Source organism: Paraglaciecola aestuariivivens (assembly GCF_052983255.1).
In genome coordinates this window covers 1-57671 of record NZ_JBRKBA010000014.1, presented here as the reverse complement: position 1 = coordinate 57671, position 57671 = coordinate 1, and the positions used below count along the sequence as shown (strand labels likewise).

At 40.3% G+C, this 57671-nt stretch carries 58 protein-coding genes (1 of these 58 running past the window's edge); 28 read left to right on the top strand and 30 right to left on the bottom strand.

Features of this window, described 5'->3' with window-relative positions; translation table 11 throughout:
• From cysI to dusA, 11 genes are all read right to left on the bottom strand, one after another.
• Nucleotides 1–587, bottom strand: the 5' portion of a protein-coding gene (gene cysI / locus ACVCDT_RS15820; RefSeq protein WP_447133762.1) for an assimilatory sulfite reductase (NADPH) hemoprotein subunit. The gene continues 1144 nt to the left of window position 1, outside the view; the window shows 587 of its 1731 coding nt (coding positions 1–587); the start codon lies at nt 585–587; the stop codon falls past the left edge of the window.
• A complete protein-coding gene (locus tag ACVCDT_RS15815) occupies nt 587–2392 on the bottom strand; it encodes an assimilatory sulfite reductase (NADPH) flavoprotein subunit (protein ID WP_447133761.1) in 1806 nt (601 codons plus the stop codon). Before ACVCDT_RS15815 ends, cysI begins: the two co-directional genes overlap by 1 nt.
• A 98-nt stretch (nt 2393–2490) precedes the next feature.
• On the bottom strand, nt 2491–3249 hold the full coding sequence (locus ACVCDT_RS15810) for a TIGR04219 family outer membrane beta-barrel protein (RefSeq protein WP_447133760.1): 759 nt from the start codon (nt 3247–3249) through the stop codon (nt 2491–2493).
• 3 nt (nt 3250–3252) lie between these two features.
• Complete coding sequence (locus tag ACVCDT_RS15805; RefSeq protein WP_447133759.1) at nt 3253–4245, bottom strand: DUF2333 family protein; 993 nt, start codon at nt 4243–4245, stop codon at nt 3253–3255.
• Nucleotides 4246–4253: 8 nt separating this feature from the next.
• Nucleotides 4254–4685: a copper chaperone PCu(A)C gene (locus ACVCDT_RS15800; RefSeq protein ID WP_447133758.1), complete on the bottom strand. Its 432-nt coding sequence runs from the start codon at nt 4683–4685 to the stop codon at nt 4254–4256.
• A gap of 120 nt (nt 4686–4805) precedes the next feature.
• A complete protein-coding gene (locus tag ACVCDT_RS15795) occupies nt 4806–5138 on the bottom strand; it encodes a hypothetical protein (protein ID WP_447133757.1) in 333 nt (110 codons plus the stop codon).
• A 9-nt stretch (nt 5139–5147) separates the two neighbouring features.
• Nucleotides 5148–5348 carry a PspC domain-containing protein gene (locus ACVCDT_RS15790; protein WP_447133756.1) on the bottom strand — a complete coding sequence of 67 codons (201 nt, stop codon included), beginning with the start codon at nt 5346–5348 and terminating at the stop codon, nt 5148–5150.
• 91 nt (nt 5349–5439) lie between these two features.
• Nucleotides 5440–6099 carry a phage shock protein PspA gene (pspA, locus tag ACVCDT_RS15785; protein ID WP_447133755.1) on the bottom strand — a complete coding sequence of 220 codons (660 nt, stop codon included), beginning with the start codon at nt 6097–6099 and terminating at the stop codon, nt 5440–5442.
• Between the two features lie 391 nt (nt 6100–6490).
• Nucleotides 6491–6643 (bottom strand): hypothetical protein, encoded by a 153-nt coding sequence (locus ACVCDT_RS15780; RefSeq protein WP_447133754.1) that lies wholly within the window; start codon nt 6641–6643, stop codon nt 6491–6493.
• A gap of 9 nt (nt 6644–6652) precedes the next feature.
• Nucleotides 6653–6934, bottom strand: a complete 282-nt coding sequence (locus ACVCDT_RS15775; protein ID WP_447133753.1) for a hypothetical protein — start codon at nt 6932–6934, stop codon at nt 6653–6655.
• A gap of 181 nt (nt 6935–7115) precedes the next feature.
• Nucleotides 7116–8159 (bottom strand): tRNA dihydrouridine(20/20a) synthase DusA, encoded by a 1044-nt coding sequence (gene dusA, locus ACVCDT_RS15770; protein ID WP_447133752.1) that lies wholly within the window; start codon nt 8157–8159, stop codon nt 7116–7118.
• Between the two features lie 230 nt (nt 8160–8389).
• On the opposite strand from dusA, the gene ACVCDT_RS15765 reads away from it, so the two are divergent.
• On the top strand, nt 8390–8815 hold the full coding sequence (locus ACVCDT_RS15765) for a hypothetical protein (RefSeq protein WP_447133751.1): 426 nt from the start codon (nt 8390–8392) through the stop codon (nt 8813–8815).
• Here the strand turns inward: ACVCDT_RS15765 and recQ (ACVCDT_RS15760) are convergent.
• Nucleotides 8812–10998: a DNA helicase RecQ gene (gene recQ / locus ACVCDT_RS15760; RefSeq protein WP_447133750.1), complete on the bottom strand. Its 2187-nt coding sequence runs from the start codon at nt 10996–10998 to the stop codon at nt 8812–8814. The two genes, ACVCDT_RS15765 and recQ (ACVCDT_RS15760), sit on opposite strands and share 4 nt — an antisense overlap.
• 169 nt (nt 10999–11167) lie before the next feature.
• On the opposite strand from recQ (ACVCDT_RS15760), the gene yihG (ACVCDT_RS15755) reads away from it, so the two are divergent.
• From yihG (ACVCDT_RS15755) to ACVCDT_RS15745, 3 genes are read left to right on the top strand one after another with little or no spacing between them, the layout of a single operon-like run.
• Nucleotides 11168–12085 (top strand): 1-acylglycerol-3-phosphate O-acyltransferase, YihG family, encoded by a 918-nt coding sequence (gene yihG / locus ACVCDT_RS15755; RefSeq protein ID WP_447133749.1) that lies wholly within the window; start codon nt 11168–11170, stop codon nt 12083–12085.
• Entirely contained in the window at nt 12078–12974 is an 897-nt protein-coding gene (gene yihG / locus ACVCDT_RS15750) for a 1-acylglycerol-3-phosphate O-acyltransferase, YihG family (RefSeq protein WP_447133748.1), read from the top strand. Before yihG (ACVCDT_RS15755) ends, yihG (ACVCDT_RS15750) begins: the two co-directional genes overlap by 8 nt.
• On the top strand, nt 12975–14219 hold the full coding sequence (locus ACVCDT_RS15745) for a mechanosensitive ion channel family protein (protein ID WP_447133747.1): 1245 nt from the start codon (nt 12975–12977) through the stop codon (nt 14217–14219). It abuts the gene before it with no gap.
• Between the two features lie 31 nt (nt 14220–14250).
• Here the strand turns inward: ACVCDT_RS15745 and ACVCDT_RS15740 are convergent, their stop codons facing one another.
• A complete protein-coding gene (locus tag ACVCDT_RS15740) occupies nt 14251–14448 on the bottom strand; it encodes a hypothetical protein (RefSeq protein WP_447133746.1) in 198 nt (65 codons plus the stop codon).
• A gap of 270 nt (nt 14449–14718) precedes the next feature.
• On the opposite strand from ACVCDT_RS15740, the gene ACVCDT_RS15735 reads away from it, so the two are divergent.
• Together ACVCDT_RS15735 and ACVCDT_RS15730 are read left to right on the top strand one after the other, a co-directional pair.
• A complete protein-coding gene (locus tag ACVCDT_RS15735; protein WP_447133745.1) occupies nt 14719–15498 on the top strand; it encodes a YggN family protein in 780 nt (259 codons plus the stop codon).
• Between the two features lie 33 nt (nt 15499–15531).
• Complete coding sequence (locus ACVCDT_RS15730; protein WP_447133744.1) at nt 15532–16359, top strand: NAD-dependent epimerase/dehydratase family protein; 828 nt, start codon at nt 15532–15534, stop codon at nt 16357–16359.
• 29 nt (nt 16360–16388) lie between these two features.
• Here the strand turns inward: ACVCDT_RS15730 and ACVCDT_RS15725 are convergent, their stop codons facing one another.
• From ACVCDT_RS15725 to ACVCDT_RS15715, 3 genes are all read right to left on the bottom strand, one after another.
• Complete coding sequence (locus ACVCDT_RS15725; RefSeq protein ID WP_447133743.1) at nt 16389–17810, bottom strand: sodium-dependent transporter; 1422 nt, start codon at nt 17808–17810, stop codon at nt 16389–16391.
• A 136-nt stretch (nt 17811–17946) separates the two neighbouring features.
• A complete protein-coding gene (locus tag ACVCDT_RS15720) occupies nt 17947–18684 on the bottom strand; it encodes an SDR family NAD(P)-dependent oxidoreductase (RefSeq protein ID WP_447133742.1) in 738 nt (245 codons plus the stop codon).
• Nucleotides 18677–19090 (bottom strand): thiol-disulfide oxidoreductase DCC family protein, encoded by a 414-nt coding sequence (locus ACVCDT_RS15715; protein WP_447133741.1) that lies wholly within the window; start codon nt 19088–19090, stop codon nt 18677–18679. Before ACVCDT_RS15715 ends, ACVCDT_RS15720 begins: the two co-directional genes overlap by 8 nt.
• A 195-nt stretch (nt 19091–19285) precedes the next feature.
• Between ACVCDT_RS15715 and msrA the strand changes: the two genes are divergently transcribed.
• Nucleotides 19286–19825 (top strand): peptide-methionine (S)-S-oxide reductase MsrA, encoded by a 540-nt coding sequence (gene msrA / locus ACVCDT_RS15710; RefSeq protein WP_447133740.1) that lies wholly within the window; start codon nt 19286–19288, stop codon nt 19823–19825.
• Nucleotides 19826–19846: 21 nt separating this feature from the next.
• Here the strand turns inward: msrA and ACVCDT_RS15705 are convergent, their stop codons facing one another.
• Complete coding sequence (locus tag ACVCDT_RS15705) at nt 19847–20968, bottom strand: YjiK family protein (protein ID WP_447133739.1); 1122 nt, start codon at nt 20966–20968, stop codon at nt 19847–19849.
• A gap of 194 nt (nt 20969–21162) precedes the next feature.
• Between ACVCDT_RS15705 and fldB the strand changes: the two genes are divergently transcribed.
• The 3 genes from fldB (at nt 21163) to ACVCDT_RS15690 (ending at nt 23018) form a co-directional block, all read left to right on the top strand.
• A complete protein-coding gene (gene fldB, locus ACVCDT_RS15700) occupies nt 21163–21708 on the top strand; it encodes a flavodoxin FldB (RefSeq protein ID WP_447133738.1) in 546 nt (181 codons plus the stop codon).
• 2 nt (nt 21709–21710) lie between these two features.
• The gene (locus ACVCDT_RS15695) at nt 21711–22496 is read left to right on the top strand and encodes a CLCA_X family protein (RefSeq protein WP_447133737.1); all 786 of its coding nucleotides are present in this window, start codon (nt 21711–21713) and stop codon (nt 22494–22496) included.
• 114 nt (nt 22497–22610) lie between these two features.
• Nucleotides 22611–23018 carry an ExbD/TolR family protein gene (locus tag ACVCDT_RS15690; RefSeq protein ID WP_447133736.1) on the top strand — a complete coding sequence of 136 codons (408 nt, stop codon included), beginning with the start codon at nt 22611–22613 and terminating at the stop codon, nt 23016–23018.
• 80 nt (nt 23019–23098) lie between these two features.
• Here ACVCDT_RS15690 and rraA read toward each other — a convergent pair whose 3' ends face one another.
• Entirely contained in the window at nt 23099–23584 is a 486-nt protein-coding gene (gene rraA / locus ACVCDT_RS15685; RefSeq protein WP_447133735.1) for a ribonuclease E activity regulator RraA, read from the bottom strand.
• Nucleotides 23585–23971: 387 nt separating this feature from the next.
• Here rraA and lptM point away from each other — a divergent pair, with 387 nt between their 5' ends.
• The 8 genes from lptM (at nt 23972) to ACVCDT_RS15645 (ending at nt 32315) form a co-directional block, all read left to right on the top strand.
• On the top strand, nt 23972–24136 hold the full coding sequence (gene lptM, locus ACVCDT_RS15680; RefSeq protein ID WP_447133734.1) for an LPS translocon maturation chaperone LptM: 165 nt from the start codon (nt 23972–23974) through the stop codon (nt 24134–24136).
• Between the two features lies 1 nt (nt 24137).
• Complete coding sequence (gene lysA, locus ACVCDT_RS15675; protein WP_447133733.1) at nt 24138–25391, top strand: diaminopimelate decarboxylase; 1254 nt, start codon at nt 24138–24140, stop codon at nt 25389–25391.
• Between the two features lie 162 nt (nt 25392–25553).
• Nucleotides 25554–26384, top strand: coding sequence for a diaminopimelate epimerase (gene dapF / locus ACVCDT_RS15670; protein ID WP_447133732.1), 831 nt, complete (start codon nt 25554–25556; stop codon nt 26382–26384).
• 21 nt (nt 26385–26405) lie between these two features.
• Complete coding sequence (locus ACVCDT_RS15665) at nt 26406–27071, top strand: DUF484 family protein (protein ID WP_447133731.1); 666 nt, start codon at nt 26406–26408, stop codon at nt 27069–27071.
• A complete protein-coding gene (locus ACVCDT_RS15660; protein WP_447133730.1) occupies nt 27072–27971 on the top strand; it encodes a tyrosine recombinase XerC in 900 nt (299 codons plus the stop codon).
• 10 nt (nt 27972–27981) lie between these two features.
• Nucleotides 27982–28698, top strand: coding sequence for an HAD-IA family hydrolase (locus ACVCDT_RS15655; protein WP_447133729.1), 717 nt, complete (start codon nt 27982–27984; stop codon nt 28696–28698).
• A gap of 136 nt (nt 28699–28834) precedes the next feature.
• Nucleotides 28835–31003: a DNA helicase II gene (uvrD, locus tag ACVCDT_RS15650; RefSeq protein WP_447133775.1), complete on the top strand. Its 2169-nt coding sequence runs from the start codon at nt 28835–28837 to the stop codon at nt 31001–31003.
• Between the two features lie 70 nt (nt 31004–31073).
• Nucleotides 31074–32315 carry a GGDEF domain-containing response regulator gene (locus ACVCDT_RS15645; protein WP_447133728.1) on the top strand — a complete coding sequence of 414 codons (1242 nt, stop codon included), beginning with the start codon at nt 31074–31076 and terminating at the stop codon, nt 32313–32315.
• 13 nt (nt 32316–32328) lie between these two features.
• On the opposite strand, the gene rarD is transcribed toward ACVCDT_RS15645, so the two are convergent.
• The 3 genes from rarD to ACVCDT_RS15630 form a co-directional block, all read right to left on the bottom strand.
• Nucleotides 32329–33219, bottom strand: coding sequence for an EamA family transporter RarD (gene rarD / locus ACVCDT_RS15640; RefSeq protein ID WP_447133727.1), 891 nt, complete (start codon nt 33217–33219; stop codon nt 32329–32331).
• 121 nt (nt 33220–33340) lie between these two features.
• Entirely contained in the window at nt 33341–34258 is a 918-nt protein-coding gene (locus tag ACVCDT_RS15635; RefSeq protein WP_447133726.1) for a GGDEF domain-containing response regulator, read from the bottom strand.
• A 154-nt stretch (nt 34259–34412) separates the two neighbouring features.
• Nucleotides 34413–34868, bottom strand: a complete 456-nt coding sequence (locus tag ACVCDT_RS15630) for a thioesterase family protein (RefSeq protein WP_447133725.1) — start codon at nt 34866–34868, stop codon at nt 34413–34415.
• Between the two features lie 158 nt (nt 34869–35026).
• Here ACVCDT_RS15630 and recQ (ACVCDT_RS15625) point away from each other — a divergent pair, with 158 nt between their 5' ends.
• Together recQ (ACVCDT_RS15625) and dnaB are read left to right on the top strand one after the other, a co-directional pair.
• Nucleotides 35027–36811, top strand: coding sequence for a DNA helicase RecQ (gene recQ / locus ACVCDT_RS15625; protein WP_447133774.1), 1785 nt, complete (start codon nt 35027–35029; stop codon nt 36809–36811).
• A 75-nt stretch (nt 36812–36886) separates the two neighbouring features.
• Nucleotides 36887–38284 (top strand): replicative DNA helicase, encoded by a 1398-nt coding sequence (gene dnaB / locus ACVCDT_RS15620; protein ID WP_447133724.1) that lies wholly within the window; start codon nt 36887–36889, stop codon nt 38282–38284.
• Between the two features lie 82 nt (nt 38285–38366).
• On the opposite strand, the gene ACVCDT_RS15615 is transcribed toward dnaB, so the two are convergent.
• The 4 genes from ACVCDT_RS15615 to ACVCDT_RS15600 form a co-directional block, all read right to left on the bottom strand.
• Nucleotides 38367–39560, bottom strand: a complete 1194-nt coding sequence (locus ACVCDT_RS15615; protein WP_447133723.1) for an OmpA family protein — start codon at nt 39558–39560, stop codon at nt 38367–38369.
• A gap of 85 nt (nt 39561–39645) precedes the next feature.
• Nucleotides 39646–40065, bottom strand: coding sequence for a secondary thiamine-phosphate synthase enzyme YjbQ (locus ACVCDT_RS15610; protein ID WP_447133722.1), 420 nt, complete (start codon nt 40063–40065; stop codon nt 39646–39648).
• Between the two features lie 15 nt (nt 40066–40080).
• Entirely contained in the window at nt 40081–40545 is a 465-nt protein-coding gene (locus ACVCDT_RS15605; RefSeq protein ID WP_447133721.1) for a chemotaxis protein CheX, read from the bottom strand.
• Between the two features lie 29 nt (nt 40546–40574).
• On the bottom strand, nt 40575–41006 hold the full coding sequence (locus ACVCDT_RS15600) for a transcriptional repressor (protein WP_447133773.1): 432 nt from the start codon (nt 41004–41006) through the stop codon (nt 40575–40577).
• A 191-nt stretch (nt 41007–41197) separates the two neighbouring features.
• On the opposite strand from ACVCDT_RS15600, the gene nudC reads away from it, so the two are divergent.
• On the top strand, nt 41198–42037 hold the full coding sequence (gene nudC / locus ACVCDT_RS15595) for an NAD(+) diphosphatase (RefSeq protein WP_447133720.1): 840 nt from the start codon (nt 41198–41200) through the stop codon (nt 42035–42037).
• A gap of 257 nt (nt 42038–42294) precedes the next feature.
• On the top strand, nt 42295–43359 hold the full coding sequence (hemE, locus tag ACVCDT_RS15590; protein WP_447133719.1) for a uroporphyrinogen decarboxylase: 1065 nt from the start codon (nt 42295–42297) through the stop codon (nt 43357–43359).
• Nucleotides 43360–43482: 123 nt separating this feature from the next.
• Here the strand turns inward: hemE and ACVCDT_RS15585 are convergent, their stop codons facing one another.
• Nucleotides 43483–44259 carry a S1/P1 nuclease gene (locus ACVCDT_RS15585; protein WP_447133718.1) on the bottom strand — a complete coding sequence of 259 codons (777 nt, stop codon included), beginning with the start codon at nt 44257–44259 and terminating at the stop codon, nt 43483–43485.
• Between the two features lie 4 nt (nt 44260–44263).
• Nucleotides 44264–45625, bottom strand: coding sequence for a UDP-N-acetylmuramate:L-alanyl-gamma-D-glutamyl-meso-diaminopimelate ligase (mpl, locus tag ACVCDT_RS15580; RefSeq protein ID WP_447133717.1), 1362 nt, complete (start codon nt 45623–45625; stop codon nt 44264–44266).
• Nucleotides 45626–45876: 251 nt separating this feature from the next.
• Between mpl and ACVCDT_RS15575 the strand changes: the two genes are divergently transcribed.
• Nucleotides 45877–46851 (top strand): class 1 fructose-bisphosphatase, encoded by a 975-nt coding sequence (locus ACVCDT_RS15575; protein ID WP_447133716.1) that lies wholly within the window; start codon nt 45877–45879, stop codon nt 46849–46851.
• 53 nt (nt 46852–46904) lie between these two features.
• Here the strand turns inward: ACVCDT_RS15575 and ACVCDT_RS15570 are convergent, their stop codons facing one another.
• Nucleotides 46905–48899 (bottom strand): sodium-translocating pyrophosphatase, encoded by a 1995-nt coding sequence (locus ACVCDT_RS15570; protein ID WP_447133715.1) that lies wholly within the window; start codon nt 48897–48899, stop codon nt 46905–46907.
• Between the two features lie 316 nt (nt 48900–49215).
• Here ACVCDT_RS15570 and ppa point away from each other — a divergent pair, with 316 nt between their 5' ends.
• The 3 genes from ppa (at nt 49216) to ACVCDT_RS15555 (ending at nt 52128) form a co-directional block, all read left to right on the top strand.
• Complete coding sequence (gene ppa, locus ACVCDT_RS15565; RefSeq protein WP_447133714.1) at nt 49216–49764, top strand: inorganic diphosphatase; 549 nt, start codon at nt 49216–49218, stop codon at nt 49762–49764.
• 180 nt (nt 49765–49944) lie between these two features.
• Nucleotides 49945–50391: a DUF3299 domain-containing protein gene (locus ACVCDT_RS15560; RefSeq protein WP_447133772.1), complete on the top strand. Its 447-nt coding sequence runs from the start codon at nt 49945–49947 to the stop codon at nt 50389–50391.
• Between the two features lie 117 nt (nt 50392–50508).
• Complete coding sequence (locus ACVCDT_RS15555; protein WP_447133713.1) at nt 50509–52128, top strand: methyl-accepting chemotaxis protein; 1620 nt, start codon at nt 50509–50511, stop codon at nt 52126–52128.
• A gap of 25 nt (nt 52129–52153) precedes the next feature.
• Here ACVCDT_RS15555 and ACVCDT_RS15550 read toward each other — a convergent pair whose 3' ends face one another.
• Together ACVCDT_RS15550 and uvrA are read right to left on the bottom strand one after the other, a co-directional pair.
• On the bottom strand, nt 52154–52549 hold the full coding sequence (locus ACVCDT_RS15550; RefSeq protein ID WP_447133712.1) for an acyl-CoA thioesterase: 396 nt from the start codon (nt 52547–52549) through the stop codon (nt 52154–52156).
• 13 nt (nt 52550–52562) lie between these two features.
• Complete coding sequence (gene uvrA, locus ACVCDT_RS15545; protein ID WP_447133711.1) at nt 52563–55391, bottom strand: excinuclease ABC subunit UvrA; 2829 nt, start codon at nt 55389–55391, stop codon at nt 52563–52565.
• Between the two features lie 200 nt (nt 55392–55591).
• Between uvrA and ACVCDT_RS15540 the strand changes: the two genes are divergently transcribed.
• Both ACVCDT_RS15540 and ssb read left to right on the top strand, forming a co-directional pair.
• Complete coding sequence (locus ACVCDT_RS15540; RefSeq protein ID WP_447133710.1) at nt 55592–56929, top strand: MFS transporter; 1338 nt, start codon at nt 55592–55594, stop codon at nt 56927–56929.
• A 12-nt stretch (nt 56930–56941) separates the two neighbouring features.
• A complete protein-coding gene (ssb, locus tag ACVCDT_RS15535) occupies nt 56942–57502 on the top strand; it encodes a single-stranded DNA-binding protein (RefSeq protein ID WP_447133709.1) in 561 nt (186 codons plus the stop codon).
• The last annotated feature ends 169 nt before the right edge of the window (nt 57503–57671 follow it).

Sequence of the window (57671 nt, the reverse complement as noted above, 5' to 3'; positions counted from 1 at the left end):
TTTTCACCATCTAACCAAATTTCTGCGTAAGCGCGCGTTTTAGGTAACAGATGTTCACTAATTTTTGTGGCCCACTCGTAAGCTTCTTGATGCACTTCAGACTCCACCGGATTAGAAGTACATAATACGTTTCTGTTCACGTCGCCAGCTGTGGCAATAGAGTCGATCCCGACTTGGTTAAGCATTTGGTGCATAGGTTTAACATTAGGTTTCAACACACCATGAAACTGAAAAGTCTGTCGGGTGGTTAAACGAATACTGCCGTAAAGACTTTTTTCTTCGGCAAACTTATCTATGGCCAACCATTGTTTTGGGGAAATGATGCCACCAGGCAAGCGGGCCCTTAACATAACATTTTGCAAAGGCTCTAATTTTTGCTTAGCTCGCTCGGCTCTAAGGTCACGATCATCTTGTTGGTACATGCCATGAAAACGGATTAACTGAAAGTTATCGCCAACAAAAGCACCTGTTAAATCATTGTTTAAATCTTCGGCTATGCTGCCTCGCAAAAAATTACTTTGGGATTTTAAGCGTTCGTTGTCGGCTAATTTGCCTTCAACAATTAAATTTTTCTTATCATTACTCATTAGTAAACGTCCTTTTGGTAACGTTTTGCACGGCGCAAGTCAGACACATACTGCTCTGCTTGTTCTTGGGTTTTGCCGCCATGTTCAATCACTATTTGAATTAAAGCATCGTGTACATCTTTTGCCATGTGATTGGCATCACCACATACATAAAAATGTGAGCCTCTTTCTAGCCATTGATATAATTCTGCCCCTTGTTCGAGCATGCGATCTTGTACGTAAATCTTTTGCTCTTGATCACGTGAGAATGCCAAACTGACCTTATTTACTACTCCATCTTTGACAAATCGTTGCCATTCAGTTTGATATAAAAAGTCTTGGGTATAGTTAGGGTTACCAAAAAACAACCAATTGTCGCCACTGGCTTCTTCTGCTTCTCTTTGTTGCATAAAGGCTCTAAAGGGCGCAATACCGGTACCAGGTCCGATCATAATAACTGGGGTGTCACCATTATCTGGTAGACGGAAATTGTCATTGCTTTCAACAAACACTTGTACTTCGCCACCAGCTTCAAGACGAGTAGATAAGAAACTCGAAGCGCCACCTTGATGGCTATGCCCATGCGCTTGGTATTCGACTAATGCCACAGTAAGATGAACTTCATCTTCCACTTCGGCTTGACTAGACGCAATAGAATAAAGACGAGGGGTGATTTTTCTTAAACAGTCAACAAACTGTTGCGCCTCTAACTCAGCTGGGAATTGACGAACTATGTCTATAATTTGGTGATTAGCAAGGTATTCTCTTAATACAGACTTGTCTTCTAACAGAGCATTTAACTCCACATTTTTGGCATAGTCTGCATAAGCGTTTGCAAAAGTTGGGTAACTTTGGGTTAGCTCTAGTTGCTCAATAAGCACCTCAGCTAAGGGGTATTCTTGGCCTGACCAACTGACTTTTTGTTCAGCGCTAAAATTAAGTAACTCAAGCAACTCCATAACTAAGGTTTTATCGTTTTTAAACCACACGCCTAAAGCATCACCGGCTTTGTATTGAATACCCGAACCTTCTAACGAAATTTCAATATGACGAATATCTTTAACTGAATCTCGACCGGTAATTTTTTGGCTTTCGAGCAAGGTTGCAGTAAAAGGTGCCTTTTTACTGTAAACCGATACTGGACTTGTGGGCAACGCATGAGATAACACAGCGGCTTGCGACTGATTAGTCTGGCTTTTTAGTTCATCTCTTAACTGATGACTCAGGGAATCAAACCATGCAGTTACATCATCGTCGTAATCTACGTCACAATCTACTCTTGGCAAAATATTGCTCGCGCCTAAATCAACCAAGCGTTTTTCAAAATCTTTACCGGTTTGGCAGAAAAATTCATAGCTTGAGTCGCCTAAACCTAAAACTGCTATTTTTAGATTATTAAGTTTTGGCGCCTTTTTACTGACTAAAAATTCGTGCAGTTCGATGGCGTCATCTGGGGCTTCACCTTCTCCATGTGTACTGACCACTACCGCTAGATGAGTTTCGGTTTTTAATTGCTTGTGCTTGTAATCTGCCATGCTAAGCAATTTAGCTGGCAAGTTTAGCGCATCAAGCTTAGCTTTTAACTCAACCGCAATGGCTTTGGCATTGCCCGTTTGCGAACCATATAAAATAGTCAGGGTTTGCGCTGACTGTGGTTCTGACACCAATAATTGAGGTTGGCCAGATTGTGCTAATCCCGCAAAATAGCCACTCAACCATGTTAACTGTTGAGGATTAAGCGTTGCTGTCGCTTGATTAATTTGTGCCCACTGATTTTCTGATAAACCAGAGGCAAGCCCAAAGGCTTGATGAGTTGGTGAAGACATAGAATCGCTAACCTTTATAAATACCCTTATAGGTTAGCGGTCTATGTGCATAACAGGAAAGAATAAAAACTAATTTTTTATAACAAAAACAATTGAAATTAAAAGTGTACCTCTAGCCCAGCGTATACGCCTTTAAATTCTAGATTTGAATAGATGTCATCTAAGTCATCTAGCGACAACTCAACCGCTCGATAACCAAGCTGAAAAGTCATATCTACCGCAATATTGTCCATCAAACTATAAGTAATGGCTGCTTGAAAATCAGACAAAGTGTGGTCATCTATATTTAAGTAGCTGCCCTCAACAAAGGCACCAAAGCCACTGAAAGGAATGCCAATGGCTAAACGCGAATAAGCCATAGGTACAGGCCCAGAAAATGACTCTGTTGAAGTATTAGATGGGTCGTCTTTTTCAGAGACCACTAACTCACCGTCAATGTATTTAGTATTAATCCCAAAGTCGAAGCTGATTAAATCGTTATCAAAAAATTCGTAATACAAAATAAAGTCAGTAGCAGTTAAAGAAACATCGGTTAACACCTCTGAATTATTGGCATAAATTTCACCACCAAATTGGTACTGCGAATTTAATCGGGTTTCGCCGTAAGTATCCATCAAAGTGCGCTGTACTTTAACATTAGGAATTAACGGAATGGGGTGCTCAAATGCCACATACAAACTGTTATTGGTTTGATCTTCAAAATCAAATTCTGCATGAGTTCCATCATTTGAAAAGCCTCCAGTGGTTTGCATATTCCAAGCTTGAGCACCGGCAAACAAACCTAACAAAGTATCGGCTTGAGCCACAGAGCTTGCTCCCAACATTAGCAGCCCAATAGATATTGCAGTTTTTTTCATAATTTAACCCTGATTTAATAATTCACTTAATTCAATTAACGCTGCATTTGCCCGAGAAATATAATTAGCCATAACTAACGAATGATTAGCTAACATTCCAAAGCCACTACCATTTAACACCATTGGACTCCACAACGACTCCTGAGTCGCTTCTAATTCTCGAATAATTTGCTGCAGACTAACTTTGGCATTCTTTTTTTCTAATACGTCAGCAAAATCCACTTCTACTGCTTTTAAGAAATGTATCAGTGCCCAACTTGCGCCTCTAGCCTCATAAAAATTATTGTCTAGCTGCCACCAACTAGTTTTATCGGTCAGCTGATTTGCGGTAGGGGTTGATTGAGTGGCATTTGCGTCGCCAGCTAAATTGGTATCTAAGCGGTCTTGGCCTACGCTGGCACTTAAACGCTGTGACAAACTGCCTAAACGTTTTTCTAACTGTTTTAACCAATCGCGTAAGTTGTCAGCTCTGGCAAAAAACTGCCCTTGTTGCTGTTGGCTATCTGCCAAACTCGCACGATAGGCATAAAGTTTATCAATACCCTCTTGATACTTTGATTCGGCTGAAGGCAATATCCAACTCAAACTATCAATATTAAATTGCGGTTGGGCTTTGGTTAAAAACGGATTTTCTATTGACTGGCTTTGTGAACGGCTGAAATCTTTACGCATAGCCAAAGCTAAATCACGCACCATTTCTAACACCCCAAATTCCCAACTTGGCATGTTGTCCATCATTACGCTTGGCGGTAATACGTCATTTGATAAATAACCCCCCGACTTATTTAACAAGGTTTCACTGACCTTAATTAAACTAGTAGTAGTGACGTATCCTGGTACAAGCATTTCACCATTTTGACTGGCTTGTTGTTGGGCCACGAGTTCTGGCTCAAATAAATCTGGTTCGAAACTCCAATACACTGATAACAGCCAAAATAAGACAATAATGATCCCGACACCACTTACTAGCCATTTTGTTGTTAGGTACTGTTTCATGTTTGCTCCTAATGATGAGAATGGCCACTGAGCCGCGCTACTTTTGCCTTAAATTCAATAAGGTCACCGCTTTGAGTTTGCAAGCTTAACCCTAGAAACTGCCCCTCTTTTAATGGCTGATGTAAGCCAAATAACATGATATGTAATCCACCAGGCTCAAAGGTTAAACTTTTTCCTGCTGGTATCACCACTTGTTCTTGCTTTTGCATGCGCATCATATTGTTTTCATGAATATGCGCATGAATCTCTGCTTTGTCGACAAAATTTGCCTTGGCCGACACCAGTACTACTTCTTCTGATGAACTATTTTCAATGGAAAAATACGCTGAACTATTAGGCACACCAGGTGGCAATAATCGAATAGTGGCGTCAGTCACTTTAATTTGAGCATAAGTTAGTGAACTAATAAGCAGCAAGCTGAATATCGCGATTAATCGCATAGTTTTCTATCCTGAGTGAGTTATTTTCGCAGCTGATTATTCAGTATATTAAACTATCTTACCAATCATTCTGAGCAAAATGTGTATTATTGGTTATATGATTTCACACTCAGTGATATATCAGTAAGCTGGTGTTTTTTTATCTCGAACCAACCATAAGATACAACACAGCACTAATATAAATGGCCAAAATACACTTAACCCCACAACTACTATGCCAATCAATGCGGCAATGACTGCAAAGCCCACGGCAGCAACTATGCTAAAGGCGATAATAAAGCCAACAATCACCATCACAGCTACCGCCACTACAACAGCTAATAATGAACTACTGGCATCTAAATCATAATCAGTCAGCACTAAGTGCATGCCAAACCAATCCGTCGCTATATGCCCTAATCCGTAGGTAAGTGCCGCCACAATAATTACCGCTAAAATAATATTTTTAAACATAGCAAATACCTATCGGCTAGGGATCAGTAAAGTGGCAGTAATATAGGCAATGGCGGTGACCATAGGTAACATAATTAAACACACTACAGCTGCAGCTCTTACCAACCATCTTGGCACAGCCCAATGTTTAGCTAGTCCCGCACATACACCAGATATTTTTCGGTTAAGGGAATCTTTGTATAACCTATTTACATCAAAATAACGTCTCATTTTATTTTCCTTTATTTAATTAACTCAGGGCCTTTTCCAAGCGGCAAACTGGGCTTGCCAACCTGGAAAGGTTCATTCTATGACTTAACACTTAGGCCACCTTTTTACGTAAGGCCTCAAGCTCTTTTTCAATTTCACTTTCTGATTCAAGTTGATCAAATTGCGCTTGTAACCCTTGGCTTTGATCAACTAAGTCATAGGCGTCAACTTGTGACTCTAAGTCGTCAATGCGACGTTCGTACTGTTCAAATCGAATAATTGCGTCGTCAATTTTGACTGAGTGAGCTTTAGTTTTAACCTTTAACCTAGCTGACACTGAACGCTCGCGTAGCAAAATTGCTTTTTGTTTAGCACGGGCTTCGATTAACTTGTCTTGTAATTTGCCCATGTCTTCTTGCAATTTATTTAACGACTCTTCAACTAAGGTAAATTCGCTCGACAAAGCAGTAAGTTGCTGTTGACTGTGGTGTTTTTCTACTAACGCTGATCTGGCTAAATCTTCGCGGTCTTTTTCCACAGCTAAAGCCGCTTTTGCCTGCCAGGCTTGTACTTGTTGCTCAAGCTTGTTTTTTTGACGCTCAAGCTGTTTTTTCTCGGCTAAATTAGTGGCTGCCACAGAGCGCAACTCTACTAGGGTTTCTTCCATTTCTTGGATTAACAGTTTCACCACTTTAGCTGGATCTTCTGCTTTATCTAAGATGGCATTGATATTGGCTTGCACTATGTCTGACATTCTTGAAAACATACCCATTTTAATTTCCTCCAATAGATTAATGAGTTATTAACTGGGTGACCCCAGCACTGCACTAACTATTACAAGTCGTGTGCCAAGTCATCAAAAACACATAAGCCATTGATTTAAAAGAAATATTTAAAAATGAAAATAATTAGGGCCCAGAAAACACAGAAACAATCTCAAAGAATTAGTCAAATAGACTAACTGATTGGTTAAAATCGCAACTTAATAAAAAGACGTTAAAGTGAAAGCATCCATTGCTATTGAGCACTAAAGAGAGGCGCTAGCCTTAAGACTCAGGAAAATACCCAAGCTAATGCCTAAGCTGTTGATAAAAAGGAATTAAGTCGGTTGTAGAGAGAGGTGAAATCAAAGATAACCAATAAAAAAAACGGTCAAACTGCTATTAGTGACCGTTTTTATAGTTGGGCTGGGGTAAGACTTTAGTAAGCTTAGCAATATTAGGTATGGCTTGAATTGCACTTACCATTAATGCGCCAGCAGCGTAGGCCCCAACTGGCGCGAACAACATAACAAATAACCAGAGTTGATTGATCATATCAATCCCTTACTCAGCGGCAGTTTCTGGTTTTTTATCCTTGGTTTCTTTTACATCTGTTATGGTTACTTTGGCTACATAAGCCTTATCTTCGTTGAAACTAACATTGTTAGCCACTGTAAGCACTGCAGAACGCAAGTTGTTATTAAACTCTTGCTGAGCTGCATCCATCGCTTGGTTAACCATACTAGTTACATATCTTTCTAAGCTTACTTCTTCAGCTTTAACTGTTGTAGAAAAAGCTAAGCCAGTAGTCAATATAAGAGCTGCAATTTTAGATTGGGTAAACATGATATTTCCTTTACGTTTAATGTGTTGATAACTGGGTTTAAGCAGTTATTGTTTAAGTCGCAATATCCTTTGCGATAGTTGTGCCAACCTTTAAAAAAATTATAACCCTTTGTTTTTTATTGAATTTTAATATAAATCCGAGTTGCATCTCCCAGCTTAGACCATTTGATAAATTCAAAATTTAGTCAATTACACTATCTGAGTGGTTATTTTCACCAACACTTTCTGATTGATATTGTTTAGCTTTGTGCTGGGCGTTTAATAAAGTGTCTAATGCATCGGTCAAGAGTTCTATGCCCGCGCCTTTTTGCGTGCCATGCTGACTTAAATAACGACGCCAAATACGCCCACCAGCTTGCCCTTGAAACAAACCCAGCATATGCCTTGCAATGTGCCACACTCGTGCCCCTTGCGCGAGCTGTTGTTCCACATATGGCAACATGGCTTCGACTACTTCCACTCGGCTTTTAGCCGGTCGAGGGTCTTGGTAAAACAATTTATCAACCTCAGCTAAAATATAAGGATTGCTATAAACCTCACGGCCAATCATTACTCCATCTAAGTGAGAAAGGTGAGTTTGTGCTTCGGCTAAAGATTTAACCCCACCATTTATGCTGATATGTAAGTGCGGAAATTGTTGCTTTAACTGATATACCCTGTCGTACATAAGCGGAGGAATATCGCGGTTTTGTTTAGGACTCAGGCCTTGTAACCAAGCTTTGCGCGCATGCACAATAAAAGTATCACAACCAGACTCAGCCACAGTTTCGATAAAATGGGTGAGATCTTGATATTCATCCATATCGTCTATGCCAATACGCGATTTCACTGTAACAGGAATATCCACTTCTGCTTGCATAGCTTTAATGCAACTGGCCACAGTTTGAGGCTCTGCCATCAAACAAGCGCCAAATCGACCGTTTTGTACTCTATCTGAGGGGCAACCTACATTAATGTTAACCTCGTCATAGCCATATTGTTGCGCTTCAACAGCACAGCGAGCCATGTCGGTAGGCTCAGAACCACCTAACTGCAGGGCAACAGGGTGCTCCTCTTGATTAAAGGCTAAGTAATCACCTTTACCAAAAATAATTGCCCCAGTAGTAACCATCTCTGTGTATAAAAGAGCGTGGTGTGATATTTGCCTTAAAAAATACCGACAATGCTTGTCTGTCCAATCCAGCATTGGTGCGACTGAAATAGTGCGATTGATAGTGCTGCTCATATTGTGTCTTACCAAGCTAATTAAAAAGGGCGCGCATTCTAGCCGATTTTATGAGCAGGGTGAACACACAATGAGGATCTAACTAAAGAATATAAGTGTTATTAACCAATATTCGTCCTTGAAATACCGTTTTTAACTATTAATCTACCTAGATGCGACATTTTTATTACCACAAGTCTCAAAGACATTCGGCCTTGATTTTAATTGGCAATATATTGCTAGTGTTATTTATGTGGCAAGCCGCACACTGGTTTATCACAGAACAAAAATATGCAGATGCCGCATTGCAACTATTGTATTGGTTAGATCTAGTGGCGCCAATTGTCTTGATTTTACTGCTGTTAATGGCCTGTTATTTGTGGTGCAACAATAAAGGTTTTTATCTTGAACTAACTGACACTCATTTAACTATGCAAGATCCATTGTTTGGCGAATATCAATGGCAGCTTGCCTTACAGCAGATTGTTGAGATTAAGCATTACTTTCAGGTGCACACAGGCTTTACTGAAATTAAGGTGTTAACTCTAGATGGTAAGCAATATCAGTTAACCAAGAACTATGCATACGATAGAAAAAAACTCTATGCCCAAATTCAGGCAGTGGCGCCACATATTAAATTACCCGCTCATCCCTATAAATTTCCGCAAAGTCATTAGTTGAGTTGCTTGGGTTGCTGCACAAAATACACTCTTAGCCAATGTAAATCTTGGTAATCAATACGTTCACCAAGTTGCTCAAACACTGGCTTTAAACGCTCGGCTCCACAAGCTTCAAATGCCTGCAGCACTTGAGTAATGGTATTGGCATCTAGTGCAGTTTGTTTTAATAGTTGCTCAGGATTAGAAAATTTTTGCCCTTGTTCGGCATATCTATATAGATGATTCAATATAGTATTGGGTTTCACTTTAAACATCTGAGTCAATTCTTGAATAGATTTGCCTTGTTCAAAGGCTTGTACAACTTCATGGCTTTTAGCGCTAACTTTGGGCGTACTTGGGCTTGATTGCTGACTGGCTTTTTGCGAATTAGGTTTTTCTTGTAACTCATGCTGTAAACAAAATTCAGTGATGATTGGAATAAACACATCTGCATATTTATCTAACTTAGCTTGACCTACCCCATTGATTTTTAACAAGCTTTCTTTTGAATGTGGAAAATAATAGGCCATTTCGTTTAGGGTACGATCAGAAAAAATTGCATAGGGCGGCAAATTAGCTTGGTCGGCTAAAACTTTTCGTTCGGTTTTTAACAAGGCGATTAAGCGTTGATCCCCTGGACTGTCTAATTGGGTTTTATTGCCGCTAACCTTAGTGGTGTCTTGTTGCAACAAAGCAAAAAATGGCACTTTACCTTTTAACACTTGGCCAGCTTTTTGGGTGAGTTTTAACCCACCAAACTGTTCATCTTGAATTAACAGGCCTTTTTGAATTAATTGTCTTGCTAAGGCCATCCATTGTTTTTTGCTATGCTCGGTGCCTATATTGTAGGTAGACAACAAATTATGCTGATTTTTTAAGACTTTTTCGGCATTCGAGCCGCGCAACACATCCACTATGTAACTGGCACCAAAACGTTGGCCAGTACGATGCACACAAGACAAAAACTTTTGGGCGGCTACGGTTAGGTCAGACTTTTCTTTGCTTTCGCTGGTGCAGTTGTCACAGTTTTGGCAATTTTCTTGTTCAAGTTGCTCACCAAAATAAGATAATAAAGGAATGCGCCTACAGTCTTCTGTTTCAGCAAAAGACAACATTTGCCCCAAGTGTAAATTCGCTAAGCGTTTTTCCTGCTCGTTTTGCATTTGCTCAATAAAAAAGCGTACTTTGCCGGTATCTCCATAACCAAATAACAATAAACAATCTGCTGCTAAGCCATCTCGCCCGGCTCGCCCAATTTGCTGATAATAGCCTTCGATATTTTTAGGTAAATCGTAATGCAATACAAAACGCACATCTGGCTTGTTGATCCCCATGCCAAAAGCAATGGTGGCCACTATTATGTCTACATCGTCGCAAATAAAACGTTCTTGGTAATCGCCACGTTTATCGCTATTTAACCCCGCATGATAGGGCAAAGCTGAGAAACCATCTTGCTGCAATTTGTGGGTTAAGTCGTCAACACTTGCCCGTGATTGACAATAAATAATGCCCGACTGCTTAGGGTACTGTTGGATAAATGATTTGCATTGTTGATAAGGGTTGTCTTTAGGCTGCACACTTAAAAATAAGTTTTGGCGATCAAAACTAGAAATAAACTCACTGCTATCTGCAATATTTAGTTGGCGCTTAATATCTTCTCTCACTCGAGGCGTAGCAGTGGCGGTAAGCGCTATTGTAATGGCCTGTGGAAAGCGGTTGATAAGTTGTGCTAATTGCCGGTACTCAGGGCGAAAATCGTGCCCCCATTCTGAAATACAATGGGCTTCGTCTATGGCAATGCTAGCAACTTGGCAGTTTTCTAACAAATTTAACACACTAAGCTGCAAGGCAGTTTCTGGGGCTAAAAACAGCAATTTTATTTGTTGGTTTTGTAACTGTTGTAAGTTGTTTTGATACTCATGTTCGCTTAATGCGCTATTTAACATACAGGCTGGGACTGCCAGTTCATTTAATTGTCTGACTTGATCTTGCATGAGAGAAATAAGCGGAGAAATCACTATGGTTAAACCATCAAACACCAAAGCCGGAATTTGATAACACAAAGATTTACCACCACCTGTGGGCATAATGGCTAGGGTATTATTTTGCGTTAATACATTGCTAATCACAGAAGCTTGGGAATGGCGAAATTGATCAAAGCCAAAAACCTGATGTAATATTTGTTGTGCTTGCTCAATCATCTGTTTTTACCCTTAAATTAATATCAGTCTTAGGTAAAAACAGATTTTAAAAACCTTTACCCATAACCTAAGACTGAAAACTTTAGCATAGATAGAATTTCCACTACATCTTGCTTAGGGTTTTAGTTTAAACTTGCGCCAGTTTTAAGAAGTTAAGTTGTTTGTTGCTATGTTTTTGCGAGTTTTTGCCCCGATTTTAGGTGCACTTTCTGTTTTATTTTATTTCTCGAATACGATTTTTTGGTTGTTGCCAATTTTATTGTGTTCATTTTTAAAATTGTTGCCCATCAAATTATGGCAAACCTTTATGTCTTATTTGTTAGACGGCTGTGCCACTATGTGGATAACGCTAAATAGTCTGAATCAAAATTTATTTAGCCGTACCCAATTTAAAACTCATGGATTAGCCAAACTTAGCACTAAGGACTGGTATTTAGTGATAGCTAATCATCAATCCTGGGTAGATATTTTAGTGCTACAAAGGGTTTTCAATCGCAAAATCCCGTTTTTAAAGTTTTTCTTAAAAAAAGAACTCATTTGGGTACCTTTTTTAGGTTTAGCATGGTGGGCCCTAGATTTTCCTTTTATGCACAGGTACAGCAAAAAATTAATCGCTAAAAAACCACATTTAAAAGGCAAAGATCTAGAAAATACTCGCAAAGCTTGTGAAAAGTTTCATTTAAAACCCGTGAGTATTATGAACTTTGTTGAAGGCACACGCCTAACAGAACAAAAAAGGCTTAGCCAAAAGAGTCCTTTTCAGCATTTACTTAAACCTAAAGCAGGTGGTATGGCCTTTGTTTTAGGGGCTATGGGTGAACAACTGCACAAGTTACTCAACGTTACTATTCATTACCCAGAAGGTACACCTAGCTTTTGGGACTTTGTTTGTGGCAAAGTGGACAAGGTAGAAGTAGATGTTGAGGTATTGTGTATTCAATCATTACTAAATAGCGAACATTATGGTGCAGATTATTTTGAGAACTCTGCACAGCGGGTGCAATTTCAACGCTGGCTAACAGCGCTATGGCAACAAAAAGATCTTAAGCTGAGTCAATTTAATCAGCAAGGGCACTCGCATGATTAAGGCTTTTTGTTACCTAATAATCTTTCCAATCCACTTTATCTTACAAGCCCTAAACTTGGTTTTTTGGGCTGGCCTTATTATTTTATTTGGCTTAATTAAATTTGTTTTGCCTTTTGCTCTTATTCATAAACCTATCAATGTTTTGTTAAATTTTTTACTTTGTGGATTTGGTACCTGCAGCGTCGCCTTAATTAAGCGTTTTAATCGGGTGAAATTAGACTACCAAGTAGAAGGCCAACTCAGTAAAAAGGAATGGTATTTAATAGTCTCTAATCATTTAAGTTGGTTAGACATAATACTGCTTACCGACTTTGCCGCAGGCAAGATCCCAGCCCCAAAGTTTTTCTTAAAAAAAGAATTAATATGGTTACCTTTTGTAGGATTAGGGGCCTGGGCCTTAGACATGCCATTTATGCAAAGGTACAGTCGTGCGTTTTTAGAAAAACACCCGCATTTACAAGGTAAAGATATAGCCACAACCAAAAAGTCATGTGAAAAATTTCGCCAGTTACCCACCACAGTAATTAATTTTGTTGAAGGCAATAGATATACCCCAGAAAAGCACCAACTAAGACAAAGTCGCTTTACGAACTTACTACCACCTAAAGCAGGTGGCATAGCATTTACCCTTGCAGCTATGGGTGAGTTATTTACCAGTGTATTAGATGTGACTGTGCTATATCCAAATACCCAGGGCAGCCCCATGTTAGCTATGCTAGCTGGGCGTTTAGATAAAGTGGTGATCAGAGTAAAAGTACATCCAGTTGATGAACGAATTATAGGAGACTACTTTAATGATCAAAGCTTTAAACTGAACTTTCAAGCATGGCTAAATTCTGTGTGGCAAGATAAAGATAACCTAATTACCGAATTAAAAGGGAATACCTAAGTGCAAAAATCAGACTTTTCTGAAAAACTCATTACACTTTTAGCCCGCTATGACATTCATCTATCAGTAGAGAGTTGGACATTTCAACTCACTGCACTTACAGGCATTATTTTTATCGCTTGGTTAAGCAGTATCTTTATCAACCGCATATTTAATAGCCGCCTTAGAAAAATATTAAGTAAAAGCAATAACGGCTTTGACGACGAACTATACAGACATGGCTTTTTTAACCGTTTAGGGCATATAGTACCAGCCATAGTGATATATGTACTTAGCCAAACCTTTATCGAACATCCTTCGCTATTGGTTTTTCTCCAAAAAGCCGCGGTGGTTTATATCTTAATTGCCTCAGTTACCGCCATGAGCGCTTTATTAAACACAGTTGAAGATAGCTACAACGCCTCTAATTTAGCCAAAAAAGCCCCTATTACTGGTTTTATACAAGTGGGTAAGTTGTTTATTGTCATCATTGCCGGTTTGTTGATTATTTCAAACCTAATGGACAAATCACCTTTATTATTGTTGTCGGGCTTAGGTGCCGTCACTGCTATTTTATTATTGTTATTCAGAGATACCATTTTAGGCTTTGTGGCCGGTATTCAAATTGCCGCAAACCGTATGGTAAACACTGGTGACTGGATAGAAATGCCTAAATACGGAGCTGATGGTGAAGTCCTGCAAGTTGGCTTAACCACAGTTAAAGTGCAAAACTGGGACAAAACTGTTTCTACTATCCCTACATATACCCTTATTTCTGACTCAGTAAAAAATTGGCGGGGCATGTCAGAAAGTGGTGGTCGTCGAATTAAACGCTCACTCAATATCGACATTCAGAGCATTCAATTTTGCGACAAAGACATGCTCAATGACTTTGCTAAAATTCGCTACATAAAAGATTATATAAATAGCAAATTAGAAGAATTGCAGCGTTTTCATAGCGAACAACAAATTGATGAGACAGATTTAGTCAATAGCCGCAGACTCACCAATATAGGAACCTTACGTGCCTATATGCAAGCATACTTAAAAAACCATCCGTTAATTAACCAAGAGATGACCCTAATGGTCAGACAGCTGCCTTCAACCGAACTAGGTGTACCATTAGAGATTTATTGTTTTTGTGCAGATAAAAACTGGGTGAATTATGAAAGGGTGCAAAGTGATATTTTTGATCACTTTTTGGCAATTTTACCTGCCTTTAGATTAAGGGCCTATCAAAGAATGAGCGATAGACCCGCCACCTAAATACTATGCCTGGGCTAGCTAGTGTTTTAGCCTAGGCAACGCTTAAGCCATATACAAACAAAACAAACAAAGCTAAACCTGAGATCCCAAAAAAACCATACTCAATTTTAGCTTGCATGACGTTTCTACCTGCAGGTTGAGGTAAGAAACTCATAATAATGCTGCTTATGCCCAAAACAAAACTCACTAACGCAAGACCAAATAAAATGGGTTCGTACCAATTACTCATAAATAATTTCCAACAAATTAAACTGTGTATATTATGCACCAAAAACACAAATAGCTAAAAGCCAATAGGCTAAAACAGCGAAAAAAAGTCTGTGGTCTAAATCAACATAAGTTAGCCAAATTCACCAAAGCTCAGCCATATAACACCGCCAATCTAACACAAACCCCATCTAAACCTTTGTTATTTAAGGACATTATATTCTGGCTTGGGATTTGCAATTTTAAATCGACTGTTAATTAAATTGTGATAGCCCCTAGTAGGAGAATAATAATGCGCAAAACTATTTTAGCCACTACCTTAGCGTTAAGCACCATGCCCGCTTTAGCTCATCAATGTAATGTAGAATTTGTAGGCAATCTTCAACTGCAAGATAAAGTGCTAAGTGTCAAAGTAGACTCAGACACTAAAATGAGTGTAGACGAGTTTAAAACCCTTAGGATCAACGGCTCAGCAGTGACTCTTAGCTCAGAGCAACAACAATGGGTAAACCAATATTACGACGGTATTTATCAAGCTGCTCCTCAAGCTGCCGGTATTGCCAAAGATGCCATTAGTTTAGCTAGTATTGCCTTAAATGAAGTTTTTAGTGAATTATTAGGTTCAGATAATGATGCGCTAGCTGATATAACCGAAAGAATGACGCAATTAGATCAACAAATTCAATACAATTTTTATGCTGATAACGGTGAGATCAGATTGTCATCTGACGCCTTTGAAAACGGTGAGTTTTTTGGACAGCAATGGGAGTCGCAGTTTGAAGAATCGATTGAAGCTTTAGTGACTGATTCTATCGGTCATTTAATGGTTGCCCTTGGCTCGCAATTAATTTTTAGCGGTGGGGATATGCAAGAGTTCGAACAAAAAATGGAGCGATTTGGCAACCAAATCGAACAAAAAGTCGAATATCAAGCTGAAGCTCTAGAACACAAAGCTGATGCCTTATGTGCCACATTAAAACATGTAGATTATGCCGAAACCCAAATGCAACAGATTAACCAATTACAAAATTTAGATGTGATCCAAATACAGGCTAAGCACAATAGCATGTGATAAAATGCCAGTATTTAAATAAGGTAAAAAGGCATGCCAAAATCAGCTATATCAGTCATAGGGTGTGGATGGTTAGGTTTGCCCCTAGCGCGTAAATTGCAATCAGCTGGCCATACAATAGTGGCCAGCTGCACAACCCAAGCAAAAGCCGAGCAGCTCAATAAACAAGGTATTCATACCTTAGTTTATGATATAGCCCAGCAGCCCAATCAAGCTAAATTAGCCCCTCTATTTAATAGCGACACCCTTATTTTAAATATTCCATTTGGCCGGCGCCAACCTAGCAACCTTAACTTTATACGGCAAATTAACCAATTGTTATCTTATGCGGTTACACAGAAGATTAATAAAGTGCTCTTTATTAGTAGCAGTTCTGTGTATGGGGAGCCTAATGGCATAGTCACCGAAGCGTGCGTACCTCAGCCCCAAACCGAATCGGCTAAAGCCAATCTAGCCATTGAAAATTTAGTTAAACAAACTTTTAGCCAACATTGTATTTTGCGGCTAGCGGGATTAGTTGGGACAGATCGCCACCCAGTTAACTATTTAGCTGGCAAGAAACAACTTAAGCAAGCACATAAGGTAGTCAACTTGGTTCATCAAACTGATGTGATCCAAGCCGTTTTGCAGATTATCCATCAAGGCTTGTGGTCTGATACCTTACATTTAAGCGCCAATCACCATCCCAGTCGCCAAGATTATTATACCTTAGCAGCTAAACGACTGGGTTTAGCCCTACCAGAATTTAGTTCAGACAGTAAAAATGAAACGGGTAAAACAATAGATGCGAGTGAGTCCTTGGCTAAGCTAAATATGTCATTAGCCTACCCAAGCCCTTTGGATATGCTAGGCAGTAAGTAAGCCCTTACTGCCTAACAATAGGCTAGCAACTAGCCGATTAAAGCGGTACCAAAGTATTTTAACGCCACAGTATTAACAAATATTAACAGTAAGATAACTGGAATAAATGTGCCTACCGAAAAGTCTACATACTTTTCGAACCAACTATTTTCGTAGTCAGCTGAACCTTGGTCTAACTCTTTATTAAAGTTAGCTTTTTTCCAGCGATAGATTACAAAAATACAAATCAATAAACCGTTTAACGGCAAGATAGTGTCGTAAAATACATCCACTATCACATCAAAGAATGATTTTGATTGTCCTGCGTAACCCACAAAGCTAGTGAAGAAATCTAACATGCCAAATGATGTGGCAGCCATTAATGCGATTATCACTAACAAGAGTCCCATCCAGCCTAACGCTTTACGGCGACTGAACTTTTTCTCTTCCATAAGGGCGGCAACCGGCACTTCAAAAATAGACACTATTGAAGTAATAGCAGCAAAAAATACCAATAAGAAAAAGAAACTGGCTACGGCACTGGCACCTATATAACCAATAGAAGCTTGCAGGGCTAAAAAGATTTTAGGTAAGAAAGTAAATATCATACCTACAGAAGAATCACTTAAATCGTTGGTGTTGATATCAGGATTAAATGAAAATACCGCAGGTAAAATCAATAAACCTGCAATAAAGGCTACGGCTGTATCTAGTAAGGCCACCATTTTAGCTGAGCCTGGCACATCACTTTGTTTATCTAAATAAGAGCCATAAGTAATCATGATACCCATACCAAGTGATAAAGAGAAAAACGCTTGGCTCAATGCCCCATTGACCACAGATGCATCAATTTTACTGAAGTCTGGAATAACATAATATTTTACCCCTTCAAATGCATTATCTAGGGTCAATACAAAAATCACTAAAGCTACCAACATAATAAATAAAGTTGGCATCATAAATTTAGCGGCTTTTTCAATACCCTGTTTTACTCCGCCTTGCAGAATAAGGTAAATGATAGCCAGTACTGCCACCATGTAATAAAACAGATCATAACCGTTAACAAAGACCCCAAAGGTAGCTGGATCGGCTAACATTGACAGATTGCCGGTCACAGAGTGGAACAAATAACCAAAGATCCAAACTGTAATGACTAAGTAAAACACCGCAATCATAAAGGGCGTAATAATTGACAACCAACCTGCAAACTTCCAGCCCTTGTGACCATCTGTCATAGTTGAATAAGCGCCAAGAGGATCTTTGCGACTATGTCTGCCCACAGACATTTCGGCCAACATTACTGGCAAACATATAAAAGCCACAAAAATGGCATACATTAACAAAAACGCGCCACCACCATTTTTAGTAGCAGCAACGGGAAAACCAACCATATTTCCAATACCAACTGCCGAACCGGCAGCGGCCAATATAAATCCAATTCGAGAGCCGAATTGTTCGCGAGGTGCGCTCATAATGAGTCCTTTGTTATTTTTATCATTTTTGGATGTTACCAGCACATTATAAAAATGTCTTTGCTGCAATTACAGCAAAGCTTAATTTGACAGCAAAAATCTCTTTACACTTTATTAACCTAATTCACTGCATCAGTTACCAACTAATAGGCTTGCCTTGCCAATCGATAAAGTGAGGACCTTGTTCTGCCTCTAGGTTAGGTAACATTTGCATAAGCGTAGCCACACTAAATTGGCGACTAAAAAGTTTACCCTTGGCCACATTCTGTTGAAAAGGCTTAGATAGTTGGGTATCGACTGTTCCTGGATGATAACTAACAAAACATAAATTTTTTGCTCGTCTTTGGCATTCTATTTGTGCAGATTTCATCAGCATGTTCAATGCAGCTTTGCTCGCCCTGTAGCCATACCACCCACCAAGTTGATTATCTTGAATGCTACCAACCCTAGCGCTCAAACATACAAAATGTGCGGGAATAGCGCTTTTCATTAAGGGCACCAAATATTTAATCCATAATGCAGGCAATAAGGTGTTGGTATTAAAATAGCCAAGCATTTGTTGATAGTTAATGTCTTCAAGGCGTTTTTCTGGCATGAGGGTTTGGCCATTTACTTCAAAATGCAGTGCACCTATACAGCAAATAACACAAGCAATAGGGGTGTTTAATTTTGCTAATTCTGAACAATAATCCGCAATTTGCTGTTCATCTTCAGAATCAATTTGTGCGTATCTTACTCCTTGGATAGCAGACTTAGGTTGAGTTCGAGATACGGCTAGCACATCAGTATAAGCCGCTGAACTTTTGGCTTGTTTTACACACTCTTGGCCAATACCGCCAGAGGCACCAATAATTAACGCGAGTCCTTTAGCCATCCTTAGACTCTGAATTTATCCAACATTTGGCACAGCGTTTTTGCCCTGTGAGTAAGTAAGAAATAAAATAGCGATGCTTAGCAAACACTCTATATAAATAATCAGCCAGATGGCGAGTTAATGGCCACCTTAACGGCGCGTATACCCAAGCTTTATCTACCAACACCCAGGCTAAATACATAACGTCTAACCCACTAATGATAGTGCCATCAGCTAACTTTCCATGAATACGTGCATTTAGGGCTTGCCAATCCAACTCAGGAAATTTCTTAGCAAAGTTTGGTTGCTGAATATCAACAAAGCTAATCTTATTGGCGTTATCCAATTGCGCTAGTTTGTTCATTTCCTTTTGGCATAAAGGGCAAAAGCCATCATAAAAAATGGTCAACACACTAACTTCATTCATTTACTTTACCCCTTACAAGATACGAACAGGCACTTATACGCAAGCTAAAACGATTTGGATGATTTTTTTTATAACTTAGCGTGTTTTACCATTAACAGCCTGGCAATTAGCATTGTAAACTCAGCGACTTGTTCTTTAGGTACTAGTATTGATAACAAGCTAAAATTGTTTTCATTTTTTTTAGAGTAAATTTGCATGAAAAATCTTCACACAGCCACTTTAGCTGGCGGCTGCTTTTGGTGTCTTGAATCAGCTTTTAGCAGTGTTAAAGGGGTGATATCCGCTTACGCTGGTTACGCGGGTGGACAAGTCAGTCAACCTACCTATGAGCAGGTTTGTTCGGGACAAACTGGGCATGCTGAAGTGGTACAAATTAACTTTGATCCGGCTCAGATTAGCTATAGAGATATTTTAGAGATCTTTTTTGCTTTGCATAATCCAACTCAATTAAATCGCCAAGGTGATGACATTGGCACGCAGTATCGCAGTGCCATTTTTTACCATAATACTGAACAAAAAGAGCAAGCTTTAGGTATTATCGAGGAAATTGAACGTGATAAAATATGGCCAGATCCTGTGGTGACAGAGGTGCTTGAAATTAATAATTATTCACAAGCCGAAGATTACCACCAAGATTATTTTTCGCAGAACCCTGAAAACCGTTACTGCAATATGGTGGTGGCACCTAAACTAGCCAAATTTAAACAAAAGTTTGCGAGTAAACTTAAAAATTAAGCTAAGCAGCATGCCTATACATCATTCAAACCAGCTGGGTTGCATAGGCGTGCTAAACAACAATGAGGCAAACTTTTCATAGTTTCCAGCATTTTGTTCACAGCCTATATTACTAGTGTAAACGGCCTTCCATGGATCGTTAATTAACCACAAAGTTTGACCATCTACCGCTACCCCTTCAATAGAGGCATTTTTCATTGGCTCAAAACCCACACAATCAGCATCTGGCTGTTTAATTTGAGCATAAAATTCAATAGGTAAAATTTTTGCTGGTTTTTCCCCAGACAGATCCACTACCCACAAGCTTTCATCATTACGCGCCGCAACTAACAAGAATTCTCGACCATCAGCAGCTTGATAATAGTCCATACCGTTTATCGGATGGTTGCCACTCTCAAACCTAGGCAACTGTGCTGTAGTTTCTGTCACTTGAATAAAGTCATCTGATAACCAAAAGTCTTGATGCATGTGCAACGAAAAAATTCTTGCCTGTTTTTGACTGTCTTTTTCGATTCCCAAATACAAAGTACGCTGCTGACCAAAAGCTAAAGCTTCGAGTCCATCATTAGGAAAGTCTCCTATTTGCATATTGGCGCTAAACTGAATAGGGCGAATGTGGGTCATAAGCAAACTATTATCGCTTTGCAATTCTAGTCTGACTAATAATGATGGAAAAACTGTTGAACCAGAATTGGCATACTTTTGTTGGCAACCCTCAGACAAGGGCTCGGCATAAGTTGCATCTTCAGTGACCACATAAAACACCCTGTCATTGTCTGGATCAACGGCTAGTGCTTCTAGATCAGGATTATCTGTCATATAAGAAACAAAACAATTTTCAGCTAATTGTTCTGAGGCTTGCATTAAAAAATCTGGCCCCGTTAAGGTTGCGCTTTCTTTTGCAATAGTGCGTAAACGCAGTCTATGTTGGGGGTCTGCACTGCGGTCGCTTACGGTTAATAAGCCGTCGCGCCATTTAACTAAGCCTGAAGATTGAGGATTATTGATGGTTTGACCATTTTTTTCGGTCAACCAATAGCCATCTATTTTTAATTTTCCATTTACAACATGTTGTTCAGGTGCCTGTTGACAAGCAACCAATACCAAACACATCCCTATGAAAAGTCCCCAAAGCGCCTGCATAGCTACCTTCTTTTATACTTCAAAATCGGATATTCGAGCCGCCTAGTTTACCTTATTCAATTCATGCATTAAATGTAAAAAGCCGACCATTTGATATTATTACGAAAATAAAATGCCAATCAGTATTTTGTTGCTTAGTGCTAGCAAGGTATGCTGATAGGCAGAATTTAATAGCCAACACTCCACTTTTAAGCATGAATAATTCAACCATTACTAAAATAGGCCTGTTTTACGGTTCAACAACTTGTTACACCGAAATGGCCGCGGAAAAAATTCAAACCCAAATAAATCAACTGTTAGGCTTTGAGTGTGTCGATATTTTTAATATTAAAGACACCTCACTTCAACATTCACAAGACTTCACTCACCTAATATTTGGCATATCCACTTGGGACTTTGGCGAGTTACAAGAAGATTGGGAGTCGAGTTGGGATGAGATTAGTCAACTGAACTTAGCAAATAAAACTGTGGCCATTTTTGGCTTAGGTGATCAACTTGGTTATACCGATTGGTTCCAAGATGCGGTGGGTATGTTACACGACGAGCTTGCCATTTTAGGCTGCGACTTTGTTGGTTACTGGCCCAATCAAGGATATGAATTTGCCGCCTCTAAAGCGTTAACCGAAGATAAAAGTTATTTTGTAGGCTTAAGTTTAGATGACGAAAATCAATATGATCTTACCGACGAAAGAATAGCCGGGTGGTGTCAACAAATTTTAGCCGAAATGGACGTCATTTAAGCTTGTCTTCTAAATTATCTAGAATTCATCAACCCTATTACCGCAATGGCGTATCCCATAGAGATGGGGCTGATGTAAGTTTTCAAGATATAGTAAAAATTTTTAATTTTCGCACTGTGGTTATTGGTAAATGGGTCACGCCTACAGAGCAACAATTGGCCGCCAATTTATTTTTTGATGCCCTTTGCGATTTAATGGATATTTTGCAAGTACCTGAAAGTGTGATTGCCTTAAATGGCAGTTTATCTCTGGCTTTTGGCAGCGGTGGCAGAAAACATTCAAGTGCGCATTACGAGTCTGGTAAAAAAGTCTTAGCATTGGCTAAAAATGCCGGTGGCGGGGCATTGGCTCACGAATGGTTTCATGCCTTTGACCATTACATATGTAGCAAAGTATTTGATCAGGTATTACCACAGCAGTTTGCATCACAAGCTTGGTTAGCTGATCACAACATTAAAGCTCATAGGCTTAACCACAAGCTTTGCAAATTTTTTGAAGCAGTTTTTTTAAGTCCAGATAAAACCCAAGCCAATGAATACGTGCAACGAAGCGCTCAGGCCGACAAAATTTTAAAAAGTTATTATTATGCAACGCCGCAAGAGCTTTGTGCGAGAGCCTTTGAGGCCTGTATTCAAGACCACCAAATTAAAAATGCTTTTTTAGTTCAAGGTACAAAACAAAGCACCGAAGCCAAATTAGGTATATACCCACAGAACGGTCTTAGAACAACAATTTATCAAAACTTACTGGATTATTTTTATCATTTGGGGCAGGCTATGGGCGAGTAAAAAGACCTTAAACATGAGCAAATTGTTAATTTTTAATTAATTAATGGATGCTCTGAAGTTAATCTGCGTTTATACTAAGCAGTCTCGTTTTAACCCAATTGGCGATTTATACCGATGAAAAGAAAAAAGCACGGCAGTTCAGACGACGAAGCTGCAATTGATATGACTCCCATGTTGGACATAGTGTTCATCATGCTTATCTTCTTTATTGTAACTACCTCTTTTGTGAAAGAGAAAGGTTTAGAAGTTAATCGTCCTAAAGATTCAAATACCCCACCGCCTCCTACGAATGTTAAATCTTTATCTATTCGTGTTGAAGCCGACGGAACTATTGTTGTAAACGGGCGACAAGTAGATATTCGTCGAGTGGAAGCCAACATTCAAAGTTTCTTGGCTGAAAACAACCAAGACTCTGCAGCGGTTCAAGCACACCCTAAAGCCAAACATGGCGATGTCACTGAAGTAATCAACGAAGTGAAAAGAGCGGGTATTGCAAATGTTTCGGTGTTAGTAGGTAAATAAACCGATACATAATCAAATCAAAAACGCCGCGTTTAAATAACGCGGCGTTTTTTTATCTGCAATAAAACTGTTGGTTACGGTTATTCTATGTCTAAAGGTTCGGGCGACAATATGATCCCGGTACTGTCGGCATAGAGGTGATCATCAGGCAAAAATGTCACCCCCCCAAAATTAACCGCCACATCACATTCACCTACCCCATCGTCATCAGCGCTAACAGGAATAGAAGCGATGGCATGAATTCCAATATTTATTTCAGCTAGATCATCCACTTCGCGCACACTGCCGTAACACACTATACCTTCCCAGCCATTATCAAAACCTAATTGTGCTGCACTCGAATCAACTAAGGCACGGCGCATTGAGCCACCACCGTCAATCAATAAAACTTTGCCTAATCCTGGTTGCTCTAAGGTTTTAAGCACTAAGCCTTTATCTTCAAAACATTTGATGGTCACAACTTCGCCACCATAAGAAGGGCGTCCGCCAAAACTAACAAACATAGGCTCAACTACGTCAACACTGTCGGCAAAAATATCGCAAAGAGTAGATGTATTGTAATCCATATTTTTTCCTAATTAGTTGCAGAAAAGGGCAATGTCTCTTGAACTCTTAAGGGTTAGACTAACAGTCAATTTACACCCTGCCTAGTATTTGTGCATATTCAAAAAAATACTCAGCTCACTGAGCTGTGATTGGCTATTACATAAACAAGGCTTAGCGAATGAACTTTACTATAGATTGAAGCAAATCCTAGCAGATTTGCAAAGCTTCGAGTTTAAGCGCGGGATTTAGCCAACTTATAAGTAAGTTGGTGCCAACTATCTTTTTACAGCTAACATTAATTAACTTATTGGTTATTTAATATTGCTTAAAATAAGCAGAAAGCCTAATGCTATGCCTTTGCATTTGCTTTAGGTAATGCCATTATTATTACTTTTGAATCTATTGAAATGATGTCCATGCTTAAAGTTCGCCAAATTGCGCTCTTATGTATTGCCCTGTTGTTTGTCTCAGCTTGTGGTCAAAAGCGCCCATTGTATTTGCCTGACGCCCCAGAAAAAAATACTCAAACTTCCCAACCAGCTTCACCCCTTACTACTTTAAAGGAGCAATAAAGTGGACTATTTTGCTTACCAAGATGCCAAACTTTTTGCTGAAGGTGTGGCCTTAGAGGACATTGCCAAAACTTATGGCACTCCAGCTTATGTTTATTCAAAAGCCACAATTGAACGTCATTGGCACGCTTTTGATAAAGCAGCAGGTAGCCAACCTCACTTAATTTGTTATGCGGTAAAAGCGAATTCGAATTTAGCGGTTTTAAACGTGATGGCAAAATTAGGCTCTGGCTTTGATATAGTTTCGGGCGGCGAGCTAATGCGCGTGCTTAAAGCAGGAGGCGACCCTAAAAAAGTGGTCTTTTCTGGAGTAGGTAAAACCCCAGAAGAAATTCGCTTAGCACTTGAACATAAAATTAAATGCTTTAACGTTGAGTCTCGCAGCGAATTAACACGAATTAATCAAGTTGCCACTGAAAACGACTGCTATGCACCCATTTCGATTCGCGTTAACCCCGATGTTGACGCTAAAACTCACCCTTATATTTCAACAGGCTTAAAAGCCAATAAGTTTGGTGTAGAACGTCAACAAGCCTTAGAAATTTATCAGTACGCTCAAAGCCTGCCCAACTTAAAGATAGTTGGCATAGATTGTCATATAGGCTCGCAGTTAACTGACTTAGCACCTTTTATTGATGCTTTAGATATTCTTTTAGAACTAATAGACGAATTGACCGAGCAAGGTATTAACATTCAACATTTGGATGTAGGTGGTGGTTTAGGTGTGACCTACGATCAAGAACAGCCCCCACACCCAGATTTATATACCCAAGCCATAGCCCAAAAACTCAAAGGCAGAGAACAGCTAGAACTTATTTTTGAACCTGGTCGCGCCATAATGGCTAACGCTGGTGTGTTATTAACAAAAGTAGAGTTTTTAAAACAAGGGGCAGAAAAAAACTTCGCCATTGTAGATGCCGCTATGAATGACCTTATTCGTCCAGCCTTATACAGTGCCTGGCAAAATATCATTCCGTTAAACACTGGCTTAGATAGGCAAGCCGCCATCTATGATGTTGTGGGTCCAATTTGTGAAACCGGAGACTTTTTAGGTAAAGACCGTAACCTCGCCATTGCCCCAGACGATTACTTAGCCGTTCGTAGTGCCGGTGCCTATGGTTTTACTATGGCATCAAACTATAACAGTCGATGTCGCGCTGCTGAGTTATTAGTGGATCAAGAAAAGGTTCATTTAGTACGAGAGCGCGAAAAAATAGAACAATTGTACGAAAGTGAGCACATACCAACCTATTAAATCTAAATCAGGCCAACAGATTAATTTTATAGAAATCTTAATTTTTTGGCCTGTATCTGTTTAAAGCCATAGTCAGTCTTTCGCTGAAATGATATAACTGGTAACAGAACATCTATGCTCGTTAAAAATGCGCATAGACAACATTTTAGTTAAGTAGACACAATGCAAATCCAGTTTTCAAAAATGCATGGTCTGGGAAATGATTTTGTTGTTATCGATAACGTAACGCAAAACGTGTTTTTTTCTAAAGAAAAAATTCAACAACTTTCAGACAGAAATTTTGGTATAGGTTTTGATCAACTTTTATTAGTTGAGCCGCCTTATGATCCTGAGCAAGATTTTCACTACCGAATTTTTAATGCAGACGGCTCAGAAGTGTCACAGTGTGGCAATGGTGCACGCTGCTTTGCTCGATTTGTAAAAATGAAAGGACTGACAAACCGCAATAAAATAGTAGTCAGTACCAAAGCTGGGCGTATGGTGTTGTATCTTGAAAAAGATGGGCAAGTCACAGTCAATATGGGCGTGCCACAATTCGAACCTCACTTAGTTCCCATTAAAGCCAATAAACGCGAGAAAATTTATATTCTACGCGCTGAGGATCACACCTTTTTTTGCGGTGCAGTTTCTATGGGAAACCCTCACTGCGTGTTATTAGTTGACGATGTAGACACTGCAGAAGTTGAAATTATGGGGCCACTGTTAGAGAATCATGAAAGATTTACTGAAGGTGCCAATGTAGGATTTATGCAAATCATTAATCCTAGCCATATAAAGTTGCGCGTTTATGAGAGAGGCGCGGGCGAAACCTTAGCCTGCGGAAGTGGCGCATGTGCAGCAGTAGCAGTAGGTCAATTGCAAAATAGACTAGGCAAAGACGTGAGGGTAGATTTGCCTGGTGGCAGTTTAAAAATTCGTTGGCAAGGTAATGACAACGTATTAAAAATGACCGGAGCTGCTGAACATATATTTGATGGATACATTCACTTATGAGCAAAGAGTCGCAAGAATAATATGGATATAACGACCGCATACGAATCAGAAAGCTTGTTAGATGCGCAGCAAGTTGCCAACTATCTGTTGGAAAACCCAGAGTTTTTTACTCAGTTTCCGCAGTTATTAGAAAAAATGTCTGTCCCACACACGCACAAAGGCAGTGTGTCTTTAGTCGAATTGCAAAGCGAACAACTGCGTAAAAAAGTCAGAAGTTTAACCCATAAATTAAACCAACTGATCTCCATAGCTAAACAAAATGAAGCCATCTATCGGGTTTATGCCGATCTTAATTTACGTATTTTAAAGTGCACCAATCTGGCTGATCTTATTTTTACGTTAGAAGAAGTCATTCAAGAAAACCTTAAACTAGCCTCTGTTGCCCTAAAACCTTTTACCGGCATCCATGCATTACCTGAAATTCAACAACGCCTTTTCATTGAAAAGCGCTTTAAACAAGACAAGTTTTTCTTTGGACGCTTAAGCGATCATGAGCGTAAATTATTATTTGGTGATCAAGTAGCTAATTCGGTAGCCTTGTTATTAATTGGTGAGCATAGTGAGTTAGGGATTTTAGCCATTGGCAGCGCCGATCCTGGGCATTTTAACCCTGATATGGATACCTTATTAATTACCCAACTGCAGCAATTTTTGGGCATACTTTTACCCAAAATGCTAACTTATTAAATGCTCAAGCCAAGCTTACAAACTTGGTTAGAGCAATACTTTCATTATTTAAAGTACGAAAAACACCTCGCCAGCCAATCTATTCAAAATTATCAGCAGCAACTCAATAAAGCCTTTAATCAGCTCGACATAGAATCTTGGTCAAGCTTCAATCAAACCGAAGTCAGAAAAATCCTCAGCAAGGCACAAAAAAGTAAATTAAGTCCCAATTCGATTGCCTTAATGCTGTCGGCGATTCGCGGATTTTGTGATTACCTGATCCAACATCAGCAATTAAGTCAAAACCCAGCTAAATCGGTTAATACCCCTAAACGTGCCAAACCTCTGCCCAAGCAACTAAATGTTGATGAAATGCATCAATTGCTCGACTTTCAAGCGACAGATATATTGGCCACCCGCGATAAGGCCATGATGGAGTTAATGTACGGTTGTGGCTTACGCTTAGCTGAACTAGCCAGTTTAAACCTGACTAGCTTACAAGCGGATGGGCAGTTAAAAGTGCTAGGTAAAGGCAATAAAGAACGTTTATTACCAATTGGCAAACAAGCGCAGCAAGCCTTAGCTCAATGGTTAAAATTCAGGCAAGAGCTAGCCGATGAAAATGAGTTTGCACTTTTTCTTAGTAAGCAAAAAAAACGTTTAGGTGTTCGGCAAATAGCTAAACGTATGAAGTTATGGGCGGTACAACAAAACCTACAGCAAGGAGTGAATCCGCATAAACTTAGGCATAGCTTTGCCACACACTTGTTAGAGTCCAGTTCTGACTTACGTGCCGTACAAGAACTATTAGGGCATGCCAACTTATCTACTACTCAGGTGTATACTCATCTAGATTTTCAACACTTGGCTAAGGTTTACGATAACGCCCACCCTAGAGCCAAGAAATCTAAAAGAGAATAGTTATTTCTATATGATTTTTTTTCGCAGACTAAATGAAATTAAAGCCATTAGCTTTGATTTAGACGATACCTTATACAACAACAATAAGATTATAAAAAAAGCTGAAGCATTATTATTAAGCTATATGCACGAGCACTACCCACAAACTCAAGCGCTACCTGAGCACTTTTGGAAATCCCAGCAATTAGCTCAACTACAGCTAAATCCGGCACTTAAGAATGATATGAGTGAATTGCGCAAACTTAGCTTAGATTCAGGTTTTAAACAATTAGGTTTCAATCATAACCAAATAGAGACCGCCACCCAGCGCTGTTATAACTATTTTTATTATCAACGCAGTAACTTTAAGTTAGATGAAAATGTTAATTCTTTATTAAAGCAACTAGCTCAGAATCTACCTTTGGTGGCCATCACAAATGGCAATGTCAATCTTGAACAGATTGGCTTAGCGCCTTATTTTAGTGCTTGCTTTAAAGCTAGTTTAGCCCAACCAATGAAACCCCACGCCAGCATGTTTGAGGCAGCGCAAAAACATTTAAAGACGCCAAAAATGAACATTTTACATGTGGGAGATAATTTGCATAAAGATATCTATGGAGGGTTAAAAGCCGGGTTTCAAACCGCTTGGCATGCTAAAGGCCGACAGATGAACCTAAATGCAGAGCAGAGCTATCTGTTACCCCATGTGCAATTATGCCAACTTGAACAATTGTTAAATTTAATTTAAAGCCAACTCCCCGACCTCAGATATAGCTCAAGCTAGTTTCTTTAGGTTAAATGGCCAATTGCCGCTGTAGAATGGTGTATTTAAATACAGTATTGCTGATATACTCTGTTCAACATTTTTTAGTCAGTTTTATATGATGGACGTATCCAGACTTCTCGACCAACTCAACGATAAACAACGCGATGCAGTGGCAGCCCCAGCATCAGACATGCTAATTTTAGCTGGCGCAGGCAGCGGTAAAACCCGTGTTTTAGTGCACAGAATTGCATGGCTAATGGAAGTAGAAGGCATTGCCCCCTATGGTATTTTGGCGGTGACTTTTACCAACAAAGCCGCTAAAGAAATGCGTGGGCGGATCGAACAACTTCAAGGTAGTGCCCTACACAATATGTGGATTGGTACCTTTCATGGTATTGCCCACCGTTTATTACGCACTCACCACAATGAAGTCAATTTACCTGAAAACTTCACAATTTTAGACTCAGACGATCAGTATCGTTTAATTAGACGGGTACTTAAAAGTCTTAATCTAGATGAAAAACATTGGGCTCCTAAACACCTGCAGTGGTACATCAATGGCAATAAAGACGAGGGTTTGCGACCCGAGCATATAGAAACCTACGGTGATGCTACTCAACAAAAAATGCGCGAAATTTATCAGACCTATCAAAAAACCTGTGATCGAGCAGGTTTAGTGGATTTTGCTGAGTTATTACTTCGAGCCCATGAGCTTTGGCTTAAGCATCCACAGGTTTTAGCCCAATATCAAAATCGCTTCCGCGCCATTTTGGTAGACGAATTTCAAGATACCAATAATATTCAATATGCTTGGCTACGTTTATTATCGGCTCCTAGTAACAATATGATCATTGTAGGTGACGATGACCAATCGATTTACGGTTGGCGCGGGGCAAACGTTGAAAACATCCAACATTTTTTGCGTGATTTTAAAGGCGCAAAAACCATCAGGTTAGAACAAAACTATCGCTCAACTGGCAATATTCTTAAGGCGGCAAATGCCGTTATAGACAACAACCAAGGACGATTAGGTAAAGAGTTATGGACAGAAGACGCCCAAGGCGAGCCCATTTCTCTGTACGCAGGGTTTAACGAGCTAGACGAAGCCCGCTTTAATGTCTCGCGGATCAAAGAATGGCGAGACCATGGCAATGCCCTATCTGATTGTGCCATTTTGTATCGTAACAATGCGCAATCTCGGGTGCTTGAAGAAGCCTTATTACAAGAAGCTATTCCGTATCGTATTTATGGTGGATTACGCTTTTTCGAACGCCAAGAAATTCGCGATGCCTTAGGTTATATGCGTTTGGTTAATCAACCAATAGATGATGCGGCCTTTGAACGTATAGTTAATACCCCCACCCGAGGATTAGGTGACAAAACCCTTGCGCAAATCCGTGAATTAGCTCGCGACAATGAATTATCTATGTGGGACGCTAGTAAGCGCATACTTACTGAAAAAAGATTAAGCGCAAGGGCAGCTAATGCCTTGAACGCGTTTTGCAAGTTAATCACTCAACTGTCAGAAGATACGGGCGATTTACCTTTAGAGCAGCAAGCAGATTACATGATCAAACATTCTGGCTTATATGCAATGTACAAAGCTGAAAAAGGCGAAAAAGCGCAAGCCAGAATAGAAAACTTAGAAGAGCTGGTCACAGCCTGCAAACAGTTTGTGGTTCCAGAAGAAGCTGAAAATATGACGCCTCTCTCAGCATTTTTAGCGCATGCCTCACTAGAAGCTGGCGATACCCAAGCCGATAGTCATCAAGATGCCGTGCAAATGATGACTATACACACAGCCAAAGGCTTAGAATTTCCTTTGGTATTTCTAGCGGGCGTAGAAGAAGGCATGTTCCCTAGCCAAATGAGCAACGAAGAACCGGGTAAAATAGAAGAAGAACGCAGACTTTGTTACGTGGGTATGACTCGTGCCATGCAAAAGTTGTATATCACTTATGCTGAAAACCGCCGCTTGTATGGTCAAGACAAGTACCACACGCCTTCGCGTTTTATAAAAGAAATTCCTTCTGATTGTATTGAAGAAGTAAGGTTGCGTACCACCATTACAAGACCTGTGCAAAATCGCTTTACCCCAGTCACTGGACATACTGCTTTTGAGTCCACTGGCTTTCAATTAGGTGAAAGAGTCAGGCACCCAAAATTTGCAGAAGGTACTGTGCTTAATTACGAAGGCAGTGGTGAACATGCAAGAGTGCAAATAAATTTTGATGAGTTTGGCAGCAAATGGTTAGTGATGTCTTTTGCTAAATTGACTAAAGTTTAACCTCAATATATTTTACCCTAGCCAATACACTAAATTGTAAAATAAAAATCTTGTGGACTAAACTCAGCCTATGCAACGTAAAGTACTATTAGTTGAGCATGACCCAAAAAGTTTAGAGATGATGCGCAAGCTCATCTCTAAAGCTAAATTAAAAGCCATTTGCGCCACCAGCCTTTTTGCAGCTAAACAACTATTTGGCAATTCAGCACCAGAAGAATTTTTGTGTGCAGTAGTAGATTTTACTTTGCCCGATGCACAAAACGGTCAAGCTATAGATTTTACCCTTAGCGCCTTTTTACCCACTATTGTACTAACCTCTCAGCTAGATGAACTCACCAGAGCGGCCCTGTTAAGCAAAGACATTGTTGATTATATTCCCAAAGAAAGCACTCAAGTCTATCAATACTTAAGCCGTTTGTTAGCCAGACTAGATAAAAATAAAAAAATCGCGGTGTTATTAGTTGACCCTTCAAGAAGCAGTCGTCAACTTAATGCGAGCTGGCTTAAGTGTCATAACTTAATGCCCATAGAAGCCCCAAGCGCCAAGCAAGGTTTAGACTTATTGCACACACATGCCAATATAAAACTAATCATTATTGACGAGAAACTTCACGACATTCCCAGTCTGCAATTCATCAGTCAGCTACGGCAAGATTTTAACGCCGAAGATCTAGCTATTATTGGTGCTTCCACTGGACAAGCTCAAGGGTTATCGGCTCGATTTATAAAAAGCGGGGCATCGGATTATTTACATAAACCTTTTGACCGCGAAGAGTTTTTTTGCCGAGTCATGCAAAATATTGAGCGACTGGAAAACATTGCCACTATAAAAGCCGTAGCAAATTTAGATTTTTTAACTGGCTTACCCAATCGCCGACACTTTTTTGAAAAAGTGGCAAGCTGTCAAAAAATGCAGCCTAAAACACAAAGTTTAGCCATAATCGATATCGACCACTTCAAGCAAGTTAATGATAAATACGGTCACGATTGTGGCGATTACACCCTCAAAAAAATTGCGCGCTTAGTCGCCGATTTTTTTGCCGATTATAGCCCGGCTCGTTTTGGTGGTGAGGAGTTTTGTGTGTATTTTTCTAACATAGCCACAGACGAAGTCGAACAGATTATGCAAGACTTTCTAGTGGCTGTCGCCTCTAAAACAGTTAAATTTGAACAACAACAGCTAACTATTACGGTTAGCGCAGGGTTAGTCCACGTCAACAAAGCCAGCATCCAAAAAATGCTAAAAATAGCCGATCACAACCTTTATTTAGCTAAACACAATGGCCGAAACCAAGTGGTGACGTCTGGCTAATCATAACTTAGCTTTAACTCGCCTTTGACTTTCTATACAGGCGTAACGAGTCGTACACATAAATAATTAAGGCCAACCATACAAACATAAAAGTAAAGGCTTTTTGTGGCTCTAATGTTTCCTGATAATAGAGCACGGCCAATAAAAACATAATACTTGGACCTATGTACTGAAAAAAGCCTAAAGTAGTATATCTAATACGTCTGGCAGCAGCGGTAAAACACAACAAAGGGGCTGTGGTTACCACCCCAGCAAAAATCAAAGTGAGGTTAAGCTGCATATCATTGAGCAGCATATTTCCAGCCACAGTATCTGCCATCAGCCAATATAAAAACGCAAAGGGCAACATCATGCAGCTTTCAATTAATAAGCCTGGCATGGAATCAACTGCTACTTTCTTACGTAACAAACCATACACACTAAAAGTACTGGCTAAAATGAGTGCGATCCAAGGCACTTGACCATGAGTAAAAACTAAAAATGCCACACTTCCTAAGGCCACTAACACAGCGACTAATTGGAAGGGGGTGAGGCGCTCTTGTAAAAAGATTCTGGCCAACAACACATTAAAAAGCGGGTTGATAAAGTAACCTAAACTCGCATCAAGCAAATGGTCGTTATTCACTGCCCATATAAACAACAGCCAATTGCAGGCTAACAATAAACCACTAATCAACAATATTTTAATGACTTTGGGGTCGCGCATGGCTTGCTTAACTTGGCTAAACTTTTTTCGTACATACACTAAAAGAATTAACACCAACACCGACCATACAATTCGATGCATTAAAATTTCTAAAGCGGGGACTTGAGTTAATAACTTAAAATACAGAGGCGCAATGCCCCACATACCGTAAGCAGCAAGTGCAAATATCACACCCGCCTTAATTGATTTATCGCTCAAAAGTTCGACCTAAAGGCTAGTCAAAAGAAGAGGCCGAAGTCTGATATAAGGCCGCTACAAATGCAAACTTAAGTTTAAAATTCAGCGTTTAAAACAACTGATAAAGTAACACTAAAGCCTATTAAGAGGCTGCAAATTGATTTCTGCCAGCGTTTTTAGCTAAATACAAATGGCTATCGGCTAGTTGTAGTACATCAATGGGGTTATTTAATACGTTATTCTTATGTGTAGGACTAAAGGCCGCCAAGCCAATACTGACTGTCACTATGGGTTGAGAAGCTTGCTGTGCTGCTGGAATCGCTTTGTTTCGTACCTGAGTTAATAACTCATTGGCCACTTTTTTAGCTCCAGTTAGATCAGTAAAAGGCAATAACAATACAAATTCTTCGCCGCCATACCTTGCAGCAAAGTCTCGCTCTCTTCTTCTAGAGCTAGCGATGACAGTGGCAATCTGTTTTAGACATTTGTCACCTTCTATGTGCCCAAATTCATCATTAAATAGTTTGAAATGATCAATATCTATAAGGAGTAAGGCAATAGAATGATTGCCTCTAACGGCGGCATACCACTCTTTGTTTAACATAGTGTCTAATTGCATACGATTAGCCAAGCCCGTTAAACCATCGGTACAGGACACATGAGCGAGTTGTTTTTGCTGAGCCACTATGCCCATTATGTTCATAACTCTAGATAACAAAATTTGCGGCCGTATATCTTTGTTGATGTAGTCAATGGCCCCCATAGCCAAACAGGCTTCTTCTTCATCTAAGGAGGCATTTGGCGCTAAAAACATAATGGGGATATGTGCGGTAAGCTTGCTGTCTTTAACAAAGGTGCAGAGTTCTTGCCCAGAAATAATCGCAGAATTTACAACACTAAGCACAAAATCAATATCTTTTAAAACTATGCTTTGCAGCGCCGTTTTACCGTCTCGTGCAATTTCGATTTTCACCTTGTCAGCAAACAACGCACACAAACTATTAATGCTCACTTCGTTGTGATCTATGATTAGTAAAGTTAGATGATTTAGGCTAGTCATTTCGTCCCTGTGTAGTTACCTATTCAAACACTAAACAATAATGTTAGAAAACCACATGACATTTAAAATAAAGGTCAAATGCTTGCTAACTATTAATAAAGCACTATATGCCTGATAAAGCGAATAACTAACCTAATAATATTTAGCCCAAAAGTTAAAAAATATAACTGCCTGTACCTGTAGCTATGTGAAGATTATGTTCGTTATGTAACTCCATGCGGCACACTGCAATTCTTTTCCCTCTTCTTATCACTTTAGCTGTAGCGATAAACTCTTGCCCTTTACCTGGACGTAAATAATCGACTCGCATATCTAAGGTGCCACCATTAGGAAGTTGCTGGTAAAAATCCTCGACACTTTGCTCATCACTTAAGCCATTAATGCCATAAACCAAAGCGGCTAAACTACCTACAGTGTCTAAAACTGCAGCTGTTACCCCTCCATGCAAAATTTTATGCACTGGGTTGCCCATCAATTGGTCGCTCCAATTCAGATGAATGGCGACTTGCTCAGACTCAACCAAACTAGCCGACATGCCAAGCAATTGGTTAAATGGCATTTTGCTATTAAAAAAATCAATCACAAAAGTACGCAGTTCTTCAGAAGTCATACGCATCCTTCTAAGTTTTTATTACTGGTTGTAGTATTTGAACACTTTTTTGTGGCTAAGCAAGTGAAGAATAAGCGTAAAACGCGTAAACTAGCGCTTTTGTTTCGTCCAATTTTGAGTTGCCCTTGTCAGATATTCCTGAGCATATTGTACCTGTTATGCACCAAGCTAAAACCCTACTAAAGCAAACTTTTGGCTATGACCGATTTCGCGCCGGGCAAGATCAGGTTATCGCTCAAGTGATGCTGCAAAGGGATGTGTTAGTACTTATGCCAACTGGTGGTGGCAAATCTTTGTGCTATCAAATACCTGCATTGTTGTTACCTGGATTAACTGTAGTGGTATCCCCACTGATTTCGCTTATGCAAGATCAAGTCGATGCCCTAACAGCTCACGGAATAACTGCAGCCTTTATTAATTCGCAATTATCTTCTCAAGAATTATTTGAGGTACATAAGGGCATACAAGATAACCGCTATAAATTGATTTATGTTGCCCCTGAACGCCTGATGCAATTGGCTTTTATTCAACGCTTACAACATGTCAATTTAAGTTTGATTGCGGTGGATGAAGCACACTGTGTTTCGCATTGGGGCCACGACTTTAGAAAAGATTACCGCTTATTAGGTCAATTAAAAGCCAAGTTTGCAGATGTGCCTATTATGGGCTTAACTGCGACTGCAGACTTAGCCACCCGTGCAGATATCAGCCATCAACTAAATTTAACTCAACCTTTCATTTATAAAGGCAGCTTTGACCGCCCCAATATTCGCTACAACCAAGTCACTAAATATAAAGCAACTGAGCAAGTTACTCAGTTTGTTAAACAGCAAGATGGCAGTGGCATAATTTATTGTAATAGTCGCAGAAAAGTTGATGAGCTCAGTCTATCTCTGGCGAAAAGCGGAATTAATTGTGCTGGCTATCATGCCGGTCTTGAAGGCCCCATACGCGATAAAATTCAACGGGATTTTATTCAAGATAAAATCGACATAATAGTTGCCACTGTGGCGTTTGGCATGGGCATAGATAAGTCTAATGTGCGATTTGTAGTGCATTTTGATTTACCACGCAGCATAGAATCTTACTATCAAGAAATTGGCCGTGCCGGACGTGATGGCATGCCAGCCGAGGCTTTATTGTTATTTGACGAAAAAGACGCAGCGCGCATACGCCAGTGGATTTCTACCGGAGAAAATCCAGAGCGCAATACAGTAGAACTACAAAAATTTGCTGCTATGGAAGCCTTTGGCGAAGCACAAACCTGTCGTCGTCAAATTTTATTGAATTATTTTGCCGAGTATTCGGCTGGTCATTGTGGCAATTGTGATATTTGTCTTGATCCCCCCAAAGCCTTTGATGGCACCGAAGACGCGCAAAAGGTTTTATCTTGTGTGTTTAGACTTAAACAAAAGGTGTCTAGCCAATACCTGATAGATGTTTTAAGGGGTAAGCAGCTTAAACGCATAGTAGAGTTAGGTCAGGATAAACTCTCCACCTTTGGCATAGGCAAAGATAAGTCTGATGCCTATTGGCATAACTTAATTAACCAGTTGATCCACCGAGGATTTTTGCGGGTTGATATTAGTCAAAATGCGGTATTAAAACTTACAGAAGCGGCTCGCCCCCTGCTACAGAATGTACAAAGATTACAATTAGCTGTGCCAAGGTTAAGTTTAGATTTAGGTAAAAAATCACCGCTGGCTCCGCAGAACTATGATCGAGCGTTATTTGCCAAACTCAAACATTTACGTAAAGCCATTGCTGAACAAGACGATGTGCCTCCTTTTGTGGTGTTTAGCGATGCGACCTTAGCGGACATGGCCGACAAATGCCCTCAAACAGACTTAGAATTATTAGACATTCACGGTGTAGGCCAAACTAAATTAAGGCGCTATGGTGAACAATTTATGCAGGTTATTTCTGCGCATCTTGATCATTAAAATTTGTCTCACGAGGTTTACTTTGTTGTCTAATTTAGCGCATACTACTCGGCCAAATTTGAGCTGAAAAAATCGATGCCTGTTAAAGCCCAACAACCCAAAAAAGCTGACACCAAAGTCGACAAACTAAAGATACCGCCTCACTCTATTGAAGCTGAGCAATCGGTATTGGGCAGCATGTTGATTGCCCCAGACTCTTGGGACAAAGTCGCAGAAATTGTTGTTGAAGAAGATTTTTACAACCGTTCTCATCAAGTTATTTATCGTGCAATTGTACGTTTATTAGCGCAAAACCAACCTATAGATCTCATCACTGTTTCTGAAAACTTAGAAAACATGGATGAGCTAGAAGAAGCTGGCGGCTTTGCCTACTTAGGCGAATTAGCCAAAAACACCCCAAGTGCCGCCAACGTAACTGCTTATGCACAAATTATAAAAGAACGCGCTGTAACCCGTGAACTGATTGGCGTAGCACATGAAATTGCCGACACAGGTTACAATCCAGAAGGCCGCAACAGCGGTGAAATTTTGGATATGGCCGAAAGCAAAGTCTTTGAAATTGCAGAAAAACGCACAGGTAAAGACGAAGGCCCAAAAAACGTCGAAAATGTCTTAACTAAAACCATAGATCGCCTAGAAGAATTAGTTAAAAGCAATAAAGAAGTGACAGGTGTGTCTACCGGATATACCGATTTAGATAAAAAAACCAGTGGCTTACAACCTTCAGACCTGATTATAGTGGCGGCCAGACCCTCAATGGGTAAAACCACTTTTGCTATGAACTTGTGTGAAAACGCCATGTTACTGGAAGAAAAGCCGGTATTGGTGTTTAGTTTAGAGATGCCGGCCGAACAAATCATGATGAGGATGTTGGCTTCATTAAGTCGGGTTGATCAAACTAAAATACGTACTGCCCAACTAGATGACGAAGACTGGGCCAGAATGTCTAACACTATGGCCATGTTAAAAGACAAAGATAACTTGTTTATTGATGATTCATCTGGCTTAACCCCCATGGAAGTACGAACTCGAGCTCGCAAATTAGCCCGCGACAGAGGTGGTATCAGCTTAATCATGATCGATTATTTGCAACTTATGCAAGTACCGGGTTTAAGTGATAACCGTACCTTAGAAATTGCTGAAATCTCTCGTTCATTAAAATCTTTAGCCAAGGAGCTAGAAGTTCCTGTAGTTGCCCTTTCGCAGTTAAACCGTGGTCTAGAGCAACGTAGTGACAAACGCCCAATTAACTCAGATTTACGTGAATCAGGTTCAATTGAGCAAGATGCTGATTTGATCATGTTTATCTATCGAGATGAAGTTTATAACGAACAAAGTACCGACCAAGGTGTGGCTGAAATTATTATAGGTAAACAAAGGAATGGTCCAATTGGCACCTCAAGATTAACTTTCCAAGGGCAATTCTCTCGATTTGATAATTATGCTGGCCCAGCCATATCAGACGAATACTAACCTTAATTTTTATCCCAATCATTTAACCAAAAAAAAGAGATGCCTAAGCATCTCTTTTTAGTTTGCGGCGATAATGGGTCAATTATCTAGCAACTTTTTCTCTTTTACTGGCGCTAACCTTTGCCGTAATACGACGGTTAACCTTGTGCGCTGCAGCGGTATTAGAGTGATCTAACAACTGAGTTTCGCCAAATCCTTTAGTGGTTAAACGCACCGCGTCTATACCATAAGTGTTGACCAACAAGGCTTTAACTGCATTGGCTCTTTTTAGCGATAACGCCATGTTATAGTCTGCATCACCAGGTGCTGAAGCATGACCTTCAATCACAGTATCTGTGCCTGGGAAACGCGCCATAAAATCAGCAAACTCTTGGAATTGGCTGTCGCCTGGGTTGCGAATTTCAGCACTGTTGTTAGCAAAGGTTACTTGCAAATCAACAGAGACTAATTTTTCAGTAAACACACTGCATCCATTGGCGTCTACTTTATCTGTCATTGGCGTATCTGCGCATTGATCTTGATCATCTAATACACCATCTTGATCAGTGTCTAGCACTAAACTACAACCTTTGGCGCCAACTTTGGTGCCTGCTGGTGTATTCGGGCACTTATCTAAGCTATTTAACACGCCATCGTTATCCGCATCTAAAGAACAACCACTAGCATCAACTTTGCTGCCAAAAGGCGTGGCTGGGCAATTATCTTGCGCATCAAACACACCATCATTATCTGAATCTACTGGTGCTTTAACCACTGGCGCTTTGCTTTGGCCAAAGGCATAGGCCAACCCAAGTTTTAAGCCAACATGAGTATTATTGTCGTTACTTAGTTCTTGGTAACCGGCTATTTCAGTAATAACTTTAAAGCTCTCACTTACGTTCCAGTGTTTGCCTACACCAACATTGGCCATAATATTATTTTGGCCTATAGAAATATGTTTTACACCGCCAAATACGTACATAGAATCGTCAGACATAAAGTACATCGCATCTACACCAACACGATTAGTCGATATGCTGTCTGGAAGTGCATTGATATCTAAATGCGATAGCTCAAGTCTTGCACCCCAAAATGGCGTAAGTTTAATTCCGGCTTCAACACCAAAGCCAGAACCATTATTTAAGTAAAAAGGGCTTCCACGCTCTGCTGAATCAGTTGAATAATATTCGACAGAACCCGCAACCCATTTGTCGTACTCTTTGTCTTGCGCTTGTGCTGGGGTGATACTGGCTAAAGCCGTAACCACTGCCGCACTTAGTAGCATTTTTTTATTCATTTCAGTCAATCCTTAAAGGTCATAGTGAATTTTTGCGGATAATATAGAGAAAAACAGGTAAAGCAATCATTTTATTTAAATTATTTTAGTCACCTGTAAGGGTAGCTAAAATCCTACGATTTCCCGCTCTTAACCTATGCTCACCCAGTATAATACCTTGCCAAGTTCCTAATCCCAACTTACCTTGCACAATAGGAATAGTCAGGCTGTTTCCTAACAAACTTGCTTTAATATGCGCAGGCATATCATCTGCGCCTTCATAGTTATGTAAATAATAGGGTTGGTTTTCAGGTACCAAATAATTGATATGAGATTCTAGATCTTGACGAACTGTTGGGTCGGCATTTTCATTTATGGTTAAGCTAGCACTAGTATGCTGAATAAATAAATGTAAAAGCCCTACCTTAAATGATTGAATCTCATGCAGTTGAGATAATATTTCCTGTGTAACTAAATGGTAACCCCTACTCTTAGGCGTTAATGTTATGGATTGCTGTTTCCACATAGAAATATTATTTGGCTATTTGTTAAAACACATTTCTAAATATAGTTGCCCAGAAGCGTGTGAAAAAGGCATCACCATTTTTTTACCGTCTACCTGATGGTCTACAGTATGATTTTTACCTGATACCACCATAGGCGTGGCCATACCAAAATTAAACCCCTTTTTGTCTAAATCGTTTTTGGCGCCACCACAAATCATATTGGTTAGCTCACCTACCATGTCTTTTACTTCTGCATCAATAGTGTCGTGACGCTCTCCAAGCATTTTATGCATGATTTCTAAGGCTAAACCTTCTTCAAAAGAGATAGACATAGAGCCTTGAATATTGTCGCCAACCATACCAATTAATCCAGAAATATCACCCATGGCTTGATCATCGTTTTTTTTCTTTGGTTTGCCAGGCACCAGCTCAGTTTGCGCCATGGTTTGTAGAACATTAATTAAAGCCGCGATAAAAGGGTTGATAAACTCTGCATTCATTGTTTTTTTTATTCCTTGGTTTAGATGACTTATTGACAGACCGCACAAACACCGTGAGCTTCTATAGTTTGCTTATCAACATTAAATCCAACAGATAAGGCTTGGCTGTCTAAGGTTTCTTTTAAACCTTCTGACTGTATTTCTTGTACGTCGCCACAGCTGTCACAGATCAAAAATTGCACCGGGTGATTACAATCAAAGTGATGACAAGCTACAAAAGCATTAGTAGATTCAATTTTATGGATCAGTCCAAACTCAAGCAAAAAGTCTAAAGTGCGGTAAACAGTAGCAGGCTTAGCATTGGCTTCTGTGAGTTTTAGAGTGTCTAAAAGTTCATAGGCACCCACAGCACCTTGTTGTTCTAACAACAATGCATAAACCTTCTCTCTTAATAAGGTAAACCTTGCACCTTTGTTTTCGCAAAATTGTCTGGCTTTGTACACTTGATTTTGCTTATTCATCTGCTCTGAACTGGTCACTTAATATCCTTTAAAATCTAGGTCTAAAGGATAACATTAAAATTTATTTATTGCGTACATTTAGCTCAGGCTTGCTGGATTAGTTAGGCCAAATATTCTGCAACTCTCAACAAGAAAACTACTCTGACCTATTCACTCTGTGCTAATTTATATAAAAATTGCTAGGTAACTGAATGATTGAGATAAATGTATCCTTAACAGCAGACACTCAAGCCATATGGCTAGTGTTTATCGGCGACAAGATCATCCAAACAAATGACAATGACGAACCCATGATTTGCTCATGGGCAGAACTAGACTTCGCCCATGCTTATCAAGAACAGGTAGTAAAAATTGGCCAACACCAAGATTTGCCTTGTTATTTAATCGACATGGGCAACGAAACCATAGATCACGATCAATTAGTATTAATAAGCATGCGTTCATTATTAGCCCAAAGTCATACAGACTTTTTTGGCATTGCAGCGCGAGCCTGGCAAATAACATTATTTATGCGTACCCACCGTTTTTGCGGGCAATGTGGTTGTAAAATGCAACAAATAGATTGGGAAATGGCCATGCAATGCTCGCGTTGCACGCACAGATGCTACCCAAGAATTTCCCCTTGCATAATAGTCGCAATAAAGCGCGACAAACGCATTTTGTTAGCTCAGGGCAAACCTCAGCAAAGTCGTAACATGTATTCAGTCTTAGCTGGATTTGTTGAGAGTGGTGAAACCCTAGAACAAGCAGTTCATAGAGAAGTGTTTGAAGAAGTGTCTATTAGAATTAAAAATCTGCGTTATTTTTCTAGCCAACCTTGGCCCTTTCCCCATTCGTTAATGGTGGGCTTTTTAGCGGATTATGATCAGGGTGAAATTCAAGTGGATGGTAAAGAAATTCTCGAAGCAAATTGGTACTCAATAGATGAATTACCTAATACCCCGCCTAAGTTATCTATTGCTGGGCAGCTTATTGAACACAGTTTAAAAGAAATTCAACTTCAGCAGCCTATCCCCACAAACCCAAGTTAACATAAGCTTAAGCGCATAAAAAACCCCACAAGAAGTGGGGTTCGAATATTTTAGCGTCTTTGGACTCGTAAACGAGTTCTTTATTATTATTTTGCTTTCGCAGCAATGTTATAGCAGAGAAAACCGCAAGATTGCAAGTTTTTGTCGGGTAAATACCATTTTATCCTTTTTTCAGGCTATAAAGTCGCTACAATACTGCCTTTTTTGCGCTTACTGGCCTATTACTCTGCTACACGCGTTTCGGATTGAGGAAAACCATGCAAACTTTGCAAAACGATCGATATTTACGAGCCTTATTACGTCAACCCGTCGACACTACACCTGTCTGGATGATGCGCCAAGCAGGCCGTTATTTACCAGAATATAAAGCCACCCGTGCAGAAGCAGGGGATTTTATGTCATTGTGCAAAAATGCTGAACTGGCTTGTGAAGTGACCTTACAACCGCTTCGCCGTTTTGACTTAGATGCCGCCATTCTATTTTCTGACATTTTAACTATTCCAGATGCTATGGGCTTAGGCTTATATTTTGAAGCAGGTGAAGGGCCTAAATTTGAACGCCCTTTGAGCTGTATGGCTGATATTCAAAAGCTGCCAGAATTAGATCCAGAAGTCGAACTGCAATATGTCATGAATGCAGTACGCACTATTCGTAAAAACCTTAAAGGGCAAGTGCCTTTAATTGGGTTTTCTGGCAGTCCATGGACTTTAGCCACTTATATGATTGAAGGCGGTTCCAGCAAAGCCTTTACTAAAATCAAAAAAATGGCATTTAGTGAACCACAAGCCCTGCACTTATTATTAGATAAACTGGCCGATTCAGTGATTTTATACCTAAACGCCCAAATAGCTGCGGGTGCGCAGTCTGTTATGGTATTTGATACTTGGGGTGGGGTGTTATCGGGTCGAGATTATCGCGAATTTTCTTTGCAATATATGCACAAAATTGTAGATGGGTTAACCCGTGAAAATGACGGGCGCAAAGTACCCGTTACCCTGTTTACCAAAAATGCCGGTCTATGGTTAGAGTCTATTGCTGCGACAGGCTGCGATGCAGTAGGACTAGATTGGACAGTAGATATGGCCGACGCTAAAGCTCGTATTGGTGACAAAGTCGCGTTGCAAGGTAATATGGATCCTTCAATGTTATATGCACCTGCCCATAGAATTGAACAAGAAGTTCAGTTGATTTTAGAAGGTTTTGGCAAAGGCAACGGCCATGTGTTTAATTTAGGCCATGGCATTCATTTAGATGTACCGCCTGAAAATGCCAAGGTCTTTATAGACGCTGTACATAAGCTAAGTCGTCCGTTTCATGTATAAAGATTAGTTTTTACTTTTTGTTTAAACCATTAAAAAGGCACACCTAAGTGTGCCTTTTTTGAACCTTAATTTGCCAAGCCAGCTGCATTTATGCCAAACCGCCCAAGCAAAACACAGCTTAACTTATTTAAACAAAGTGTTTAGATACGCCGCTACTCGCACACCAGCCATTTGCAAGCGCTGTTTCACTATTGGTAAATGGTTAAACAAATATTCATAATTTAACTTTTCGCTTTTTGGATAAACTTGGTCGCGAATTTTAATACTTTCAGCAATCCACACATTAGGATCGGTTTCCATCCATGCTTTAGCTTGCTCAGGGGTAATTTTTCGGCTTAATTTGGCGGTAAATTCTGTATAAGACAAATTTTCGCCGTCTATCATGCCGGTATCCCACACTCTGTGTAAATTTGAGTCTTCCCAAAACCACGACACTTTCACCTGGTTGCCGCCTCTATCTTTGCCATTACCAGCATGCATAGGTTGATGTAAGTCTCCGATAATGTGCACAATAAACTTTAGGGCCACTTGTTTTTGTTCGCGGCTACTGGCTGGATCCGTCAATTGTTTTGTAAAGTAGGCTAAACCACTATAAGCATCACCTTCTTCAGGAGCGCCAACTTGTGCATAAGTCTTTCCTTCAGGAACTGTAACCCAATGCCAAGGCACTGTGGTTTTTTGCCAAAACTCTCCCGGACTTGAGCGCATTTCGTCAGCAAAAGTTGAGGCTTCGGCTAAGTCTTCATAAGGTAACAATTGACTTATTGCTTTTAATGCCGCTGGACTTAAGTATTGCTCTGCGATAGCCCCTGTTACTCTATGCCCGGTTTGTCCCCAGCTGAAAGCTTGAAAGCTCATTACAGCCGCAACTGCGCCAATTAGTAATCTTGATAACTTCATATTGTTAACCTTTATTTAAATTTTTAGATAATTGTTCGATTAATAAATTGTGTATACCACCAAAACTGCCATTGCTCATCACCACTATATGATCTGCTGGCTTGGCATAAGCCACAATAGATTGAGTCAATTGCTCAAGATCTTTGTACAAAATGGCGGTGACTTGACTGTCTGTCAATAGTGACTGCATTGACCAGCTTAAATTTGTTGGTTCTAAAATAAACACTTGATCGGCCTGCGCCCAAGCTGCGGCCAGCTGTTTTTTGTGCACTCCCATTTTCATAGTGTTTGAGCGAGGCTCTAGCACAGCTAAAATACGTCCTTCAGTAATCTTAGCTCTAAGCCCGTCTATAGTGGTTTTTATGGCAGTTGGATGATGAGCAAAATCATCATAAATAGTAATGTTGTTTATTTGGGCTTTGATTTCCATGCGGCGTTTTACATTGACATAATCGGCTAATGTAGAAATGGCGAGTTCGGGCTTTACCCCACAATGTTGCGCTGCGGCAATGGCCATCAAGGCATTGTTAGCATTGTGCTGGCCTATTAAATCCCATTTAACTTGGCCCTTCACCTGACCTTTAAATGCTACTTCAAATTCACTGGTAGCTGGATTGGCTTGTTGAATTTGCCAATCTGAGCCACTAAATTGCACTGGCGTCCAACATCCCATATCTAATACAGGCAACAGGTTGTTATCCTGTTTTGGCAGTAACACTAAGCCATTATTGGGTACCATACGCAACAAGTGATGAAACTGTTTTTGAATGTCGGCTATATCGTCAAAAATATCTGCGTGATCAAATTCTAAATTATTGATAACTAAAGTACGTGGCCGATAATGAACAAATTTAGAGCGCTTATCAAAAAAGGCACTATCGTATTCATCTGCTTCAATTACAAAAAATGGGCTTTCGCCTAAGCGCGCCGACACCTCAAAATTTTGTGGAATTCCGCCAATTAAAAATCCGGGTTTTAAGCCTGCAGACTCTAAAATCCATGCCAACATACTAGAAGTAGAGGTTTTACCATGGGTACCAGAGACTGCCACCACCCAACGATCTTTTAACACGTTTTCGAGTAACCACTGCGGGCCGCTGGTATAAGCTAAGTTTCGGTCTAACACATACTCAACTGCAGGGTTTCCGCGCGATAAGGCATTGCCTATTACCACAATGTCAGGTTCAGGTTCGAATTGACTGGTATCGTAACCTTCAAACAATTCAATACCTAACGCGGCTAATTGTGTGCTCATAGGAGGATAAACATTGTTATCAGAGCCTGTTACTTTGTGTCCTAATTCTTTGGCTATAGCCGCGATGCCGCCCATAAAGGTGCCACAAATACCTAAAATATGTAGATGCATAGATTGCCGATGAAAAATATTAAGGGCAGTAGATTACCAGAACAGTGTGAGTGAACCCAATTAACAATGTAAAAAAATACGCTTTGTATAGGTTAACTGACACGAGATAATCAATTGGTTATAAAGAATGCATTTTGTATACTGAGTTTCTTGTTTTTTCTAGGTACAATTATTGAGCATAAAACAAACAGGATAAAAATAGTGTTGATTTATGTCAGCACCCCTCTTTCATCACAAGGTAGATAGCAAAAATGAAAAGACTCAACTCCCAATTGCAAGAAGATGGCGCGCCTATGGAACTGATCCTGCTGCTTAGAACATTGTTAGCAGGCTGCAAGGAAATTTCTTTTAGGGTTAGCCAAGGTGCGTTAGCTGGGGTGTTAGGTTCTACCCTGAGTGACAATGTTCAAGGGGAAAGACAAAAAAAATTGGATGTGATTTCCAATCAAATTTTAAAAGATATTTTAAGTGAGTCTGGGTATGTAAAAGCCATCTCTTCTGAAGAAGAAGACGATGTAGTTCCTTGCAACCCTGATGGCAAATACTTAGTCAGTTTTGATCCCCTAGATGGCTCTTCTAATACCGACATAAACAGCTTAATAGGTACCATTTTTTCTATTACTCATGCCCCTCAATGGATGGAGCCAAACGATCCATCGGCATTTTTGCAACCAGGTACCCAAATTGTGGCTGCGGGTTATGTGTTATATGGTCCCTCAGCGATGTTAGCCTTAACCACAGGTCGCGGTACTCACCTTTATACTTTAGATAAAACCCATGGTGGATTCTTAGTCACCACCCCTAATATCAAAGTGCCAGAGCAAACCGCCGAGTTTTCTATCAATGCGTCTAACCAACGTCATTGGGAACCACCTATCAAAAACTACATTAATGATTTGTTAGCTGGTACCGAAGGACCACGTAAAAAAGATTACAACATGCGTTGGGTGGCAGCCATGGTAGGAGATATTCACAGAGTTTTATGTCGAGGTGGTATTTTTATGTACCCTTATGACAAACGTGATCCTAGCAAGGCCGGTAAGTTACGTTTGTTATATGAAGCAAATCCTATGGCGTTTTTAGTTGAGCAAGCAGGTGGGCTGGCTGACACAGGTAATGGCCGTATCATGGAAGTCATGCCAACTGAAATTCATCAAAGAGTGCCAGTATTAATTGGCTCAAAAGAAGAAGTAGAAGCCTGTTTAAGCTACACCAAAAAAGCCTAAACCAGCTGTAAAAGTCAGCCCTAAACTACCTTGAGTTTAGGGCTGAATTAGTTTTACAACAGCGGAGCGATAACTAAGCTCACTATTGCCATCACATTAATTAATATATTCATAGAAGGCCCAGATGTATCTTTAAAGGGGTCACCTACTGTATCCCCCACCACCACAGCCGCATGCACTGCAGAGCCTTTGCCACCTAAGTTACCTTTTTCTACGTGTTTTTTAGCATTGTCCCATGCGCCACCAGCATTGGCCATCATTAAGGCCAGTAACACACAGCCTAACAGCGCGCCACCTAACATACCGCCAAGTGCATAAGCCCCTAAACCAAAGCCCACTAAAGGCGGAACACCTACCGCTATTACCCCAGGTAAAATCATTTTTTTCAACGCTGCTTGGGTGGCAATATCCACACATCGTGCCGTGTCAGGTTCGGCCGTTCCTTCCATTAAACCGGCAATTTCCTTAAATTGACGACGAATTTCTTGGATCATCTCAAAGGCTGCATCCCCTACTGCCGTCATAGTGATAGACGCAATTAAAAAGGGTAATAAGCCCCCAATAAACAAACCAATTAAAACTAATGGGTTGCCCAAATTCAGGCTAAAGCCAGGGTACTTAGCAACTAAGGTTTCAATAAATGCGGCAATAATAGCAAGGGCGGCTAAGGCTGCAGCCCCTATTGCAAAGCCTTTACCTATAGCGGCTGTGGTATTGCCTAATTCGTCTAGTGAATCAGTGATGGCACGGGTTTCTTCACCTAAGCCTGCCATTTCAGCAATCCCCCCAGCATTGTCGGCTACTGGTCCATAAGCATCTATGGCCATAGTAATACCCACAGTGGCTAGCATACCCACAGCGGCGATTCCCACCCCGTATAGGCCAGAAAGTTGGGTTGAGGCATAGATAATCGCACATATAGTTAAAACCGGCACAACCACAGATTGCATACCTACAGACAAACCAGTGATCATCACAGTAGCAGGTCCTGTTTCACCAGATTCAGCAATTTTTCTCACTGGGGTGGAAGCCGTATAATATTCAGTGACTAAACCAATAATAATGCCCCCTACCGCACCAGATACAACAGCCCACCACACTTGGGTATTCACCCCTAGTTGAGTAATAACAAAATAGGCTGCAGCAATAAAGATTACGGCTGCCGACATAGTACCAGCACGCAGTGCCACTTCAGGTTTGCTGGCCGACATGAGTTTTACTAGTACTATACCCGCCACAGAGCACAACAATCCGGTTGAGGCTAATGCCAAAGGTAAAAACATTAATGCTTCACGACTACCTAAAATGCCTATGGCCATAGTAGAAGCAATAGCAATGGTCGCTATCATAGAGCCGCAATAAGATTCAAAGATATCTGAACCCATGCCAGCAACATCACCCACGTTGTCACCCACATTATCGGCAATCACACCTGGATTACGGGGATCGTCTTCTGGAATACCCGCTTCAATTTTTCCGACTAAATCTGCGCCTACATCTGCACTTTTAGTAAAAATACCGCCACCCACACGAGAAAACAGCGCCACTATAGATGCCCCCATGCCAAAACCGTGGATAACGTGTGCGGTAGCTGGGTCGCCACCAAAGAACCAATATAATGAGCCTAAGCCTAATAGCCCCATCGAAGCTACACATAGCCCCATAACCGAGCCACCCATAAAGGCGATGGTTAAGGCAGCAGCAGGACCTTCATCATGGGCAGATTGAGTGGTGCGCACATTAGCTTTAGTTGCAGTAAACATGCCCATGTAACCGGCAAAAGCCGAGCAAATTGCCCCTGCAACAAAAGCTAAGGTAGTGTACTTCCCTAAAGAAAAATACAAGGCTATACCCACTACTAAAGCAAATATAAATAACATTTTATATTCGCGATGCATAAAGACCATAGCACCAGTGTGAATGGCATCGCCTATTTTGCGCACCTCAGGATTGGTGACGGGCGATTTTTTAATAATAAAATAAATGATAAAAGCACAGAATAAACCAGCCAATCCTAAGATAGGAGGTAAGTAGAATAAATCAGTCATAAGATCCCCAGAGTTAGTGTAAGGAATAAACAAAAGTGCAATTAATCTTCACTTTTATAGCGAAATTAGCAGCAGTTGTTTTACTTCTTAGCCAATCTCTCATCGCCTACTTCATTCATGAGTACTTGGCTACTTTATTGTTTTATTTACAATTTATTAACATTGTCGTAGCAACTATAACGAGTTATTTAGGTTTAGTTCAAGTTTTAATCAATAATTCTGCCAAAGCGGCATTTTAATCCCTTTAGTGAGTTTCATCTTGCCTCCCTAAGCTCTATAATCTGGCTATTAAAAATTAACTAACTTAGGTAATACTATGAGCCTTAACGCTGTGCCAGCTGGTAAAAACTTACCAGAAGAAATTAACGTCATTATTGAAATTCCTGCTCACTCGGATCCGGTAAAATACGAAGTCGATAAAGAGTCAGGGGCTATTTTTGTTGATCGCTTTATGGCGACTTGCATGCATTACCCCACTAACTACGGATATGTCCCGCATACTTTATCTGAAGACGGTGATCCAGCTGATGTGTTAGTTATTACGCCTTTTCCTTTACTTGCCGGCTCAGTAATTCGTTGCCGACCTGTTGGCGTGTTAAAAATGACTGACGAATCTGGTACAGACGCTAAAATTCTTGCCGTGCCTGTAGACAAGTTATCTACCATTTACCGTGGCATTACTGATATTGATCAAATCCCTGAATTAACTAAACAACAAATTCAGCATTTCTTTGAGCATTACAAAGACTTAGAGCCAAATAAATGGGTTAAAATTGACGGATGGGGCGACGCTCAAGCGGCAAAAGACGAGTTATTACTTAGTGTTAAGCTGTACGAAGAAGCCGACGAAAAGCCAGCTTTTTAATTGTTATTATTATTTTAAGTGCAAGGGCTGCTAGGTCCTTGCACTTTTTATTATTGCCCACATTCTTTCCCTCAAACTAAACAGCTAAGATAGGCTAAAGTAAGGCCTAACCTAACAATATCTTTACACTCCTTAAGCAGGCAGCAATGACTTATGAATATTCTTTTTAAAAGCTATTTTATGGTGTTTTTATTATTAAGCTTTTCGGTGAATGCCAACCCGCCACTGGAATTGTTTTGGGAAGATATGGTACCAAAAGACTATCAAATTCCTGATGCCCCGCTTAATCACGATGGCAGCATGACGCAAATGGGATTAGATGCCCCTGTGGTAAACAGCTTAAACGGCAAGTTAGTCAAAATCCCGGGCTTTGTTGTGCCATTAGAAGGTGACAACCAAACCACCAGCGAATTTTTACTCGTGCCTTATTTTGGTGCTTGTATTCATGTCCCTCCTCCACCTGCTAATCAAATTGTTCATGTGAAGTTTTCTAGCCCAGTGCCGATAGATAACTTAAATGACGCAGTATGGGTGACAGGGAAATTATCAACTCAAGGCTGGAAAGGCGATATTGCAACTGTTGGTTACTCACTAACAGGTATTAAAGTTAGTCCTTACGAAGGTTAACTTTAGTCAATTCCCAGCAAAATTAATGTCTAGCTTTGGTCAAATGCTACAGGTCGACTAACATAAAAGTACGTACTTGAACCTACTCGCGTTTCAGCTGAGATTTAAGGTAACCACATGAATTTTCTGAATAAGATGAGCATTGCCAAAAAACTGTTCTTAATTCCTATTATTGGCACTGTTGGTTTTTTGCTGTATTTGGCCATTACCACTGCCACTGCATTAAAAAATGTCGATATTTTAGACAACGTTATAGCAGTGCAATATCCAGCTCTGGATTATTCACAAAATGCTTTGGTTACTATGGAAAAAGTAAAAGAAACCCTAAGCAGCGCAGTCACCACTGGTGACGATGAAGCTCTTGAATTAGCCAAACAACACGCTGAAAGTACCCTTACACTGTTAGCTCAAATTAGCAACAAAGCACCAAAGTTTAACTCAGAAGTGAAAAGTATTATTCGCTCTTTCGAAGATTATTATGCGCTGGCTTTTGATGTCTCTCAGTCCATGATAGATGGTACTGCCGATTTTTCTAAACTTGGTGAGCTTTCAGTAAAAATGAATGAGCACTACGATGATGCGTTTAGCGCGCTTAGACAATTTAAAGAAAACCGCATTAGTGCATTTCAAGCCGATATAAATGAAGCCAGCGACAATGGTCAGTACACTGTGGTCATAGGTGGCTTTATGGCGGTCTTCACTATCTTTTTATTATTTGCCACTGCCATTCCTATAGTCACTGGAATTAAAGGCAGCATAGTTAAAGTAGTAGAATCGTTAAAAGATATTGCCCAAGAAGACGGCGACTTAACCGTTAGGATCCAATCAAACAGCCAAGACGAGATTGGCGATTTGGTGCATTGGTTTAATCAGTTTATGGAAAAACTGCAAGGCGTTGTAAAAGACATAGTGAATGCATCTTTGCCTTTATCAGAATTGGCCCAAAACCTAAACCAGTTAACCGAAGACACCAATAAAACCATTGATATTCAACAGCGTTCTGCCGGCCAAGCCAAAACTGCGGTTGACGATATGTCTACTAGTGTAATTGCCGTAGCAGAAAGTGCTGCAGAAGCCGCCACCGCTGCGGGCGATGCATCTAGTGCAGCCGATGATGGGCAAGCTGTGGTAAATCATACAGTGCAAAGTATTCAAGAGTTAGCAGCCAATGTAAGTGATACTGCCGAAGTTATTAGCAAATTAGAATCAGATTCTAACCAAGTGGGCGTGGTATTAGATGTGATTAAAGGAATTGCTGAACAAACTAATTTGCTGGCGTTAAATGCCGCCATTGAAGCAGCCAGAGCCGGCGAACAAGGCCGAGGATTTGCAGTAGTAGCTGACGAAGTACGTACCTTGGCATCCCGTACTCAACAATCAACCGAAGAAATTCAAAAAACCATAGAACAATTACAAGGCGCTGCACGCTCTGCGGTAAGTGTGATGGCTAAAGGCACAGAACAAGCCAGTTCAAGTGTAGAAACCGCTAATAAAGCAGGGGCATCTTTGGCTGTCATTAACGATACTATTAACCGCATTACTAGCATGAATGACCAAATAGCTTTAGCCACGGGTGAACAACAAACAGTGGCAAAATCCATTAGTAGCAATGTGGATGAAATTCATCATAAAACGGTAGAAACCGCAGCCAGTTCACAAAAACTCGCCTCGGTCAGTGCCGAACTTGCACAATTAGCCAAACATTTAGAAGGGATCACCCAACAATTTAAGGTCTAAGACTTAGCGTCTTAATTAGATACACTTAGTTGGTAAAAAGGTGATCCTGTAAAACCTTTTTCACTTGCTCGCTAATAGCCACAGCTTTTTGTGTTTGGTAATCAAAGTGCACCATAGTAGTAGTGCCAGTGGCGCACTTTTGTTGGTCTTGCCAGAGCTCCTGATAAACATCAAAAGAGCTATTTCCTATACGACCTATATAAGTTTTTATTTGCACCTTTTTGCCATAAAAAATTTGCTGCAAAAAATCCACTTTATAACTAGCCAAAATTAGCGGCCAATTTTGTAAATCTAATTCTGGATTAAATATTTTAAAAATAGGTTCGCGGCCAGCTTCAAACCAACCAACTAAAACAGTGTTGCTCACATGGGCTAAAGCATCGGTTTCGTAAAACCTAACATTAAATTCTTCACTGAACATAAACGATAATTCTCTATTGTTTGAGTAAAGGTTTAAGGAATCTTGCGGTATGTGATTCTGCTACCTTACAAATCTCTTCGGGGGTACCCTGTGCAATAATTTGTCCACCACCAGACCCACCTTCTGGGCCTAAATCTACCACCCAATCAGCGGTTTTTATGACATCTAAGTTGTGCTCAATCACTACTACTGTGTTGCCATGATCACGTAATCTGTGCAGTACTTCTAACAACTGTTTGATATCGTGAAAATGTAAACCAGTAGTAGGCTCATCTAATATATACAAAGTTTGGCCGGTATCGCGCTTCGACAATTCTTTGGCCAATTTCACCCTTTGGGCTTCACCGCCCGATAAGGTAGTAGCCGCTTGCCCCAAACGCACATAAGACAAGCCCACATCCATTAAGGTTTGTAACTTACGGGCAATGGCAGGTATGACATCAAAAAAGGGGCGGGCTTCTTCTACTGTCATTTCTAATACTTGGTGAATATTTAAACCTTTGTATTGAATTTCCAGCGTTTCGCGATTGTACCTTTTGCCTTTACAAATATCACAAGGCACATAAACGTCTGGTAAGAAATGCATTTCCACCTTAATCACCCCGTCACCCTGACAAGCTTCACAGCGTCCACCTTTTACATTAAAACTAAATCGGCCTGGCTTATATCCACGTGAACGGGCTTCTTGGGTGCCGGCAAATAGTTCTCTTACTGGGGTAAAAATACCCGCGTAAGTAGCAGGATTAGAGCGTGGAGTACGACCTATAGGGCTTTGATCTATATCCACCACCTTATCCATAAACTCTAAACCCGAAATCGATTGATAAGGCGCAGGCTCACCTGTAGTGGCATTGTTAAGTTCTCTGTGGGCGATGCGATAAAAAGTATCATTAATTAAGGTTGACTTACCCGAACCAGAAACGCCTGTCACGCAGGTCATTAGCCCTACTGGCGCTTTAAAGGTCACATTTTGTAAATTGTTGCCAGTGGCGCCAATTAATTCAATCCACTTTTCTTGGTTTATAGGCGTGCGCTTAGCCGGCACTGCTATTTTTTCTCGTCCGGATAGGTATTTACCGGTAATAGAGTGTTCACTCTTTTTAATATCTTCAATGGTGCCTTGGGCCACCACTTCACCGCCATGCACCCCAGCACCAGGGCCAATATCTAACACAAAGTCAGCCGCTCTTATGGCATCTTCATCGTGCTCTACCACTAATACTGTATTGCCCAAGTCACGTAAATGAATCAAGGTTTTTAACAACCTTTCGTTATCTCTTTGGTGTAGACCAATCGAAGGCTCATCTAACACATACATGACTCCTACTAGCCCAGCTCCTATTTGGCTAGCTAAACGGATGCGTTGAGCTTCACCGCCCGATAACGTATCGGCGCTACGGGATAGAGATAAGTAATTCAAACCTACATTCACTAAAAAGCTCAACCTGTCGTTGATTTCTTTAAAGATTTTTTCAGCAATTTTTTCTCTTTTACCTGTGAGCTTTAAATTAGCAAAAAACTCCAAGGCATCAGCAATCGACATATCTGTGATGACGTTAAGTGGGGTTTCACCAATAAATACATTTCTGGCTTCTAACCTTAGGCGACTACCAGAGCAGCTGGCACAGTGTTGCTGACTTAAATATTTAGCTAGCTCGTCGCGTACCGCGTTAGATTCGGTTTCTTTATAGCGGCGTTCCATATTTGGAATTATGCCCTCAAAGGGGTGCTTGCGCTCCATGATGTCGCCACGATCATTAATATATTTAAATTTTAATGAGGTACCTTTACTGCCATACAAGATGATCTCTTTGGCTTTATCGTCTAACTCAGCAAAAGGCACAGTGAGATCAAATTTATAATGCTCAGCTACGGCTTGTAACATCTGAAAATAATAATAACTTCGTTTATCCCAACCGCGAATAGCGCCGCCAGACAAGCTAATTTCTTGGTTAGCAATAATGCGACTTGGATCAAAAAATTGTCTGGTGCCTAAACCATCACAACTTTGACAAGCCCCTGCAGGGTTATTAAATGAAAACAATCTTGGCTCTAATTCGGCCATGCTATAACCACAATGTGGGCAAGCAAAATTAGAAGAAAATACCAACTCGGTTTTGTTGGGCTCGTCCATAAAGGCCACTTTGGCGGTTCCACTGGATAAACCTAAAGCGGTTTCAAATGACTCTGCCAATCTAAGTTTTAGGTCTTCTCTTACTTTAAAGCGGTCTACCACCACTTCAATGGTATGTTTTTTATGTAAATCTAATTCTGGGGGATCAGACAAGTCACACACGTTGCCATCTATACGCGCACGAATAAAGCCCTGAGCGGCTAAGTTTTCTAAGGTTTTAACATGCTCGCCTTTACGATCTTGTACCACAGGCGCTAACAACATTAACTTAGTGTCGGCCGGCATTTCTAATACTCTGTCTACCATTTGACTAATGGTTTGAGCGTCTAGGGGCACATGATGGTCTGGACATCTTGGCTCGCCGACTCGGGCATATAATAAACGCAAGTAATCGTAAATTTCGGTAATAGTACCCACAGTCGAACGTGGGTTATGAGAAGTAGATTTTTGTTCAATAGAAATGGCTGGTGACAAACCTTCAATATGGTCTACATCAGGCTTTTCCATCATAGATAAAAACTGCCTAGCATAAGCCGACAAAGACTCAACATAGCGCCTTTGCCCTTCTGCGTACAAAGTATCAAAGGCTAAAGAAGACTTACCCGAACCTGATAATCCAGTGATGACAGTGAGTTTATCTCTGGGTATATCTAAATTGATGTTTTTTAGATTATGGGTGCGCGCACCTCTTACTTCAATTCTATCCATTTTCTACTTGTTTTGACGGCAAAAGAAGAAGTATTACACACTCTTCTAACTTGCTCTATGCTAAGCGCTATTATCTTTTGGTATAGTTAAAAATTACGTGAATAAACGCTTTATGCTATTCGGAAAAATACAATTTGTGATAGACTATTGCGTCATTTTAACCACTGCCCCAAACACCACTATTTCAGATTAGATTACCTTTGAATTCCACAGAACTACGCACCTCATTTTCTTTAGCCTTTGTGTATGTATTGCGCATGTTGGGGCTATTTATGGTTATGCCAGTGCTGGCAATCAGTGCCAAGCAGTACCCAGACTACTCAGCTTTTTTAGTAGGTTTAGCCATAGGTGGCTATGGTTTAACCCAAGCTCTATTACAAATTCCTATGGGTGTGTTATCAGACAAAATAGGGCGTAAACCTGTCATAGTTATGGGATTAGCGGTCTTTGCCTTAGGTAGTTTGTTAGCTGCATCAGCCGATAGTTTGATGTGGGTAGTAATAGGTAGGTTTTTACAAGGCGCAGGCGCAATAGCCGGCGCGGTGATGGCCTTGGCCGGAGATTTAAGTCGCGAAAGCCAAAGACCTAAAGTCATGGCTGTAATTGGCATCTCTATTGGATTTTCGTTTTATTTGGCGCTGTTTTTAGGTCCTTTTATTGCCACAAGGTTTGGTTTAGAAGGAATTTTTCTGATCACTGGAATTTTAGCGAGTTTTTGTATTTTATTAGTGATTTGGGCAGTGCCTAAAGCGCAAAAAGAGGCACCACAGGGAGACACCCTGCCAGTAGTACAAGATTTAAAACGATTGATTAGCCATCCGCAATTGTGGCGGCTCAATGTTAGTGTGTTAATTCTACATATGCTGATCACCCTATTATTTGTGCAATTTCCGCTAATTTTGCAGAATTTAAATTGGCCATTTGCCCAACATTGGCAAGCCTATTTAATTATCTTGCTGTTATCCATCTTAGGTTTAGTGTGCATCATGGCAATGGCTAAAAAATTCAGTGAGCTGATGTTAATGATCAATGTAGCTGGGTTAGCCTTAGTTTTTGCAGCTTTAGTATTTAGCCAACACTCTTTGCTGTTGGTAATGGCGCTAGTGTGTTTGTTTTTTAGTTGTTTTAATTATTTAGAGGCCAACTTTCCAGCTATGGTGTCGAACATTGCACCAGCAGGTAAAAAAGGCTCAGCTATGGGCATGTACGCAAGTTTTCAATTTTTAGGGGCTTTTTTAGGTGGTTTACTGTCGGGAAGTATCAGTGAATTATTAAGTAATCAAAGTGTATTTATACTAGCTAGCATAATATGCGTAGTTTGGTTGTGGTTAATCCGTGGTTTAAAGGCGACTAACAGATTAAAACGATATACACTGAGAACCACTCATCCAACATCAAGCATAACCTACCAACAGCTTGCTAAGTTGGAAGGCTTGCTAGACATTCGAACAACCGATGATAAGCAAATATTATATATAAAAGCTGAGCAAGGTTTTGATATTCAACAAGCTCGCATGCTACTGAATTTAAAAGATTAATTAGGAGGAAAAATGGCAAGCAAAGGCATAAATAAAGTAATTTTAGTTGGGAACTTAGGTAAAGATCCTGAAGTAAGATACACCCCTAACGGAAAAGCGGTGGCCAACTTAACCTTAGCCACCTCTGAAAGCTGGAAAGATCAAAGCGGTCAAATCCAAGAGAAAACCGAATGGCACCGAGTTTCTATGTTTGGCAAATTAGCTGAAATTGCTGGCGAATACCTACGCAAAGGTAGCCAAGTGTACATAGAAGGCAAACTACAAACCCGTAAATGGCAAGATCAACAAGGCCAAGACAGATACACTACTGAAGTGGTACTAGACCCCTTTAATGGTGTAATGCAAATGTTAGGTGGCAAAAGCAATCAGTCTGATGGTGGCTTCCAAGGTCAGCAACGCCCTGCTCAACAGCCTGCGCAAAATCAAGGTTATCAGCAACAAGCGCGTCAACAACCTGCGCAACAAAATGCTCCACAGCAAGGTAACCAAGGCTTTAATCAAGCCCCAGCGCAAAATAATCCAGCGCCAATGGCTGAGCCAGATTTTGATTTTGATGATGACATTCCATTTTAGGATTTTACTTTGAATTAAAATTCATACTCATAAAGCCTCGCAATGTTGAAGTGACCCCCAATAGTTGGACATTCCAATTACTGGGGGTTTTATGTCTGCATACAGTAGAGAGTTCAAACTAGAAGTAGCAACGCAAGCCAACACCAAAGGTTCGCGTCTGCTTTCAAAA

Coding starts and splice junctions, on each gene's coding strand:
- ACVCDT_RS15815 (WP_447133761.1), bottom strand. CDS start 2,392: ATGTCTTCACCAACTCATCAAGCCTTTGGGCTTGCCTCTGGTTTATCA.
- ACVCDT_RS15810 (WP_447133760.1), bottom strand. CDS start 3,249: ATGAAAAAAACTGCAATATCTATTGGGCTGCTAATGTTGGGAGCAAGC.
- ACVCDT_RS15805 (WP_447133759.1), bottom strand. CDS start 4,245: ATGAAACAGTACCTAACAACAAAATGGCTAGTAAGTGGTGTCGGGATC.
- ACVCDT_RS15800 (WP_447133758.1), bottom strand. CDS start 4,685: ATGCGATTAATCGCGATATTCAGCTTGCTGCTTATTAGTTCACTAACT.
- ACVCDT_RS15795 (WP_447133757.1), bottom strand. CDS start 5,138: ATGTTTAAAAATATTATTTTAGCGGTAATTATTGTGGCGGCACTTACC.
- ACVCDT_RS15790 (WP_447133756.1), bottom strand. CDS start 5,348: ATGAGACGTTATTTTGATGTAAATAGGTTATACAAAGATTCCCTTAAC.
- pspA (WP_447133755.1), bottom strand. CDS start 6,099: ATGGGTATGTTTTCAAGAATGTCAGACATAGTGCAAGCCAATATCAAT.
- ACVCDT_RS15780 (WP_447133754.1), bottom strand. CDS start 6,643: ATGATCAATCAACTCTGGTTATTTGTTATGTTGTTCGCGCCAGTTGGG.
- ACVCDT_RS15775 (WP_447133753.1), bottom strand. CDS start 6,934: ATGTTTACCCAATCTAAAATTGCAGCTCTTATATTGACTACTGGCTTA.
- dusA (WP_447133752.1), bottom strand. CDS start 8,159: ATGAGCAGCACTATCAATCGCACTATTTCAGTCGCACCAATGCTGGAT.
- ACVCDT_RS15765 (WP_447133751.1), top strand. CDS start 8,390: ATGTGGCAAGCCGCACACTGGTTTATCACAGAACAAAAATATGCAGAT.
- recQ (WP_447133750.1), bottom strand. CDS start 10,998: ATGATTGAGCAAGCACAACAAATATTACATCAGGTTTTTGGCTTTGAT.
- yihG (WP_447133749.1), top strand. CDS start 11,168: ATGTTTTTGCGAGTTTTTGCCCCGATTTTAGGTGCACTTTCTGTTTTA.
- yihG (WP_447133748.1), top strand. CDS start 12,078: ATGATTAAGGCTTTTTGTTACCTAATAATCTTTCCAATCCACTTTATC.
- ACVCDT_RS15740 (WP_447133746.1), bottom strand. CDS start 14,448: ATGAGTAATTGGTACGAACCCATTTTATTTGGTCTTGCGTTAGTGAGT.
- ACVCDT_RS15735 (WP_447133745.1), top strand. CDS start 14,719: ATGCGCAAAACTATTTTAGCCACTACCTTAGCGTTAAGCACCATGCCC.
- ACVCDT_RS15730 (WP_447133744.1), top strand. CDS start 15,532: ATGCCAAAATCAGCTATATCAGTCATAGGGTGTGGATGGTTAGGTTTG.
- ACVCDT_RS15725 (WP_447133743.1), bottom strand. CDS start 17,810: ATGAGCGCACCTCGCGAACAATTCGGCTCTCGAATTGGATTTATATTG.
- ACVCDT_RS15720 (WP_447133742.1), bottom strand. CDS start 18,684: ATGGCTAAAGGACTCGCGTTAATTATTGGTGCCTCTGGCGGTATTGGC.
- ACVCDT_RS15715 (WP_447133741.1), bottom strand. CDS start 19,090: ATGAATGAAGTTAGTGTGTTGACCATTTTTTATGATGGCTTTTGCCCT.
- msrA (WP_447133740.1), top strand. CDS start 19,286: ATGAAAAATCTTCACACAGCCACTTTAGCTGGCGGCTGCTTTTGGTGT.
- ACVCDT_RS15705 (WP_447133739.1), bottom strand. CDS start 20,968: ATGCAGGCGCTTTGGGGACTTTTCATAGGGATGTGTTTGGTATTGGTT.
- fldB (WP_447133738.1), top strand. CDS start 21,163: ATGAATAATTCAACCATTACTAAAATAGGCCTGTTTTACGGTTCAACA.
- ACVCDT_RS15690 (WP_447133736.1), top strand. CDS start 22,611: ATGAAAAGAAAAAAGCACGGCAGTTCAGACGACGAAGCTGCAATTGAT.
- rraA (WP_447133735.1), bottom strand. CDS start 23,584: ATGGATTACAATACATCTACTCTTTGCGATATTTTTGCCGACAGTGTT.
- lptM (WP_447133734.1), top strand. CDS start 23,972: ATGATGTCCATGCTTAAAGTTCGCCAAATTGCGCTCTTATGTATTGCC.
- dapF (WP_447133732.1), top strand. CDS start 25,554: ATGCAAATCCAGTTTTCAAAAATGCATGGTCTGGGAAATGATTTTGTT.
- ACVCDT_RS15665 (WP_447133731.1), top strand. CDS start 26,406: ATGGATATAACGACCGCATACGAATCAGAAAGCTTGTTAGATGCGCAG.
- ACVCDT_RS15660 (WP_447133730.1), top strand. CDS start 27,072: ATGCTCAAGCCAAGCTTACAAACTTGGTTAGAGCAATACTTTCATTAT.
- ACVCDT_RS15655 (WP_447133729.1), top strand. CDS start 27,982: ATGATTTTTTTTCGCAGACTAAATGAAATTAAAGCCATTAGCTTTGAT.
- uvrD (WP_447133775.1), top strand. CDS start 28,835: ATGGACGTATCCAGACTTCTCGACCAACTCAACGATAAACAACGCGAT.
- ACVCDT_RS15645 (WP_447133728.1), top strand. CDS start 31,074: ATGCAACGTAAAGTACTATTAGTTGAGCATGACCCAAAAAGTTTAGAG.
- ACVCDT_RS15635 (WP_447133726.1), bottom strand. CDS start 34,258: ATGACTAGCCTAAATCATCTAACTTTACTAATCATAGATCACAACGAA.
- ACVCDT_RS15630 (WP_447133725.1), bottom strand. CDS start 34,868: ATGACTTCTGAAGAACTGCGTACTTTTGTGATTGATTTTTTTAATAGC.
- recQ (WP_447133774.1), top strand. CDS start 35,027: ATGCACCAAGCTAAAACCCTACTAAAGCAAACTTTTGGCTATGACCGA.
- dnaB (WP_447133724.1), top strand. CDS start 36,887: ATGCCTGTTAAAGCCCAACAACCCAAAAAAGCTGACACCAAAGTCGAC.
- ACVCDT_RS15615 (WP_447133723.1), bottom strand. CDS start 39,560: ATGAATAAAAAAATGCTACTAAGTGCGGCAGTGGTTACGGCTTTAGCC.
- ACVCDT_RS15610 (WP_447133722.1), bottom strand. CDS start 40,065: ATGTGGAAACAGCAATCCATAACATTAACGCCTAAGAGTAGGGGTTAC.
- ACVCDT_RS15605 (WP_447133721.1), bottom strand. CDS start 40,545: ATGAATGCAGAGTTTATCAACCCTTTTATCGCGGCTTTAATTAATGTT.
- ACVCDT_RS15600 (WP_447133773.1), bottom strand. CDS start 41,006: ATGAATAAGCAAAATCAAGTGTACAAAGCCAGACAATTTTGCGAAAAC.
- nudC (WP_447133720.1), top strand. CDS start 41,198: ATGATTGAGATAAATGTATCCTTAACAGCAGACACTCAAGCCATATGG.
- hemE (WP_447133719.1), top strand. CDS start 42,295: ATGCAAACTTTGCAAAACGATCGATATTTACGAGCCTTATTACGTCAA.
- ACVCDT_RS15585 (WP_447133718.1), bottom strand. CDS start 44,259: ATGAAGTTATCAAGATTACTAATTGGCGCAGTTGCGGCTGTAATGAGC.
- mpl (WP_447133717.1), bottom strand. CDS start 45,625: ATGCATCTACATATTTTAGGTATTTGTGGCACCTTTATGGGCGGCATC.
- ACVCDT_RS15575 (WP_447133716.1), top strand. CDS start 45,877: ATGAAAAGACTCAACTCCCAATTGCAAGAAGATGGCGCGCCTATGGAA.
- ACVCDT_RS15570 (WP_447133715.1), bottom strand. CDS start 48,899: ATGACTGATTTATTCTACTTACCTCCTATCTTAGGATTGGCTGGTTTA.
- ppa (WP_447133714.1), top strand. CDS start 49,216: ATGAGCCTTAACGCTGTGCCAGCTGGTAAAAACTTACCAGAAGAAATT.
- ACVCDT_RS15560 (WP_447133772.1), top strand. CDS start 49,945: ATGGTGTTTTTATTATTAAGCTTTTCGGTGAATGCCAACCCGCCACTG.
- ACVCDT_RS15555 (WP_447133713.1), top strand. CDS start 50,509: ATGAATTTTCTGAATAAGATGAGCATTGCCAAAAAACTGTTCTTAATT.
- ACVCDT_RS15550 (WP_447133712.1), bottom strand. CDS start 52,549: ATGTTCAGTGAAGAATTTAATGTTAGGTTTTACGAAACCGATGCTTTA.
- uvrA (WP_447133711.1), bottom strand. CDS start 55,391: ATGGATAGAATTGAAGTAAGAGGTGCGCGCACCCATAATCTAAAAAAC.
- ssb (WP_447133709.1), top strand. CDS start 56,942: ATGGCAAGCAAAGGCATAAATAAAGTAATTTTAGTTGGGAACTTAGGT.